Source organism: Bartonella sp. MR110HLJHH, assembly GCF_042194225.1.
Classification (GTDB): Bacteria; Pseudomonadota; Alphaproteobacteria; order Rhizobiales; family Rhizobiaceae; genus Bartonella; species Bartonella grahamii.
Genome location: NZ_JBHIMQ010000001.1, coordinates 346,029 through 403,699, shown reverse-complemented (window position 1 = coordinate 403,699; position 57,671 = coordinate 346,029). Strand labels below are relative to the sequence as shown.

Here is a 57,671-nt window from a genome sequence, read left to right as displayed (position 1 = left end):
TTGCCCGTAAGTTTTTTGGTTCAGCTCATGAGCGACGTCTCAAAGCACTCCGCCAAAAAGTTGCACAAATTAATGCTTTGGAAGAACAATTTGTAAAATTAAGTGATGAGCAGCTTTGCCAAAAAACAGATGCCTTTCGTAAACGTCTTAGTGAAGGTGAAAGTGTTGATTTGCTCTTACCAGAAGCTTTCGCAACTGTTCGTGAAGCCGCAAAACGTGTTTATGACATGCGTCCTTTTGACGTGCAACTTATTGGTGGAATGGTCCTTCACGACTGTGGCATAGCTGAAATGCGTACTGGTGAAGGTAAAACATTAATGGCAACTTTACCAATTTATCTCAATGCATTGGAAGGTAAAGGCGTTCATGTTGTGACAGTAAATGATTATCTCGCCAGTCGTGATGCTGAAACAATGGGGAAAATTTTTAGTTTTCTAGGGCTTACAACAGGCGTGATTCTTCATGATCTTGATAGTGATGCCCGCCGAGAGGCCTATGCATGCGACATCACCTATGCCACAAATAATGAACTAGGTTTTGATTATTTGCGTGATAATATGGCCTTCGATCGTAGTCAAATGGTCCAACGTGGACATCATTACGCAATTGTTGATGAAGTTGATTCGATTCTTATTGATGAAGCCCGTACACCCCTTATTATTTCTGGTCCTCTAGAAGATCGTACTGACTTCTATAATCTTATTGATACATTTATTCCTGCCTTAACTCCAGAAGACTATGAAATAGACGAAAAACAAAAAACAACGACTTTTACCGAAGTTGGTACTGAAAAAATTGAAAAAATGCTCGAACAAGCTGGACATCTTAAAGGTGAAAGTCTTTATGACATAGAAAATGTCGCTATCGTTCATCATGTCAATAATGCTCTAAAAGCTCATAAACTGTTTGCTCGCGATAAAGATTACATTGTTCGCAATGATGAAATCGTTATTATTGACGAATTTACAGGGCGAATGATGCCTGGGCGACGTTATTCTGAAGGACTTCATCAAGCGTTAGAAGCTAAGGAGCATGTTGCTATTCAACCAGAAAACCAGACACTTGCTTCCATCACTTTCCAAAATTACTTCCGTATGTATAGGAAATTATCTGGAATGACTGGAACTGCAACAACAGAAGCCGAAGAATTCAGAAATATTTATGGTCTTGACGTTGTTGAAGTCCCTACAAATTTGCCAATACAACGTATTGATGAAGATGATGAAATTTATCGAACAGCAGAAGAGAAATATCGGGCAATTGTGCGTGATATCCGTCAAGCACACGAAAAAGAACAGCCTATTCTTGTTGGAACAACCTCTATTGAAAAGTCAGAACAATTGGCAGAGCGTTTGCGAAAAGAAGGCATTACCGATTTTAGAGTCTTAAATGCTCGCTATCACGAACAAGAAGCATACATCATTGCGCAAGCAGGAGTTCCTAGAGCTCTCACCATCGCAACCAACATGGCAGGACGCGGTACGGATATACAACTTGGTGGTAATGTTGAAATGCGCATCCGACAAGAGTTACAGGATATCCCCGAAGGTCCAGAGCGGACAGCTAAAATTGAAGAAATAAAAAAAGATGTTCAGAAGCTTAAAGACAAAGCTTTAGCGGCTGGTGGTCTTTACGTCATTGCAACGGAACGTCATGAAAGCCGTCGTATTGATAACCAGCTTCGTGGACGTTCTGGTCGCCAAGGCGATCCAGGTCGCTCAAAATTCTTTCTCTCTCTTCAAGATGATCTTATGCGTATCTTTGGCTCCAATCGTATGGATGGTATGCTGCAAAAACTTGGATTGAAAGAAAATGAAGCTATTATCCATCCATGGATTAATAAAGCCCTTGAAAAAGCACAAAAAAAGGTCGAAGCACGAAACTTTGAAATTCGTAAAAATCTGCTAAAATATGATGATGTCATGAATGATCAACGCAAGGTTATTTTTGAACAGCGTATGGAGATCATGAACGCAGATGATTTATCAGAAATGATCCTTGAAATGCGCAATGAAGTCGTAGAGGATCTCGTAGAGGCTTATATTCCATCAGGGACATATTCTGAAAAATGGGATGTAAAAACTCTCGAAGAAGAACTTCAACAACTCTTTAATCTTGAGCTTCCAGTAGAAGAGTGGGCAAAAGAAGATGGAATTGCCGAGGAGCAAATTTTGGAGCGTGTATCAGATGCTGTTACAAAACTTGAAAATGAACGTACTGAACGCTATTCTCCAGAGGTTATGGCTTATTTTCACAAGGCAGTATTGCTCGAAACTATTGACACGTTATGGCGTGAACATCTGGTGAGTTTAGACCATTTGCGTTCTGTTGTTGGTTTTCGTGGTTATGCGCAGCGGGATCCGCTCAATGAATATAAGACAGAATCTTTTGAACTCTTTCAAAGTATGTTGAGAAATTTGCGCCGAATTGTCACTTCTAAGCTTATGCGCTTTGAAATCATTCAACAACCTACAGAACCGACCATGCCTGAGCAAACTGATGCTACTTCTTCTGTCTTTAATGATCAAAGTCAAGAAAATGCTCCCACCTTATGGGCACGATCACAAGAAAATAGATTTGTTAATCCACAAGATCGTGACCCTAATGATATAACCACATGGGGAAAAGTTGGACGTAATGAGCGTTGTCCTTGCGGTTCAGAGAAAAAATACAAACACTGTCATGGAGCCTTTGTTTGAAAAGCAAACTATGAAAATGAATAAAAAGCGAAATTATGAGCAAGAATTGCGCACAGCTGGTTTAAGAGTAACACGTCAACGACGAGTTATTCTTGATATTTTGACTGACACAAATGACCATCCCAATGCATTTGAAATTTTTCAGCGTGCAAACAAAATAGATTCGAGTATTTCACTCTCAACTGTTTATCGAACCATGAAAACATTAGAAGGAAATGGAACAATTCATCGCCATAGCTTTAGTGGTGGTCCATCTCGTTTTGAGCAAGCAGATGGGCAACATCATGATCATCTCATTGATATAGAAACAGGACAAGTTATCGAGTTTCATTCTGATGTTATTGAAAAGCTTCAAGAGGAAATTGCAAAGTCCCTTGGCTATGATATTATTCATCACCGCCTTGAACTTTACGGAAAAAAAAACTCTTAAAAAAGTGATTATATATCATTAGATAAAATACCTCAGGTAAATCGAGTTTTATAAAAATTTACCTTTAAGATATAATAGTTTCCATTGGCAAAAAAAAATTTTTTGCTCTATTACCCCTTTTTGTATGATGCTATACGGTAATTCATTGTCAGTATTATAACAAAAAATCATTGCAACAAAATATTATAAAAATTGTATTATGAAAAATTAGGCCAATATTATCATGGTTTCCTTGCCACAAGATCGTATGAGACAGCTTGAAAAGCGCTTTGAAATAATTGAAAGCCAAATGACGACTAATCCAAATGCTGAAACATATGTCAAATTAGCTTCTGAATATGCAGAACTACAACCCGTTATTGCCTCTATACGCGCATTAAATGCTCTTTACAAAGAGATTACAGAATTAGAAACAATTATCAATGATAAACAAACAGACGTAGAGATGCGTAATCTTGCCCAAGAAGAGCTACCATTGTTATATAAAAAAGTAGAGCAATTTGAAAAAGAACTCCAGATTCTGCTTTTGCCTAAAGATGTTGCTGATGAAAAAAACGCTATTGTTGAAATTCGAGCAGGAACGGGTGGATCAGAAGCAGCACTTTTTTCCGGTGATCTTTTCCGTATGTATGAACGTTATGCCCATGCTCACCATTGGACAGTAGAAGTTATTTCACTCAGTGAGGGAGAAGTTGGCGGATATAAAGAGATTATTGCTACTATCTCAGGAAAAGGTGTCTTTTCTAAATTGAAATATGAATCAGGGGTTCACCGTGTGCAACGCATCCCCGAAACAGAAACCGGTGGACGTATCCATACATCTGCTGCTACCGTTGCAGTCCTTCCGGAGGCTGAAGAAATTGATATTGATATTCGCCCTGAAGATATTCGTATTGACACAATGCGTGCATCTGGAGCAGGAGGACAGCATGTTAATACAACGGATTCAGCTGTTCGTATCACGCATATTCCAACAGGAATTATGGTCGTACAAGCAGAAAAATCACAACATCAAAACCGAGCACGAGCCCTTCAAATTTTACGGGCACGCTTATTCGATATCGAACGACAAAAAGCGGAAAGTGAACGTTCAGCTTCTCGTAAAAGCCAAGTTGGTTCTGGTGATCGTTCAGAACGTATTCGTACCTATAATTTTCCACAAGGACGTGTCACGGATCACCGTATTAATCTAACCTTGTATAAGCTTGATCGCATTCTAGAGGGAGATCTTGATGAGCTTCTTCATGCACTCATCTCAGATCATCAAACAACACTGCTTATGGAAATGGATAATAATTGAGCGAATATTCTTTCAAGAATGTCATCCAACGAATGCAAGAAAAATTGCGCACGAAAGGAATTGTTGAAGCCGATCTCGATGCGAAAATACTCGTTGAATGGATAACAGGAATAAATGCTGCTGAAAGAATTTCTAAACCAGATATGCATCTGTCTTCTGAGCATATTATACAAATAGAACAGGCTCTACAACGGCGTATTGCAGGAGAACCCGTCTACCGTATTATAGGAGCACGAGAATTTTATGGTATATCTTTTGCATTGTCTCAAGAGACGTTAGAACCTCGTCCTGATACAGAAACGCTAATAGATCTTGTTCTCCCTTTTCTCCAAAAACAGGTCGAAAATTCGAGAAGAACAAGATTCCTTGATATGGGAACAGGAAGTGGCGCCATTGCCATTACACTCCTTAAACAAATTCCCCAATCCTATGCGGTGGCAGTCGATATTTCTGAAGATGCCCTTAAAACAGCGAAAAAAAATGCAAAAAACGCTGAAGTAGCACACCGCTTCACACCTCTTCTTAGCGACTGGTTTGATGCGGTCGCAGATCGCTTTGATTTCATTGTTTCTAATCCACCTTATATTCCCGCACAAGATATCGAAAAACTTGCAAAAGAAGTGCGCTTACATGACCCATTACGCGCCCTGATAGGAGGGGAAGATGGACTTGATTTTTATCGAAAACTCGCCCATGAAGCAGCCCACTACTTAAAAGAAAACGGCTATGTCGCTGTTGAAATTGGTTACTCTCAAGAAAATGAAGTCTGTAATTTATTTGAAAAAAATGGTTTTCAATGTTTAGAAGTGCGTAAAGATCTAAGTGGAATACCCCGCGCACTTCTATTTGCATGCAAACATTAAAATTCCCAATCATCATCCGTGGTAGCAACCGCCTTGCCAATGACATAAGAAGAACCTGCCCCTGAAAAAAAGTCATGATTTTCATCAGAGTTTGGTGATAAAGCTGCCAAAATAGCGGGATTAACACGACAAACCTCAGGAGGAAAAAGAGCTTCAAAACCTAAATTCATTAAAGCCTTGTTAGCATTATAATGAAGAAAAATTTTAACATCTTCTGTCAATCCAAGTGCATCATAAAGATCTTCAGTATATTTGCACTCGATATTATAAAGATCAAAGAGCAGGTTAAAAGCAAAATCTTTAATTTCTTTCTTTTTGGCTTCATCAAGCTTTGCAAAGCCCAATTGGAATTTATAACCTATATAATAACCATGGACTGCTTCATCACGAATGATTAATCGAATGAGATCTGCTGTATTGGTCAACTTAGCGCGACTGGCCCAATACATGGGCAAATAAAAACCAGAATAAAATAAAAAGCTTTCCAGCAAAGTCGAAGCAATTTTTTTCTTAAGTGGATCATTTGCTTCATAACGCTCAAGTACTAATCTAGCCTTTTTCTGCAAATGAATATTTTCTTCTGACCATCTAAACGCATCATCAACTTCTACCGTCGAACAAAGGGTTGAAAAAATAGAGGAATAAGAACGTGCATGAACCGCTTCCATGAAAGCAATATTCGTCAACACTGCCTCCTCATGCTCTGTTATTGCATCAGCCAGAAGCGAAATGGCTCCAACAGTATTTTGAATTGTATCTAAAAGCGTTAGTCCTGTAAAAACACGAATTGTTAATTTACGTTCTTCATCTGTTAAGCTTGACCATGAGGGAATATCATTGGAAAGTGGAACCTTCTCAGGTAACCAAAAGTTCCCAGTTAAGCGGTTCCATACTTCAAGATCTTTCTCATCATGTAATCTATTCCAATTAACAGCGCACACAACAGGATTTTTGGTTGCAATCTTTGTCATATGATGATCTCCTATAAACTGCACGAAACACAGCCATCAACTTCTGTTCCACTTAATGCTACTTGCCGTAATCGTACATAGTAAATACTCTTTATACCCTTTTTCCAGGCATAAATTTGTGCGCGGTTAATATCACGTGTGGTAGCGGTATCAGGAAAAAATAATGTCAATGAAAGACCTTGATCAACATGCTGTGTTGCTGCAGCATAGGTATCTATAATTTTTTCAGGACCAATCTCATAAGCATCTTGGTAAAAATTCAAATTCGTATTATCCATATAAGGAGCGGGATAATAAACGCGTCCAATTTTTCCTTCTTTGCGAATTTCAATTTTTGAAGCAATTGGATGAATAGAAGAAGTGGCATGATTAATATAGGAAATAGATCCCGTAGGTGGAACTGCCTGCAAATTACGGTTATAAAGCCCATACTCAATGACTAATTTTTTGAGTTCCTGCCAATCCTTTTGATCTGGGATAACAATATTGTTCCGTGCAAAAAGCTCTTGCACAAGCGCAAATTGCGGTTTCCATTCTTTTTCAATATATTTTTCGAAAAAACGTCCATCTGCATAAGCTGATTTTTCAAACCCTGCAAACATTTCTTGACGTTCACGTGCAATCAAATTGGAAGCCCGTATGGCGTGATATGTCACAATATAAAAATAGATATTGGTAAAATCTATCGCTTCTGGAGATCCATAATAGATCTGTTCACGCGCTAGAAACCCGTGCAAATTCATTTGTCCCAAACCAATCGCATGACTTTCAGCATTGCCTTTCGCAATGGAAGGCACACAGGCAATATTGCTCATATCCGAAACCGCAGTAAGGGCACGAACAGCAGATTCCACGGTCTGTCCGAAATCAGGACTTTCCATTGCTTTGGCAATATTCATGGATCCAAGATTACAGGATATATCACTTCCAATCGTGCGATAAGTTAAATCTGTCTCCAGTTCACTTGCCTCACTCACCTGCAAAATTTCTGAACATAAATTGCTCATACTTATGCGCCCAGCTATTGGGTTCGATCGATTAGCAGTATCCTCAAATAAAATATAGGGATAACCCGACTCAAATTGAATTTCCGCTAATGTCTGGAAAAAAACGCGTGCACTTATTTTCTTTTTACGAATCTTTGCATTATCAACAAAAGAACGATAATGCTCCGTTAAAGAAATATCGCTAAAGGGCTTACCTGTCACACGCTCGATATCATAAGATGAGAAGAGATACATATCCTCATTATTCCGTGCAAGCTCAAAAGTAATATCAGGAATAACGACACCAAGCGAAAGCGTTTTGATTCTAACTTTTTCATCAGCATTTTCACGCTTTGTATCCAAAAACTTCATAATATCTAAATGGTGAGCATGCAAATAAACAGCTCCAGCCCCCTGTCTTGCCCCAAGCTGATTGGCGTAAGAAAAAGAATCTTCCAAGAGTTTCATCACCGGTAAGACTCCTGAGGACTGATTTTCTATTTGCTTAATTGGTGCCCCAGCTTCCCGCAAATTCGTTAAACAAAGCGCCACACCTCCACCACGTTTTGAAAGCTGCAAAGCCGAATTAACCGAACGACCTATCGATTCCATATTATCTTCAACACGTAGCAAAAAACACGAAACCAATTCACCACGTTGTTTTTTCCCAGCATTTAAAAATGTCGGTGTTGCCGGCTGAAAACGTCCTGTAATAATTTCATCCACAAAACTTTCAGCAAGAGCTTTATTCCCTTGTGCCAAATATAAAGCTACAAGACAAACACGATCTTCATAACGTTCAAGATAACGTTTCCCATCAAAAGTCTTTAATGTATAGCTGGTATAGTACTTAAATGCGCCTAAAAAGGTAGGAAAACGAAACTTAAATGCATAAGCACGTTTAAAAAGCTTTTTAATAAAAGAAAAATCATAAAGCCCAAATAAAGCTTTTTCGTAATAACCTTCTTCTATTAAGTAGTCTATTTTTTCCTTCAGGTTATGAAAAAAAACTGTATTTTGATTAACATGCTGAAGAAAATATTGCCGTGCGGCAAGCCTATCCATATCAAATTGAATATGACCATTTTCATCATAAAGATTAAGCATTGCATTCAGCGCATGATAATCAGTAATCTGATCCGATTTCTGCGATTGCCCTATACCAATTGTTTCCAAAATCTTTCCAATCCCTTTTTTACATAAATAACGTCTTCATCAGTTCCACGCAGCTCAAAACGATAAAGGCAAGGTACACAACATTTTTCAGCAATGATTTTACTTGCTAAATTATAATAACAACCAAAATTACGATTCCCACCACCAATGACACCACGAATTAATTTTCGGTTCTCAGCTTCATTAAGAAAATGGATAACGGCTTTCGGCACTGCTCCTCTTCCTTCACCATCTGCATATGTAGGAACAACCAGTACATAAGGTTCACCAACCAATGCAGAAGGCTTTCTTTTATCAATTTTGAAGAGTCGTTGACCAAGTTGCGAGACAAAATGTTCTGTATTACCCGTTGCACTCGAATAATAAACAATAAGCCCCATTAAGCACAAAGACCACTAATCATATCTGGTCTAAAACCAGACCAATGATTTTCACCACAAACAACGACAGGAACCTGACGATACCCCAGAGATTGAACAAAATTGTATGCTTGTTCATCACAAGAAATATCAACAACACGATAATGAATGCCTTTTGCATCAAAAGCGCGGCGTGTAGCATCACATTGGACACAAGATGGTTTGCTATAAATAGTGATCGACATTTTCTTCAACTTTCACAATTCCAAACAATCAACCCTAAAAGGTCAATCTAATAATTTTATAAGTACTCAAGAATAACAAAAAACAGAAATTGTACGCAAAACATGTGGTTACTTTCAAATAGTACACAGCTTCTTGAACATAACAGAATTCCTCATCAAATAACTTCAAAGACTATGATGAGAATAAGCGATTATTCTATAACTTAAATGGCAAAGCCCCCCAGTTATAAAACAATCTTTTGCTTGCATTACAATTCCCTCCTGCTGTCTAAAAACTAACGTTCTAAACTACCGTTTTTCAAGAGCTCTGTTTTACTCTTTTACGGCAAAAATCAATTACAAAAACGAAAGGAATCCTTCCAAAAGAGATCCTTCAGCAAAAACACTGCTATGCCCTTGGTCAATAAACTCTTTACAATAATGGAAATAACTTAGATACCAAACGAAACACACTAACACCCTCTCTTGTGCTTATTTAGAATCACCAATCATTTTGATACTATATATAGTATATACTCTCTCTCTTTCGTCAAGGTGAATTCAATTATTATTTTTAATTTTCCACGATCTTCACACTAAAATTTTCAGTCCTCAAAACTATGTAATAATATAACATTTTATTGACAAACGTTATATTATTACATAGTTTTCAAAATAATAAGCAACGATGGTAAAAAATATGGATCTGCACTTCAATAAGACAACATTAGGCTATGGAAATAGAATAGCAATAAAGAACTTTTCAGCAAAGTTAAAAGCTGGTTCATTGGTCGCAATAACAGGCGATAATGGCGCTGGAAAATCGACACTGCTAAAAGCCATCGCCGGATTGATTAAACCTCTTAAGGGAAAAATTACAAAACCAAAAAAAAGCCGTATTGCTTATCTTTCTCAGCAATGTGATGTAGATCAAACATTTCCAATTGATGTGAAAACGCTTGTAAAAACAGGACTGTGGTCTTTTTGTGGATTATGGAAAAGCCAGCGCCTTTATGATTCTAAGATTCAAAATGCGCTTGAAACGGTTGGGCTTACAGAACTAGCACCCCGTTCGCTTGAAACATTATCAGGCGGGCAATTACAACGCGCTCTTTTTGCACGTATCATTGTGCAAGATGCCAATATTATTTTGCTTGATGAACCTTTCAATGGTGTAGATCATAATACCCAAAAAGACCTTCTTACACTGATCACATACTGGCAACAGCAAGGACGCACAGTTCTCGCAGCACTCCATAACCCTCTCATCGTGCAAGAATTTTTCCCCCAAATGATTCAAATTAATCAACAAAACGCCTTTTATGGAAAAACAACACAGTTTTTTAACAACACTATTCATCACGTTATGCCACCTCTCACATCCAATTCTTTTCCTATTAGCGCACAAAAACAAAATCTTCCCATCAATGATCCTCTCTTTCTTAGGTTATAAGACGTGTATGCATTTTTTCTTGCCCCCTTTGTTGATTTCCAATTTATGCAAAACGCCCTTATCGGTTCTATTTTCCTGTCTATTAGCGCTTGTCCTGTTGGTGTATTTTTGATGCTCCGTGGAATGAGCTTGACAGGAGATGCTATCTCTCATGCCATTCTTCCTGGTGTTGCAACTGCTTTTCTGATTTGTGGCTTTTCCCTCATATCTATGACACTTGGTGGCATCTTCGCTGGTATTATTGTTGCTTTAGCAACCATTTTAATTTCACGAAATAGCTTTCAGAAAGAAGATGCATCCATGACCGTCTTTTATCTTATTGCACTCGCGGCAGGTGTCATTATTATCTCACTAAAAGACTCAACAATTGAGCTGCTTCATCTCTTATTCGGATCGGTTCTTGCACTTGATGCACAAGCCCTTTGGTTAATCACTATTATAATGCTGATTACACTATGCAGCCTTTGTATTTTTTGGCGTGCACTTGTTTTAGAAAGCTTTGACCCCCTCTTTTTTAAATCACTCTCTCCGTTGAGTAAATATATTCATATTTCATTGCTTGGACTTGTGGTGTTGAATCTGGTTGGAGGCTTTCAATCACTAGGAACATTACTTTCCGTTGGCATTATGATGATTCCAGCTATTACAGCCCGTTTTTGGTTTTCACGGCTAGGCCCTATTTGCGCGCTTTCCACTCTTTTTGGAATCATTTCTAGCGTATGTGGTCTCCTGCTTTCTTTTCATCTTTCTCTTCCCTCCGGCCCTGCTATCATCATTGCCGCAGGATTTATTTATCTTTTTTCCTGCTTGATAAGTCCACGTGGCTTTATTGTAACATGGTTTCCCCACCTCTTTTATACCTCCTCACTTTAAGGAAAAAATGTGCCTAAGTTTACTCAAAAATTTGTTCTTCTTGGAGCTTTATTGCTTTCCCTTTCTCCATTTTCTGCTTCTGCAAACAATAAAATCAAAGTTGTTGCGAGCTTTTCTATTCTCGCAGATCTCGTAAAAAATGTAGGAGACAACCATATCTCTATGACCACTTTTGTAGGTCCCAATGCGAATACCCACACTTATGAACCTACCCCCCATGATGCTCAAGCTCTTAGAAATGCTCAAATTATTTTCATCAACGGACTTCATTTAGAAGGATTCATTGATCGCCTCATTACAGCAAGCGGTACAAAAGCACTTCTTGTCAAAGTTAGCGCTAACATTCCCTCCCTCAAAATGAAAAATCAAGAACATAATGCCCATCACCACCATAGCGTTATTGATCCACACGCTTGGCAAACAATTCCCAATGTCAAAATCTATGTGAAGAATATCGCTGCTGCTTTTTGTAAAATCGATCCACAATCCTGCACCAGCTACAAAAAAAATGCCGAAACCTACATCCAAAAACTTAAAATAGCACAAGATACCCTGAAAACAAAAATTGCTACCATCCCTAAAGATAAACGTATCATTATCACATCTCATAACGCCTTTGGCTATTTTGCCAAAGAATATGGTTTTACTATCCTTGCTCCCCAAAATGCTTCAACAGAAGCTGAAGCAACCGCAGCCGATGTTGCTAAACTTATCAAACAAATTAAGGCGAATAAAGCAGCTGCACTATTCGTTGAAAATATCTCTAATCCTCGGCTCATAAAACAGATTGCAAAAGAAACAGGTTTAAAAATTGGTGGGACTCTTTATTCTGATGCATTGTCAAATAAAAATGGCCCTGCAGCAACTTATCTCGATATGATGGAACATAATGTGAATACCATCATTGATGCCATCACAAAACATTAAGATTTTCTACAAAAGAGATAAAAAAGCGTTCATAAAATCGTAAGTCTATGATTATATTACTAATGATACCCAACATCTATAATTGATAATATTGATATAAAATAAAGTTACTTTTACAGAGAAATTTATACTCAATAGATGCTAAGATAGATAAAGTAAGTGGATTTATTGCCTCATGATGCCCAGATCGTCAGCGGCATCATTCTATTTTCCAACGCTTCTTTTACAATAACTCTCGACACTTGAAACGATTCATAAGAAGCATTTGGGGTCTCTTTCTTAAAGTATTTTTATCTACCCAACTCCATTTATAACATGCAAGTAGAATGAGTGTATGAATAAAAACCACTTGAAGAAAAAATGCCTCTTATAGGATCTCTGAAACCATTTAAGATCATATAGTCAGCAGTAAAATAGAATATGCCTATTCTCGTACAGACTATTTAGAACAGCGTCGTATTTTTTGGATCAAATAGACTTCTTATGTTAGGGATCAAAGCTACGATATGGGGCGCATCCCCTCTCATCTGTGAATTATTGTTTCCCTCTATTTCTCTCATTTACTTTTTATAAGTTACATAAATTATTACATCAAGAAACACATGATAATATATTGTTTTTTATGAGCAATAATATGGTTAATCAATGGTTATTTTATATTAATATTTTTTATAGTGAAAATGATTTTATTATGTTTGAGATTTGAAAATAATATTCTTCTCACAGACCGTGAAAATGCATATTTTCTTCATATAAATGTTTTGACATTCTCAGCGCCATGGGACAATGGATCATTACCAAAACTTTTAAAATTTTGTTTTTAATCCCATCGGTTACAACCTGATTTTGTAAATGCAATCGAGAAAATCGAAACGCAACATAAAAGAAAGTCGTGTCACAATCAATTAATGCTTACTTACTATTTGTGCGCTTTCCAGTGTTTTTGTTAAAAGTATGAAAATTCTGATGAGCGACAGTGAAACTTAGTTTTTGCCCATAGTCGTGTGTCAAGCGTTCTTTTATTTCAATCGTAAAGATGATATTATTCCAACGCGTTAAAACATGGCAACCTGTTCCGATAGGCTTGATAAGCTCAATTTTTGTGTGAAAGACAGGTCCTTTATCCGGATGTTCGCCTAATAAGATTATTTCAGGTCTGAATGCTAAAAGATCAGTTTCTTCGCCATAAGAAAATGAATGCCCTAAATGTTGTTCTAAGACATGGCGATCAAGAAAATTCATAGGAGGAGAACCAATAAAATCAGCAACAAATGTTGTTGCTGGAGTGTCGTAAATTTCCATTGGTGTTCCAATTTGCTCGATAGCTCCTTTATTCAAAACGACTATTCTATCAGCTAATGTCATAGCTTCTAGTTGATCATGGGTAACATAGAGGCTGGTCGTTCCTAATGAACGCTGTAGTGTTTTTATTTCAATACACATTTGCGCCCGCAATTTTGCATCAAGATTTGAAAGAGGTTCATCAAAGAGAAAAACACGGGGTTGGCGTACAATCACACGCCCCATTGCAACACGCTGACGTTGTCCTCCTGATAATTGTCGTGGCTTACGATCAAGAAATGATTCTATCTCCAAAAGTTTTGCAGCATGTGCGATGCGTTTTTTAATTTCTTCTTTAGGAGTTTTACGATTTTTAAGACCATATTCTAAGTTTCCACGAACTGTCATATGGGGATAAAGAGCATAATTTTGAAAAACCATAGCAATATCACGATCAGCTGGTTCACGATCATTGATACGTTCGTTATCAATACATAATTCACCTGAGGTAACTTGTTCAAGTCCTGCTATAATACGCAATAAGGTTGATTTTCCGCACCCTGAAGGACCGACAAGAACAAGAAGTTCTTTATCAGCAACAGTTAAGTTTAAATCATCAATGACCAGAATGCCGTTGTCATACCGTTTTTTTATATTTGATAACTGGATTATGGCCATAATTACTTCTCCGTTTCAATAAGGCCTTTGATAAAAAGCCGTTGCATGAAGATAACAACAAGAACAGGGGGAACCATGGCAACAACCGATACTGCCATGAGTATATTCCATTGAGGATCATGTTGAAGTGATTCGACAATAAGCTGTTTTAAAATAATAAGGATCGTTTGATGATTTTGATCCGTTGTGATGATAAGAGGCCAAAGATATTGTATCCATCCATAAATAAACATAATGATAAATAAAGCAGCGATATTGCTTTTACTAAGAGGAAGAAGAATATCCTTAAAAAATTTAACTGGACCTGCACCATCAACACGTGCCGCCTCTAAGAGTTCATCTGGAATAGTCAAAAAAAACTGGCGAAATAAAAATGTAGCGGTTGCAGATGCAATAAGTGGAATAATCATTCCACTATAGGTGTCGATCATCCCCAATTTCGCAACAACCTCATAGGTTGGAAGAATACGAACTTCGACAGGGAGCATCAATGTAACAAAAATAAGAACAAAAGCAGTTTTTCGGAAAGGAAAACGCATATAAACAATTGCATAAGCAGATAAAAGTGAAATAATAATTTTTCCAATACTAATCCCTAGAGCCATAATGAGTGAATTCATTAAGAGTGGCCAGAGGTTGGGAAGACCGAGTTGTGCAAGGCCATCACCAAAGATTGTTTTATAATTTTCCAAAGCATATTTCCCAGGTAAAAGAGGAAGTGTTCCCGAGTTGAATGCTGCTGAACTATGGGTTGATGCAATGATAGCAACGTAAACTGGAAAGCAAATAATGATAATGCCAATAATGAGAGTAATATGGGTTAGAAATTTCAAAATAGGGCGATTTTCAACCATAATTTACTTCCTAATATTGTACACGACGCTCAATCCAGCGAAACTGAATAAAGGTTAAGACAATAACCATCAACATCAATATTGTTGACTGTGCTGCTGATGCACCGATTATTTGATTTCTAAAGCCATCGTCATATACTTTATAGACGAGGATGCTCGTTGCACGCGCAGGACCTCCAGAAGTTGTATTATCAATAATACCAAAGGTATCAAACATAACATAATTGACATTGACAATAAGAAGGAAAAACGTCGTTGGTGAAATTTGCGGGAAGACTACAGTCCAAAATCGTTTAAAGGGACCAGCACCATCAATGGCGGCTGCTTCTATTTGAGAACGCGGAACAGACTGAAGCCCCGTAAGAAAAAAGAGAAAATTGTAAGAAATCTGTTTCCAACTAGCTGCTATGACAATAAGAATCATTGCTTGAGTGCCATTAATACGATAATTCCATAGCACCCCTATTTTCTCGAGAAGAAAAGGGATAATTCCGATGGTGGGATGAAAGATAAACAGCCATAATATACCTGCCAATACTGGAGCAACAGCATAGGGCCAGAGCAAAAGCATTGTATAAGCCTTTTTTGCACGGATGACACGATCAACACAGACAGCTAAGAGAAGTGATATTGTCATTGAAGCGACAGTAACTGAGATGGAAAATACTGCGGTTGTAAGAAGTGATTGCAGATAAGTAGGATCAGAAAGAACGGTTAGATAATTTTCAAAACCAATAAAGGTTGTTGTAAAGCCAAAAGGGTCTTCACGCTCAAAAGATGATTTTATTGCTTGAGCAGCAGGCCAAAAGAAAAACAAAAAAGTCACAAGAAGCTGAGGGAAAAGCAGTCCGTAAGAAAGTAGACTATTTTTAAAATATGCATGTTTTTCTTGCATTCGTAGGGCTCTTTAAATGTAGAGACTTTAAAAAGATAAACAAAAAGAACTCAACTGTTTTTGTTGAGTCTTTAATGTTTAACAATAAAACGAGATTAATGATTAGATTTTTCAAATTCACGCAAGAGTTTATTTCCACGTTCAACGGTCTCATCTAAACCATCTTTCGGTGTTTTTGAACCACTAAGAACAGCTTCCAACTCTTGATCAAGAATGGCACGGATTTGTGGTAAATTACCAAATCTTATCCCTTTCGAGTTAACTGTTGGTGGATTAAGATTAATCTGTTTGATAGCTATATCCGCACCTGGCGTTTTTTCATAGAAATGTTGTTTTTTGCTCAATTCATAAGTCGCTTTTGTGGTTGGAAGATAACCTGTTTCCTGATGCCATTTTGCTTGGTTTTCTGTTTTTGAAAGAAATTTAAGAAAAGCGGCTGCCCCTGCATATTCCTTTGGGGTATGTCCCTTAAACGCCCAAATAGAAGCTCCCCCAATAACTGAATTTTGTGGTGTTCCTTCCGCATCCTTATAATACGGTAGCATACCAACTCCCACATCAAACTGAGCTTCCGAAACAATTCCAGCACGTGATCCTGAAGATTGCATAAAAATTGCACAATTTTGTGCCATAAACATTGGTGTTGAATCCAATGCACCTGCTGGACCACCATAACGGAAAATACCTTGATCAGACCACTTTTTCAGGTCAGTCCACATACGCACTTGTAAAGGTCCATTAAATGTAAGTTCTGAATCAAGTCCTTTAAAGCCATTTTCCTTCGTTCCAAAAGGAACATTATGCAACGCTGAAAAATTTTCTATACCAATCCATTGAGCAGCATAAGCCATCGTAAAACCGCAAGTTGCCGCTTTAGTCTCAAGAATTTTTTTGGAAAAGTCTTCTATATCTTGCCACGTTTTAGGAGGCTGTTCCGGATCAAGCCCTGCTTTTTTAAAGATATCTTTATTATAATAAAGAATGGGAGTTGAAATATTAAATGGCATAGAGATGATACGTCCCTGTTCATCGGAGTAATAACCACTAATAGCAGGGAAATAATCTGTAGGATCAAATTCTTGTTTTGTATCAGCCATAAGTTGATAAAATGGATAGATTGCGCCTTTTGCAGCCATCATAGTTCCAGTACCAACGTCATAAATTTGGGCAAGCACTGGTTGTTTCTTTCCACGAAATGCTGCAATGAGTGAAATCAACCCCTCTTCATATTCGCCGCGAAATGAAGGAACAACTTTATACTCTGATTGACTTGCATTAAAATCGTTAATGAGACTTTCAGTTTGCTTTCCTAATTCACCACTCATAGAATGCCAAAAGCTGATTTTTGTCTGCGCAAAACTTGCTGTTATTCCCGCTGTAGACATTATGATAGCAACCGTGGCCGCTATGGAAAGATAAAAACGACTCATGGCTCACCCTTTCTGAAGTGATGGAATACAAACTACCCCTAAATTTATAGTATTACACATGAACATGCTATGACAGTTTTATTTCAGAAATATATTCTCTCATTTAAACAGGAACCACCAAAAGGTCAAATGAATTTGTTTAAATTTATTCGTTTTCTTTTATAAGCTTTCTTATGTATTAACGAGATACGCGTTTGTAACTATCTGAAAAAAGTGAGATGGCTTAAATAAGCAAAGTCAATTGGTAAAAAGATATAGATCGTAAATGTCATTCAATGACTATTCTAATATCTGGATTTACTTTTTTTAAAAAGAATTATTTATTCTTTTGCTATTTGTCTTATAACTTTCGGCTTATAACTTTAACACGATGTTGCTACTGAATTTAACGAAGAGACAAATAGAATTTTTCTTAAAACTACGAAAATCATTTTGAAACGCTTAATAGTTCCTTTCCTGTAGTGAGATCACGCTCCTCACGCAAAGCAAAATGACATTGTATTACCAATTTCCATGCTGTTAAAAAATCTTTCAATACATCTACATTTCATGATAGCTCCTATAAAATAAGCCATAAAGCCTCTCCACTAAATTATATAAGACTTTTTGTATGCCATCATATGAGCCCCTAATGCTTCAACAAGTCTTGCATTTGAAATACGTTAAATAAATATTTTTATTCTTTTCTCAATAATTTTTTATCCACACACCAACCCTGCTTGTAATGTGTAAACGAATGATTTTGATTGATTCATTGTAAAAAGATTTGAAATAAGAAAATCTTACGTATTAAGATCTCTTATTCATATGAATGAACCATTAATTATCATTATAAATCAATGTATTATTGTTATATATTAGATAATTTTCTTCTTTCATTACGCTAGCTTTATGAGGATATATAGTTCCCTTTGTATTGATGTATTTTTACCTTTGTGCACGCAATTGCAATGCGAGATCGGGTTGATCTGTCGTAATATAATGTACAGGCATGTCAAGCCAATGTGATAACCGAGCTTTTCCATTAATTGTCCATACCCCTACAGTAAAACCAGCCTCAAGAGCTGATTCAATAAAGTCCTGTGAAACAATGGAGCCATCTAAACTTAGATCAGAATAACCTAATTGCTTCCATACAGAAAAATGACGGTACATATCACCTTCAAGATTATCAACACATGGACCAGATGGTATTCCTGCTTCAATAAAAGGACGAAGGATCAAAGGATCAAAACTAATTGCAGAAACCCGTTCTGATAAATTTCGGCTTTTTATTAGCGCAAGCGCTTTTTGGGATAATATTGTTTCACGCTCCACTTCACCACATGTCTTGATTTCAAGATGCAATGCAATATTCGTTGGTGCTAAAAGATCAAGCACCTCTTCTAATAAGGGAGGTGCTTCTTGGCTTCCTTTTACGCAGAGTTGTTTGCGTGTTTCATTATCAATGTCGTGAATATACCCCTTTTTTCCAACCAATTGGTCTAGACGGAAGTCGTGAAAGACAACCACTTCACCGCTTTTCAGCAAATGAACGTCGCATTCAACTTCATCAACACCTAACGCTATAGCATTATTAAATGCCGAAAGAGTATTTTCAGGATAAAGATGAGCTCCGCCACGGTGTGCAACAATTTTTTTCTCAGACATGCAAAATTCCACACTTCTCAATTTTAAACGATATTAGCGTACAGATTGCCAGATAAAGGCTTATCCTTCATTTTAATTATTCCCATTCAATAGTACTAGGAGGCTTTGAGGTTACATCATATACAACACGATTAATCCCTCTAACTTCGTTAATAATACGTGCTGCCGTCTTACCTAAAAACGCCATATCATAGGGATAAAAATCAGCAGTCATTCCATCTACAGATGTGACGGCACGAAGAGCACAAACAAATTCATAAGTGCGACCATCCCCCATCACGCCAACAGTTTGAACAGGAAGAAGAACAGCAAAAGCTTGCCAAATTTCGTCATAAAGACCGGCTTTACGGATTTCCTCAAGATAAATAGCATCTGCTTCACGTAAAATTTCTAATTTTTCACGGGTCACAGTACCTGGACAGCGAATTGCAAGACCTGGACCTGGAAAAGGATGGCGACCAATAAACTGCTCTGGTAATCCTAACTCTCGCCCTAGCAAGCGAACCTCATCCTTAAAGAGCTCACGCAACGGTTCTACAAGTTGCATATTCATCTGTTCTGGCAGCCCACCCACATTATGATGGCTTTTAATGGTTACCGTTTTACCAATAGCAGACACACTCTCAATAACATCTGGATAAAGTGTTCCTTGTGCTAAGAACTCTGCACCTCCTATTTTTTTAGTTTCTTCTTCAAAAACTTCAATAAAAAGGCGACCAATCGTTTTGCGCTTTTTTTCTGGATCTGTCTCACCCTCTAAAGCATTAAGAAATATATCGGCAGCATTAACGTGAATAAGCTCTATATTATAATGATCACGAAAGAGCGTGAGAACTTCTTCAGCTTCATTCTTGCGCATCAGCCCATGGTCTACCAAAATGCATGTCAGTTGATCTCCTATGGCTTCATGAAGGAGTACCGCTACAACAGATGAATCCACCCCCCCTGAAAGACCACAAATCACACGACTTTTCCCAACTTTTTGTCGTATCGTAGCAATTGCCTGCTCACGATAAGAAGCCATTGACCAACCACCTTTAATAGCAGAGATTTTATGAATAAAGTTTTGCAAAAGTTTTGTACCATCTGGTGTATGGATAACTTCAGGATGAAACTGTACTGCATAAAAATGTCTTTTTTCATCAGCAATAGCCGCATAGGGAGCTCCGTTTGAGGTCCCTATGACACGAAAACCTTCTGGTAAAGCTGCCACACGGTCACCATGGCTCATCCATACTTGATAACGAGAACCTTTTTCCCACACTCCATCAAAAAGAGCACTCTCTTCTTGCACTTCCAAAAAAGCACGCCCAAATTCACGCTCATGTCCAGCTTCAACCTTTCCTCCAAGCTGAACACACATGACTTGTTCACCATAGCAAATACCCAGAATCGGAATACCCGCCTCAAAAACTTCCATTGGAGCACGCGGAGAGCCCTCATCAATAACGGAATAAGGACTCCCTGATAAAATAATAGCTTTAGGATTTATGCGGCGCACAGCTTCTAAAGCCAATTGAAAAGGAGCAATTTCACAATATACCCCCATTGCTCGTACCCGTCGTGCAATAAGTTGTGTAACTTGTGAACCAAAGTCAATAATAAGAACCGTGTCTGGATGTGATATGCTCATAGAAAACCAATCAACAATTGTAAAAGAAAACTCATGCGAGTTATGATTCAATCTTTCTTTTTTCACAAGCCTATTTTCTTAAGAAAAAGATTATTCTCGTAAAATTTATGATAAAAAATGCAAAAATATGGATCAATGTTTTTTTTGCAACACAGATAAAAAGAACCCATCTGTTTGTGTTGTGGCCGGCGACAAAGTAAGTCCATAATTTGAAAAAACTGGTTGCACAGGAGAAAAACTAAAATGTTTCTGCCAAAGCGCTGGCATATCTATTGGAGCAAAATGAGAATGTTGTTGAAGGAAACGGGAAATTTGTTCCTCATTTTCATCTGTAAAGAGAGAACAGGTAATATAGACTAGGCGCCCATTTGGCTTAAGATAAGCTATCGCTTCATTCAAAATAGATCTCTGTTCTGTTTGGCGTTGTTTCACCTGTTCTAATGTTAAACGCCATTTCGCATCTGGACGACGACGCCATGTTCCTGTCCCACTACATGGTGCATCTAGTAGAACTCTATCCATCTGACCTGTTAATGGTTTTAATTCTTCTCTTTGCACTCGTATTTGTACATTACGAACACCAGCGCGTCGAAGACGATCAAAAATAGGAGCCAAACGAGCTTTGTCTGAATCATAGGCATAAATTTGCCCACGATTGTTCATATCGGAAGCTAAAGCTAATGTTTTACCCCCAGCACCTGCGCAATAATCTAATACCTGCATGCTTTCTCGCGCTTCCACAAGGTGAGCAACAATTTGAGATCCTAAATCCTGTATTTCAAAGTGTCCTTTTTGAAAAGCTGGTTCCACTTGAACATTAGGATGACGGTTAAACTTTTCAATCGGTGCAATTCTCAAAGCTTGCTCAAACCATGGCAAAGATTTAAGTTTGGTTTTTGCTAATTCTTTCAACACCTTTTCTGGTGTTGCCTTTAAGTTATTTACCCGTAGGTCTAAAGAAGGACGCGTTGCTAACGCAGCCGCTTCAGTGATCCAATTATCACCAAATAAAGGACGCAGATGCGCTTGACACCATTGCGGAATATCACCACGAATATAGTCTGGAGCATCCACTAATTGCTGACCTTGCCACGATTTACGCTGTTTAGCTCCTAATAACTGCGGCGCAAACCGATCTTCTGCTAACTCACCGTCAATTTGCTCCAGCGTCATTTTTCCAGAATCTAATAAGGCACCAAAAACGATATCTCGGATATCATCACTCTCCATACGCCATTGTAAAGAATAGCGTCGTCTTAAAACATCATAAACGATTGTGCCAATAGCTGCGCGATCACCTGCTCCAGCAAAGCGATGAGAAAGCCCCCAATCCTTTAAAGCTTCTCCTACTGGGCGATGCTTCATTTCTATCTCTTTGAGAACATCTATTGCTGCTTGCAAACGCCCACCTAATCGCATTCATTTCTCCCATTAAAATAATAAAATCTTAAATCATCTAAAAAAATAATATTATCTTCTTCTTGCCAATAAAACCTTCTCAAAACCATTAAAAATTTACATTCAACATTAAAATGATCTGATCATACTTTTTATAAGATCCAATATTAGAGTATCTAGATTTTTCCTTTCATCTTCTGCCCATTCACTTTTTATCCCTCTACCTCTTATACTAAAAGATACGCAGCCATCCATAAAGAACTTATTTCCGCCATGCATTACGAAAAAACAAACTCCTTAATTATTGCGTAAAATAAAATTTACGAGGATTATCTGAATAACAGAAAAAATCAAATATCTCCCATCTTTTTAGGGCTATCCATCTGAAAAAATAGAAAAAATCTTCTCATAAAATTAAACACGTCCATCTTACGTTCACCAAAAAATTAACTTTTTAGAAAATGCTTGGAACCACTATTTGGCATGACCGTTTTTACTCTACTGGCAACTGCCAGACAATTTAAAAGGAGAAAATAATGACTTATAATAATGGAAAAACAACTTCATCTAAAAGCCGTCATAACACAATGCCCTCAAACAACGGAAAGAAATCCGTCCAAAGTGATCAGACAAACACTCGCCAACGTGCGTCAAAGACAGGACGGAAGACTACAAAAAGTTAATTCTAATTTTATATAACTTATTTCATATAGTCTTAACAGAAAGAATTAGAGTTTTGACCTCTAATTCTTTCCTTTTTGGGATTATTACACCAAATCACAAACAGAAAAAAGCGCAGTCCCTCTTTCTTGTTCTCGGAAGATTTTATATTTATACGATATGACATTATGCTCTTATATCTTTAAATATCTTTAAACTGGCCCACGATAGTTTGGACTCTCCCGTGTGATAGAAACATCATGCGTATGACTTTCATGGAGTCCCGCATTCGTAATACGTACAAACGTTGCTTTTTCACGAAACTCTACGAGATCTTTTGCTCCAACATACCCCATTGAAGCACGAAGTCCACCAGCAAGCTGATGTAGAACTGATGCTATAGGCCCTTTATAAGCCACCTGCCCCTCCACACCTTCAGGAACCAACTTAAGTTCATCACGAACATCATCTTGAAAATAGCGATCTGCCGATCCTCGTGCCATAGCACCAACAGATCCCATACCACGATAGGCTTTAAAAGATCGACCTTGATAAAGATAAACTTCACCAGGACTTTCTTCTGTACCTGCTAAAAGAGATCCAATCATCGCTGCACAAGCCCCACCAGCTAAAGCTTTAGCAAAATCACCTGATGCTTTGATTCCACCATCTGCAATAATGGGAATGCCCGCTTTTTCAGCAACTTCTGCGGCATTCATAATAGCTGCAAGTTGAGGAACACCGACACCAGCAACAATACGCGTTGTGCAAATAGAGCCAGGACCAATACCAACTTTTACCGCATCTGCACCACTGTCAATCAATGCCTGCGTTGCTTGAGCGGTTGCTACGTTCCCAGCAATAACAGCTGGAGAGGAAGCCATCTTTTTAATTCGTTCAACAGTTTCTAGCACATGTTGAGAATGTCCATGCGCTGTATCAATGACCAACACATCAACACCCGCGTCTATGAGGCGTTCAGCACGCTCAATCCCTCCATTCCCAACACTACTGGCCGCTGCAGCACGCAAGCGCCCTTGAGAATCTTTAGCAGCATTTGGATTTAATTTTGCTTTTTCAATATCCTTAACTGTTATCAGTCCGACACAACGATTTTGTTCATCCACAACTAATAATTTTTCAATACGATGATGATGTAAAAGATATTTTGCTTCATTAAGTTGGACATTTTCACGCACTGTGATCAAATTTTCATGCGTCATTAATTCATAAATTTTTTGTTTTGGATCTGATGCGAAACGGACATCTCTATTGGTCAAAATGCCAACAAGTCGTCCCGCTGTCTCACCTTTAACACTATTTTCAACAACCGGAATACCTGAAATGCCATGAGAGCGCATCAAAGATTTCGCTTCTTCAAGTGTTGCATCTGGTCCAATTGTGACTGGATTAACAACCATACCAGATTCAAACTTTTTTACTTGGCGGACTTCTTCTGCCTGTTCTGCAGGAGACATATTACGATGAATAACCCCAAGACCTCCAGCTTGAGCCATAGCAATTGCCAAACGCGATTCTGTTACCGTATCCATTGCAGCAGAAAGCAATGGCAAATTGAGCTTAATATCCGCTGCAATGCGCGTACTGAGATCCACTTGACTAGGCATAACAAGAGAATGACCGGGCTGTAAAAGTACATCATCAAAAGTCAGTGCCAATGCACCTGTCCCCGTTTCAACAATCTTTGCCATAGCAAAATTCCTTTTATAATAAAACACCGCAAGGAGCTTTAAAATACAACTGCGGTTCTCATACATGGTAGATTGGCAAAAAATTATGCCATGCTACAAACAAAATGAAAAGAAAAATAAATATTTTTTTTGGTTTATAAAAATTTACAATTGTGATTCAATAGGTAACCAACTTATTATTTTTGCAAATGCGCGACGCCAAAAACTGCTTTCTGGCTCATGGTCAATGCTATATTTTTTTTCATTTTCAATAAAATCCCAATAAATACGATTATTATTACCAAGACGCAGATGATAGCTCATTTCCCCTGTGATTTCTTCAGAAAACAACAAATCTAATCTTGCTGTAATGGGAGCACATTCAAAAAGAATGCCCATTTCTGTATTTAATGATGCTGATCTTGGATCAAAATTTAAAGATCCAATAAAAGCTGTTTTACGATCAATTAAAAAAGCTTTGGCATGTAAACTTGCCTTACTCGATCGAAACAACCGTAACCCATGGGTGTTGCCCTCCGCTTTTAATTCATAAAGCTTAACACCACTTTTCAACAACGCCTTACGATACGATACATAACCACCATGCACCAATGCTACATCAGTAGCTGCTAAAGAATTCGTCAGAATTTTGACATCAACACCCTTTGAAACCAAATTACTAAAATTCTGCGTTCCAACCTTACCAGGAACAAAATAAGGTGACGTAATCTGAACCGTTTTTTGGGCATTTCCAATAACCTTTGAAAGTGCCTTCATAAGCCAATTGCTTGCTTTTTTACGCAATGCTTTTTCTGGAGGGTCAGAAAGAACAACAACTTTTTCTGCTAAAAATAACCGCCTTCCTGTTTGAATAAAACAATCAAAATTAATGTGCTCTTTGACATAATCTAAATAAACTTTTGCAACCTTGGAATCCCGAAATTTTTGTAATTTATCCTTCCAATAGCTAAGATCACTTGCGCTTTTAGGAACAACCAAAGTATGAATTGGCAAAACAACAGCACTATTCCAAAAATCATCAAAAATACTTTCCACCTTTTTAACAGAGGGTCCGATTAACATCAAATCTAAATCTCGAAAATGGGATTCTTCACCAGCATCAAAATAAGAATCTGCAAGATTACGTCCTCCTACAAAAGCGATCCTACCATCAACAATAAAAGCTTTATTATGCATTCTACGTGTAACAGTAATCGCCCGTAATATAATCTCTAAACCACGACGTAATCCACCTTTACGCGATCGTCCTGGATTAAACACTCTCACCTCGATATGAGGATGTTTATCTAGCGCAATATAAGCTGGATCACGTGCTTGAGCATTAATATCATCCAAAAGAAGCCGTACCCGAACACCCCGATCCGCTGCCTTAACTATTTCACTTAATAATAGACGCCCTGTTAAATCATCATCCCAAATATAATACATCAGATCAAGGCTACGCCCAGCCTCTGCAGCTCCTATTGCACGAACACAAAACGCATCCAAATTGCTGATAATGAGGGAAAGGGCATCTTTATCAATCCCCAATCCATTTTCTTCCTCAGCTAATTGACTAATGATACGATCAAGCTTAGTTTCATCTTTCTGAATAGGTAGCGCATAAGAACATTGCCCCCTAGCATTTTTCATAAAACGCCCATAGGTGTAGATTGCCAACATAGATGCAATAAAAAAAAAGAGGACAAAACCAATAACAATATGTAAAAGAGTCAAAGAGGACAAACTTTCTATTTTAAGCTATCGCATCATCAGTAATGCAAACGATAATACTAATCACTTTATCTTAACCGTGTAGCAGATAAAATGCCACCTCTTGCTTAAGAGAGTATAAATTTAATATTAATGATACAAAAATTTTAGCGGTAGTATTTAAAAGTTTTTAAAAATGCTTCTCTGCTTTAATAAATGTAAACTCAACTAAAATTGTATAAACTGAAACAGACGATTAAAATAGTCACATAAAATTTATATTTCATTTAAATCTACAAAATCATCCTCTATAGATAAATTTTACAATAAATGATTGTTTTCTTAAGCCCCCCACGGACTTTATCAAAATCCACTCTATTTTTTTGAAACTCATACTTGTCATGAAGAGAGATTTGTTATGAATTTTACTTTCTTTCTTGATTTCTTATTGCTCGCAATTCTTCCATTTTTCTATAAAGTGTAGAGCGACCAATATGAAGGCGGCGCGCAATCTCACTCATATGTCCTTTATAATGTTTAACCGCTTTCTCGATAATATCATGTTCCATCTCTGCAAAAGTACGCACATGCCCATCAGTATTCAAAAATTTTATAGATTCTTGTTCATTATCTTCTTGCATATTATCCTCAATGATATTGGGAACATTCATTAATGGATTTCCCATTAATTGCGGAAAATCTCGAACAGTTAATAACGGTCCTTCACTGAGTAAAATCGCACGAAATAAAAAGTTTTCAAGCTCATTTTTATTACCAGGCCAATCATACTGCATAAGCAAGGAAAGAGCAGATCCTGCTAAACCATGGACATGTGACCGCCCTGTTTCGGTGATAATACGATCAATCAAACGTTGTGTGATCTCTGGAAAATCATCCCTTAATTCTCGTAAAGCAGGGACGCTAATAGACAAGTGAGAAAATTGTTCAAACAAACTATGCAAAAAAAAGTTCTCTTTAACCAAATCCTTTAAACGCGATGTTGAAATAGCAATGATCCGAAAAGGGAAAAAATCTCCTTTTGTATCCCTTTCCCTTTCTTTAAGGTAATGAGCAAACCGTTTTTGCTGTATGGGCTCAAGTCGATCAATATCACAAAGGCAAAGTGTCCCTTTTTCAAGAGAAGAAACCAATGGTAGGAATTCTTTAAACCACTGCTGATTTTCTTCTTCTGGATCAACGATGGCTGAACATTGAAAGCGAATAAAAACACCTTCCGAGAATAATCCCTCATGATGAATAATCCGAGCTAATGTCTCACGTCCTGTTCCAACTTCCCCCTCTATCAAAAGATTCTGTAAAGAAGTTGCTGCTTGTCTCGATTGTTCTAACACTACCTGCATAGCTCTACTTTTTATGCAAAGATCAGAAAACCGTAAATGATTCTCTTTTTTTCGCCGAATATCTCGAACTTCATGCTCCAAGGCAGAAATAAGAGCAAGAATATCCAAAGTAACCCTTACGCGTAATAATGTTACTGGGTGGATCCAATAATCAATAGCTCCAGCTGTTAAAGCCTTCTGGAGTAAATTCTGATTCTCTTGTTGTGCTATAACGACAATAGGAACAGAAACACCAGCAACTCTAATCATTTTAATCAAATCGCTCACACTCAAATCACTCATAACGACATCAAGGAGTGCAAGCACAATGTTTTTACGCCTGTGTAAAAGATCAATCGTACGGAGACCATTTTCTGCTTCAATGACACGATAACCAAAACCTCGCAGCATAGCAGAAAGTTCTATACGTCTTCCATAATCTTCACTCGCAACAAGAATGGGACCAACCATAATGTCAATAATCTCCTTTGAGACTACTCAGCAGCTTAATATAAAAATTGTTGTAAACCATAAGAAATATTTCACCTCTTGTGTTTCACTTACGAACTTCATCAAGCTATTAATTAAATACAACATTAAGGCATTTTTTTCCATTTTTTTGCTTTTTCATTGATTTTCATCAAATTTTTCATATTGACTCATGGAGTAATTTAATAATGTTATAAAAACTAGAGAGCAAAATAATCTAAATAGAGTGCAATAAATGAAACATACCTATCATATTTTATGTCTTACAACTACCACCTTGCTGTTAAGTGCCTGTAGCTTTTCGCAATATTATAACTCAAATATGCCAACTGGAATTGATGGAAAATGGGTTGATGAGAATGGTATTATTTCTTCTTTCCACAATGGTGTTTTTGAAACGCGTGCAGCAGATACAGAAGAAAAACTATCAGAAGGGGCATATAATTATCTCAATGCCCAAAATATAGAAATTGAAATACGCTCTATTCTCCGTGGAACAATTTCTAGAGTCAATTGTACAATGTCATATGACGCCACACAACTTCTCTGCACCTCACATACAGGAGCACAGTTTTTCCTTAAGCGGAAATCTTAAACAACGTACAAGGGAAGCCTCTCTTAAGAACAGAGGGGGCACATACATTAAGCAGGAGGCGATCCTTTCTCCTCCTGATAGGAAATCCTCTCTAAAATACGCAAAGAGACTAATATAATCTTTATCCTGAAAATTTTCTAAACAGCGTAAAATAACCATTTTCTTCCACAGAATATCAGTAAAGTCACCTCACAATAAAACTGTGACTTTGTATCATTCAATCTATTTTAACCTAAAATAACATTTTATTTGATAGGGAAACTTTAATCTAGGCAGCGCCAATGCGCAAAAGATCATGAAAATGAACAATTCCTATCGGTTTTTTATCTTCAACCACGAAAAATGCACCAATATGATGATCATTAATGAAAGCTGTTGCTGCACCAACAAGTGTATTTGGTTTTACAACTTTAGGAGCCTTGGTCATCACCTCGTCAACATTAAATTTTGATAAATTAAAATGCATGTTACGTGCAAGATCGCCATCGGTTACAATTCCGATTAGTTCGCCTTCTTGATTCACAACACCAACACAACCAAAATGCTTTTCCACCAAAACATTCATCGCTTCAATCATAGATGTTCCCTGCATAACCAAAGGAATATTATCACCCTCGTGCATAATATCACACACGTATTTAAGGCTTGCACCAAGAGAACCACCAGGATGATATATTTTGAAATCCGTTGCGGTAAAACCACGCATTTCTAAAAGAGAAACCGCTAATGCATCTCCCATTGCCAATTGCATAATTGTTGAAGTGGTAGGAGCAAGCCCATGGGGGCAAGCCTCTTCTATCTTTGGTAATAATAAAACAATGTCAGCTTGTCGTCCTAATACAGAGCACTCACTTGATGTCATCGCAAGAAGGGGGATACGAAAACGCGCCGCATAACTGATAATACCACTTAACTCTTGAGTTTCACCAGACCATGATAAAGCAAGAATAACATCATCAGATCCAATCATACCAAGATCACCATGATTGGCTTCTGCAGCGTGAACAAAAAAGGCAGGCGTTCCAGTTGAAGCTAAAGTTGCTGCAATTTTTGTCCCTATATGACCACTTTTCCCAAGACCAGTAATTACCACATGTCCACGAGCATTTCTAATAGTTTGAACAGCCGCTTCAAAAGAAGAAGAAAGACTTCCCAGAAGAGCTTTTTCAAGGACTTCAAGCCCCTGCTTTTCACTGGCAAGTGTTTTAAGCGCTGATGCAACAGCACCTTGCAAAGCCATATGAGGAGACGGTGTTATCATAATCAAATTCGATCAATAAAATTAAATGAGAGATCTATATTATTTTTCAACATTAATGGTTTCCAGTAAATTTTTCAATGAGGCAGAAACATGGCTGTGCATATCAGCGCGTGCCAAAGAAAATGCAACGTTGGCTTCAATAAAACCAGCTTTAGAACCGCAATCAAAAGTGCGCCCTTCTACTTGCAACCCCCAAAAATCTTGTTCATTTGAAAGCCGTATCATAGCATCTGTTAATTGAATTTCATTTCCTGTTCCTCGTTCTTGAGTGGAAAGAATATTAAAAATTTCTGGCTGCAAAATATAACGTCCATTGATGTACAAATTTGATGGTGCCGTTCCTAGCACTGGTTTTTCTACCATTTTTGTGATTTTAAAACCATTGGCAATCTGTTTACCTTTGCCAACTATACCGTATTTATGTGCTTCCTCAAGATCGCATTCCTGAACTGCAATAATATTTCCCCCCCCCACCTTTTCATAAAGACGAATCATCTCAGAAAGACATCCCTTTTTGGCTTGAATCAGCATATCGGGTAATAACAAAGCAAAAGGTTCCCCTGCAACTAATTCACGCGCACACCAAAGAGCATGCCCTAATCCCAAAGGTTGCTGTTGCCGAGTGAAAGAAGTTGACCCTGGTAATGGCTGTAAACGGTATAAATGTGCAAGATCTTCTTTCTTTCCACATTCAGCAAGTGTCGTGTATAATTCAACTTGCGCATCAAAATAATCCTCAATGACTGCTTTGTTACGTCCAGTCACAAAAATAAAATGCTCAATACCAGCCTCCCTCGCCTCATCCACAACATATTGAATAACAGGTTTATCAACAACTGTTAGCATTTCTTTAGGAATTGTTTTTGTCGCAGGAAGAAAACGCGTACCAAGACCTGCTACTGGAAATACAGCTTTCCGGATTTTACGCACACTCATCCTCCTCAATGAATTCATATATTTTTTGTTTTATTTAACATATGTTTTTACGAAATGGTAAAAAAGATATCTTATTGTTTTGATTATCATTATAATGGACAATCAAAAATGTAAAAGAGAATATGAGAATTTATTGCAAAGATTAAAATGAATTATTTATTTTAGTTTTCTCCTCTTCTTGATCATATTATCGATTCAACTAAATACAAGATAAAGTTATTGCACATCTAATAAATTGAATATTAATGGGGATTTCAAAATGCAAAAAACAGAATTGAAGACTTTCTCTTTTTTAGAGAAGTCAATAACTTGGAGAACTCTTCTCACTGGCTCTGCCGTTATTTTTTCTGCTTTTTTAATGTTTTTTGTATCCCTTTCATATGCTGATAGCGGATTTAAACACTGGATTAAAGAATTTAAAAAAATAGCTATTTCTCACAATATTACCCCTTCTACGTTTCATATGGCATTTAAAGGTGTTAATGCCATTGATCCAGAAGTTCTAAAAAGCGCCGCATACCAACCAGAATTTGTTGCTCCTTCATGGAACTATTTCGATAATCGTATCCATGATATTGCAATTGTAGAAGGACGGCGCCAAACTCAAAAATGGAACAAATGGCTTCTTCAAATTGAAAAACGTTTTGGTGTTGACCGCAATATTCTGCTTGCTATTTGGTCAATGGAAAGCAACTATGGGAAAGTTTTAGCCAATAAAAGTGTAATGCGTGATACCATTCGCTCTCTTGCAACTCTAGCCTATGCTGATAAAAAACGTGCAAAATATGCACATACACAGCTGATTGCTGCTATGAAAATTTTACAAAGTGGCGAAATTAAACGCTCTCAACTCACTGGATCTTGGGCCGGTGCATTGGGGCATACACAATTTATTCCAAGCAGTTATCTCGCCTATGCAGTTGATATGGACCAGGATGGACGGCGTGATATCTGGAACTCTGTTCCAGATGCTCTGGCTACTGCTGCTAACCTTCTCCACAAAAATGGCTGGCAACCTAATCTTATTTGGGGAGTAGAGGTAAAAGTGCCGCAGGGGAAAAACCTTCCTGAAGGGTGGTATTCCTTTGAGCAATGGAAAAAATTAGGTGTAAAACACGCAAATGGGCATCCTCTTCCTACATTAGCTGAACAAGCAATATTAAAATATCCAGATGGAGCAAAAGGACCTATATTTTTAGTCACAAAAAATTTCTTTGTTCTGAAACATTATAATAATGCAGATCGTTATGCGTTTGCTGTTGCTCTTCTTGCTGATCGCATCGCTGGACATCCTGGATTGGTGCATGATTGGCAAAGACCTTTTCAACCTCTTACTTTCCAAGAATGCAAAGAACTGCAATCTCGCTTAAGTGCACTGGGCTATTATAAAGGGAATGTTGATGGAAAAATCGGAACAGCTTCTCGCAAAGCAATTAAAGCCTTTCAACTACGTCACGGTCTAAAAGCAAATGGATATCCATCATCTCAAGTGCTTTTTCTCCTGCGCAAACAATAATGGAGACTAAGGTTTTGTCTTCTGTTCGCCTGATATACTTGACATTATTGCTATTTTCACTTTCTATTGTGGGGCTCATACAGCCATCCCCAAGTAAAGCAACGAACTTCTTCAAATGGTTATCACAACATAACAAACAGACGCAACAACCACCGCAAATTATAGAACAAAAAATAGACAAGCCGCAAAAAAAGATCGTAACACAAAAAAATATACAAAAGCTAAAAAATGAGAATGCAAAGCGCATTCTTGTCATAGGGGATTTTACAGCTTCTGCTGTTGCCGATGCACTTAAGAAGTTTTTTATAAATAATAGCGATATCGTTATCATGAACAACGCAATGCCAGCTTCCGGCTTAGTTCGAACGGATTATTATTCTTGGCAAAGCAATATTTCTAAACTCATTGATCAAAATAACCCCGATGTTATTATCATGATGATCGGTGCAAATGATAATCAACCAATCACAGACTCTTATAGCACAATTAACACAGATCAATCAGAATGGATGCACATCTACAAACAAAGAATTATCGAAATTGCTGAAAGTCTTCATGCCTCTGGAAAATCATGGATATGGATAAGTCAGCCTTCTTTTGGAAATGACCTTTTGACACAAAAAATGAAAATTTTTAATGCGCTCTACAAACAAGAAACAGAAACAGCAGGAGGATATTTCCTCGATATCTGGAGCGGCTTTAGTGATGAAGAAGGAAATTTTTCTTTTTCAGGCTATGATATTAATGGAAAAATAACCAAATTACGCACCAATAATGGCATGCATTTCACCTCTGAAGGAAAGAAAAAACTTGCCTCTTATTTAGAAAAACCATTGAAAAATATTTTAAATTTTTATGCCTTTTCTCATGAAAATCCTTACTCAACCGATCAAGTTATTCAAAAACTTATACAAGAATCAGAGAATAAAGAGCGGAGTAATATTATGCGTCAGCCTCCAATGAGCCTCGATGATATGGCACAACAAAACACTCACCTTTTAGGCAAAAGAAAGTCAAGTTTTATAAAAAAATCATGGTTTCCATCAAATGGGCATCAAAAAGATCGAGCTGATAATTTTTCTTTCCCATAATGTCTCTTAAAAATACAAAATCTAATTTCCTCCGTAAACAAAAAGCAAATAAGATAAAAAACTCTGTTTACAGAGCTATGGTGAAGAGAAAATTTGCATAAATCACAACTGCATTTTTCGAATAATATGAAAACGGCATGGTATTAACCATACCGTTATATCTTATAGTCCACGTTTGTTAATCATTGCCTCTGGTAAAGGCATCCGTCCCCGAAAAGCTTTATAAAGCTCCTCTGGATCACGACTTCCCCCAGCAGAGTAAATAAAACGTTTCAACTTATCAGCAAGCTCTGAATTAAAAACATCTCCCGTTTCTTCAAAAGCCTGAAAAGCATCAGCATCAAGGACTTCCGACCACATATAAGAATAGTAACCAGCGGCGTAACCATCACCTGAAAATATATGCGTAAAATGTGGAGGACGATGGCGCATAATAATTGTATCAGGCATTTGCAGCTTTTCTAATTCTTGGCGTTCAAACACTGTTGGATCAGTTACCTTTTGTCCTTTATGAAAAGCCATATCTACAAGAGCTGATGAAGTAAATTCAACTGCAGCAAAGCCAGCATTAAATGTCTGTGCTGACAAAACCTTATCCATTAATACTTGCGGCATAGGATGTCCTGTTTTTGCATGCGTAGCATAAGTTTGTAAAATCTTTGGTACAGTTAACCAATGTTCGTAAAGTTGAGAAGGCAGCTCAACAAAATCACGCGAAACCGATGTTCCCGATACAGATGGCCATGTGACATCAGAAAGCAAACCATGCAATGCATGCCCAAATTCGTGGAAAAGCGTACGCGCATCATCGAGTGATAAAAGAGCAACCTCCCCTTTAGAAGGTTTAGCAAAATTACAAACATTGTAGATAATAGGCTTTTGTCCGCCATCCAATTTATATTGTGATTGCAAACTACTCATCCACGCACCGGACCGTTTTGAAGAACGTGCAAAATAATCACCAATGAAATGCCCAAGTAGACTTCCATCAGACTTTTTTACTTCCCACAAACGTGCATCAGGATGCCAAAGTGCAACAGCGTTTTTTTCTTCAAATGTAATGCCAAAGAGTTTTTCTGCTACCCCAAAAGCCGCTTTAATCATACGATCAAGCTGAAAATAATATTTAATCTCAGCGCTATCGAAAGAAAGTTTTTCAGTGCGAAGTTTTTCAGCATAATAACGCCAATCCCAAGCCGCTAAAGATTCATTGCTGCCCTGATTGTTGGCAAAATTTTGTAATTCAATTTGCTCAGTAGAAGCCTTCGCTCTTGCGCGCTCCCATACAGGCATAAGCAAATCCATAACGGAATCAACACTTTTAGCCATGGTATTATCGAGTTTCAAATCTGCGAAAGATTTATATCCTAATAATTTAGCCTGCTCATCTCGAAGCGCAACAATCTCTACAATAATTGTTTTATTATCATTCTTGTTATTATTTTCACCACGTTTAGCCCAAGCTTGGAATGCAACCTCACGCAAATCACGACGATCAGAGAATTTTAAAAAAGGTTCAACAATCGAACGTGCTAGTGTTAATGCATACGCTTCTTCATTACCTCTTTCACACGAAATTTCCTTCATTGAATCAATGAGATCTTGCGGTAAACCAGATAAGTCGGTCTGTTTTAAAAACAGAATCCATTCAGCTTCATCATTTAAGACATTTTGTCCAAAAGTAGCATTTAAAAAAGCAAGTCTTTCATTAATTTCCAAAAGCCGTTTCTTAGCTTTTTCATCGAGTTTTGCCCCACGACAAACAAACTTTTTCCACCATAATTCAAGAACACGTGTTGTTTCACTCTCAAATATGCCCAGCTGCGACTGTTTATAAAGCGCATCTATTTTCGCAAATATCCGTGCATCCATCATCATTTTTGAAGAATACCGAGAAAGTTTTACAACGAACTCTTGCTCTAGCTGTTGAATTAATACATTCGTATGAGCACTGGTGCGCAAGAAAAATATTGAACAGACACGATCAAGCGCTTTGCCACAAAGCTCAAAAGGCTGAAAAAAATTCTCAAGCGTTGGTGGTTCTTGCACCATCGCAATCGCCTCTAGTTCTTCTTCGGCTTCTTGAAGTGCCTGTTCAAAAGCGGGTTTAAAATCTTCATCACTGATAGAAGAAAAATCAGGAAGACCTGAAAATCCCTTCCAGTCCAGCATTGCTGCTTTTGTCATAATACTTTATGTCTCCATTATAAATTTAAGCTGTAACGATTATCTTTACGACACAAATTGATAATATACTAAAACTATTTCGTGAGTTTCAAAACGACCTTTCCAAACGCTATTGAATAAAAAACTAGAAATCGTAAAATTCTTTCATTTCAAAACATATTATATTGGAGAAATAAAGATTATTCGCTCGCACACCACAATAGAATTGCATATTAATAAAAACACTTGAAGAAAGGCATAATCTCCACTCTTTACAAAATATTGCTGTAGATTCTTTTGAAAATCACAAAACTACATTAAAGAAATGATGGTAAAAATCAGAACTGATTTTTATATTATATTATCCTCAAATTAAGCTGTATTCTCGTTTTAGTGATTCAGAAACTTGTTTATAACTTATAATTCACCCTTGACTTTACTTCAAATATTAACAATTGGGAATATAGCTGGGGAGTTTTTTTAAATCTTCCATAAACTTTTGTTTTTATCTCATCTATTATCTAGATTTACAACTCTCCAACTCTTCAGGAGGTACTTTATCATGACTGAAATTAAAACGACCTTCGACTTCAAAAATTTTTCTCCTGAAGCTCTCGCTGAAAAGTTAAAAAATCAGCATTTTGCAGACTCTATTGATATCATCAATGACCTCGATATCATGGAACGTGTAACCATTCTTAGTCTTCTGCCTCTTGATTATGTTATCGAACTTTTTGATAAACCCGAGCTTGAGCAACCTGCTTCCATCCTAGAACTTCTCCCTATAAATCGTGCTGTTGAAATTCTTGATGGCATGTCTGCCGATGCTGCTGCAGACGTCTTTCAAGAAATGGATAAAGAAACCCGCACACGACTTTATGCCTTGCTTAAACCCTTAACGCGCGCTGAACTTAAGAAACTCACCAGTTATCCTGATCATACAGCAGGGGCACTGATGACAACAGAGTTTATAGCCGTTCCTTCAAACTGGACTATACAAAAAACTTTGGATCACATTCGTGAGGTCGAGCGAACACGTGAAACCGTTTATACCAGCTATGTAATTGACCCTAAAACAGGTATTCTTCTCAAAGCTGTTTCACTGCGTAACCTTATTCTTGCCTCACCTGATGAACAAATTCTTAATGTCCCTACCCATGACTCGCCCATTACAATATCGCCCTTCACACATCATGAAGACATCGCACGCCTTTTCCAGCGCCATGATCTTCTCTCTGTGCCTGTAGTTGATGAAAGTAACCATGTCATTGGCATTGTAACCGTCGATGACGTTCTTGATACTATGGTTGATGAGATGAATGAAGATGCCTATAAATTTGGGGGTATGGAAGCGCTTAATAAGCCCTATATGCAAATTAAGTTTCCTGAAATGATGAAAAAACGCGGCGGATGGCTCGCTTTACTCTTTGTCGGTGAAATGCTGACAGCAAGTGCTATGCAACATTTCGAAACAGAACTCGAAAAAGCGATTATTCTTACACTGTTCATACCTCTCATTATGAGCTCAGGAGGAAATTCCGGCTCACAGGCTACATCCCTTATTATCCGTGCATTGGCTTTACGTGAACTCACGTTGAAAGACTGGTGGAAAGTGTTCATTCGTGAAATTCCAACAGGACTATCTCTTGGTCTCTTACTCGGAATTATTGGCATTACGCGCATTGCTATTTGGCAACAATTCGGTATCTACGACTATGGGCAACATTGGATTGCTGTTTCGACAACAGTAGGTACAGCTTTAGTCGGAATCGTTACCTTTGGTTCTCTTTCTGGATCTATGCTGCCTTTTATTCTTAAAGGTTTAAAATTTGATCCAGCAAGTGCTTCTGCGCCTTTTGTGGCAACTTTAGTAGATGTCATGGGCATTATAATCTATTTTTCTGTAGCTTCCATCATTTTGTCAGGAACTCTTCTTTAAACATGTAAAGTAAAAACTCTTTCTTCTGGAAAGACTTTGTCATGTAACCTAAGATCTTTCCAGAAGAGAATAAGCTCCATTAATTTATTTTCTAGCGCATCGCTCCATAGACAATTTATTATTTTTATTGAATAACAGCTCCGAATATCGTAAATTTGCCTCATCATAAAGCTTCTCATATTAAATGAATTAAAGTTATCTTCTTGCCTGTCACAAAGGGGATTGGTGTATAGCTAAAAACTATTCAAGAAAAAATTAAATACTTCTTATATCCTCTCTCTCGCATCAAAAACTGTTGCAATATTGACAGCTGAGAAAGAATAATAATGATATGCTCAATAGGCTTTATATTTCTTCACAACGGTGTTGATAGTATACTATTCGCGTATATTATATCATTTATGAGCCCTATCATGAAATGGATGTAGTGTACGTTCAAAAATCTCTCTTAAGTACATGAATATGCAACAACAAGTCTATTCTGTTTAAAGCGTTCTGTTTGGCATGAAACGCATACTCCTATTAGAGAATGCGATTAACAAAAGTGTGAGGCAATGCACTATCTTCATGGTTTTAAAGATATTGCTTAGATGCTTTTGAAAGCATAAATTTGTCTTAACGGCAAAGATAAGAATTTTCTTTTGATGCCTTCATATTCCTTCTAAATAAGACTGTATTCCGGTTTCATAAATAAATAAAACAGATATAACTATTGACCCAATCTGGCATACAAAAGCTAGAACTTCTTATAAAATGCTTAATCGTCTCAATATTTACCTCAAATACACGGTTGCATTAGATCTGGATTTTGATTGACAAGTTATAGAATAAGAAAAAGCTTTATTAGAATAAAAATGTCGTACAATCGTCAATAAATTGGCTATGGATTGAGAGATCTTCGGGATTTTTATCAATCTCTTTGCAAAACGACAACAATAATACAGCTAGCTTTATACTTACTTATTCTTACAAGCGTTCATATAAATTCCTTACATCATATTGATAAAAATCAAATTGACAGTGATTTTTATGGACAATTCTTAGCTCGAGAATAAAACATCCGTACTATAAAAAACTTTTTACGAAGCTCCAGTAATTGAAGCTTAATAGAGCCTTAAAGACTTGGATGAATAGTTTTACCATAAAAATATTACCTCCATCTTCCAAAATTATAAAAAAACATGTAAAAGGTTTTGTAATAGTCAGGCAAAGAATGTAAAGACTCTGCCTCAAATGAAATTTCATTAAACGAAAAGAAGAAAATTTATGCAATTGCGTAACATTGCCATCATTGCCCACGTTGACCATGGGAAAACAACGCTTGTAGACGGACTACTCAAGCAATCAGGAAACTTCCGTGATAATCAGCGTACAAGTGAACGTATGATGGATTCAAACGATATTGAAAAAGAACGCGGAATTACAATCCTAGCGAAAGTGACATCTGTTGTTTGGAAAGATACTCGAATTAATATTGTTGATACACCAGGGCACGCCGACTTTGGTGGAGAAGTTGAACGCATTCTAAATATGGTTGATGGAGCCATTGTACTTGTTGATGCTGCTGAAGGACCAATGCCACAAACAAAATTTGTCGTTGGCAAAGCATTGAAAGTGGGGTTGCGCCCTATTGTTGCTATTAATAAAATTGACCGACCTGATGCACGCGTTGATGAAGTCATTAATGAGGTTTTTGACCTTTTCGCTGCTCTTGATGCAACCGACGAACAGCTTGATTTTCCTATTCTTTATGGATCTGGACGCGATGGATGGATGGCTGAAGCCCCCGAGGGACCAAAAGATCAGGGATTAAGTCCTTTATTTGATCTTGTGACGCAGCATGTCCCTTCTCCTAGTGTAGCAGAAGGACCGTTTCGCATGATTGGAACTATTCTTGAAGCGGATCCGTTTTTGGGACGAATTATTACAGGGCGGATTCATTCTGGCTCTCTAAAACCCAACCAAAATGTCAAGGTTCTTGGACAAGATGGAAAACTTTTAGAAACTGGGCGTATTTCAAAGATTTTAGCATTTCGTGGCTTAGAACGGCAACCTATTGAAGAAGGAAGTGCTGGTGATATTGTTGCGATTGCAGGTCTACAAAAAGGTACCGTTGCTGATACTTTCTGTGATCCTACTGTTAATGAACCCCTTACTGCCCAACCAATTGATCCTCCTACTGTTACTATGAGTTTTCTCGTCAACGATAGTCCCTTTGCTGGAACTGAAGGCGATAAAGTAACAAGTCGTGTCATTCGTGACAGATTGTTAAAAGAAGCAGAAGGCAACGTCGCTCTTAAAATTGAAGAATCAGCCGATAAAGATTCTTTCTATGTTTCAGGACGAGGAGAATTACAGCTTGCAGTTCTCATTGAAAATATGCGCCGTGAAGGATTTGAACTTAGTGTTTCACGCCCACGTGTTGTTATGCAAAAAGATGAAAATGGAATAACTCTTGAACCAATCGAAGAAGTTGTTATCGATGTTGATGAAGAATATTCCGGTACTGTTGTACAAAAAATGTCTGAACGTAAGGGCGAAATGGTGGAATTACGCCCTTCTGGGGGTAATCGTGTCCGACTTGTTTTTTATGCGCCAACCAGAGGACTCATTGGTTATCAATCTGAACTTTTAACGGATACACGTGGTACAGCAATTATGAATCGCCTTTTCCATGCTTATGAACCTTATAAAGGAGACATTGCTGGTCGCGTTAATGGTGTTATGATTTCAAATGACAATGGTGAATCTGTCGCTTATGCTCTTTTTAATCTTGAAGATCGTGGACCTATGATCATCGATGCGGGTGTGAAAGTCTATCAAGGTATGATTATTGGCATCCACTCACGAGATAATGACCTAGAAGTTAATGTGTTAAAAGGAAAAAAACTCACCAATATGCGCGCTTCCGGAAAAGATGAAGCCGTAAAGCTAACGCCTCCCATTAGAATGACATTAGAACGTGCCTTATCGTGGATACAAGATGATGAACTTGTGGAGGTAACCCCTAAAAATATTCGTCTCCGCAAACTCTATCTTGATCCTAATGAACGTAAACGTTTTGAAAAAACACGTGCATCAATTTTAAGCTAATTTGATAATCTCTTTGGTAAAATATTTATAAAATATTTAATTGTATTGAGCCTCACTATATCCCAGAAAGGATGTCTCTATGAATATTAAGGAAATACCTGTAGGCAAAAATCCACCAGAAGATATTAACGTTATTGTGGAAGTCTCCCTTGGTGGTCAACCAATAAAATATGAGATGGATAAAAAGTCGGGCGCATTATTTGTTGACCGTTTTCTTCATACATCAATGGTTTATCCTGGAAATTACGGTTTTGTCCCTCATACACTTTCAGATGATGGTGATCCTATTGATGTCCTTATCTGTAATACCCGTCCACTTATGCCTGGTTGTGTTATCAATGTTTGCCCCATCGGAGCTCTGATGATGGAAGATGATGGTGGTAAAGATGAAAAAATTATTGCCATTCCCACTCCAAAATTAACAAAACGCTATATTAATATTCATGACTATACAGATCTTCCCGAGATTACACTCAAACAAATTGAACATTTCTTCAAGCATTACAAAGATCTGGAACCTGGAAAATGGGCTAAAATTGAAGGATGGCGTGATAAAAACTTTGCTCATGAATTAATTAAGAAAGCTGTTGAGCGCAATAAAAAAATATAACGATTTTAATAAAATAAAGCCTGTTTTTTTAATAGGCTTTATTATTTATTTTTTCTACGAGATGCAATCTCTAAAGGATTGCCATATCTGCTTTAGCTCTTCTAAATGTGTTGAAAAGTAAAGTTGTTTGTAGCGAGATATTGCGCCGTTTTTCAGAGAAATAGAAGAAGATGGTATTTTCCACTGCTTCGCAAGAAATTTAATGAGAGCTTTATTCGCTTTTCCATCTTCAGGAACAGCACGAAGGCGTATAACCAGATATTGTTTTTCACCATCCCTACATTCAACCCCTATTATTTTGTCAACGGATGATTTGGGAATGAGATATACAAACAAAATCAAGTTATTTTTATCAACTTGATAAAACATGTATTCGCCTCAAGTAATATTTCTATAAATACATGTTTGCGTAAACGCGCCACATGAAAGTACGAATAAAATAAATAATAATGAACACTACAATAGGTGAAATATCAATTGTTCCAAAATTTGGTAAAATTTGCCGGACACGGCTTAGAACCGGATTTGTAAGACGATTTAGAAAGCTTCCTATCAAAACAACAAAGCGATTGCGCGAATTTATGATATTAAAGACATAAAGCCAAGAAAAAATGACACTAGCGATTAAAATATCAATATAAATATTAAAAATCAAATCAATCGTCCGAAGCAATGCATAAATCATGCGTCATCCCTTTCAATCGAGGAAACAGAAGAGCGTATAGAAAACCTTCATTAAAGCAGGTTTTTGTATCAAAAAATGGTTTTATACTTCAATACTCTTTTTTCTTGAATAAAAACCAGACATCTAGATTCTTCATCTCTCTATTTAATGACGATGCAGCTAGAAAACAAATATCAAAATTAAAAATAGCATATGAAAATAGAAGAAACAGCAAAAAATCTGAATATCCCTTATAGGATTAATCTTAAATCTCATCGTTTTAATTATTAATATATAGAAAACAAACAAACTAAAAACGGCCTTTTAAAGGCCGCTTTTATTTTATTTTTAAAATTATTTCTGCAAAGCTGTCAAACGGTTAAGAGCACTGCTAAAACCATTGAGCTGAACAAATAAATCATTCAAAGCTGGTTCACCTGCAGCAGCAATTGTCATCGCCAACTTTAACTGTTTTCCAGAACGTAAAGCTGCTACGTGATTTTTGTCAAAAACGACAGGAACCATGCAACCTGCTGGTACACAAGTCCGAATACCAGTTTCGATAACAGCTTTTCCCTCATCAACTTGTAAACGAACAGGCTTAGAAACCAAAATGCCAAAAGGAACTGTTAAATTACCAGATACAACACCCTCAGCATTGAGAATAAGGCTCATAGCCACAACAACACGCCCCTGATCATTCACTTCTTGACGGTGCATAAAACAAATTCTTTTCCCTTCTTGTATACCACAATTAATAGTCCACAAACCGTAGGTTTCAGTCAAAGAAGAAGCTCCATTTGGCAATGTCGCTGCCGCATCTTTTGATGCAGGAGTTTTTGAATTTGTTGCAAATGCAACAGATGAAATACTCAAGAGAGTAAAAACTATAAGTAAATTAAATAATTTTTTCATTTTATATTCCTGTTCTTTACATAAAAGAGAAACATGTTTATTATTTATAAATGATATAAAGCGTCTTAATAAAAAAGCTTTCTCATAATCATATAGCTTTTATAATGGTCTAAGGCTACCTCGAAATTCGCTGACAACTTTCATATAGACATGCTTTTTAAAAGAAACAGCGATCAACGGAAGGGTTTCTAGATCAATCCATTTCCATTGATCGAATTCCGCTTTATTGCCATCTGGTGGCGGATTAATCGCAATTTCAGAAAGCTTTCCCGTAAACTGGAAAGCAAACCACTTTTGTATTTGTCCACGATATTTATTGCTTAATGTACACCCAATAAGTTCTTGTGGAAAATCATAGTGGAACCAATTTTGTGCTTCTTTAATCAACTTTACAGATCGAATACCCGTTTCTTCATAAAGTTCACGATATGCTGCATCTAATGGTTTTTCATCTTCATCAATCCCTCCTTGAGGAAGCTGCCAACGATGAGATATCTCAGTCTCTGCATGAATAGGCGTCATTAAACGACGCCCAACCCAAACTTTACCCTCATGATTAAAGACAACAATCCCAACACATTTGCGATATGGAAGAATCTTCAAATTAATACCTGCATCCATTTAATATTCCTCAAAATCGCAAGCTATAGATATCATTTCTCACTTTAACACATCCTTATTGGGATCTGGTGGAAATGCTGCATTTGCCATTTCACCTCGTAACAGCTTATAGGCCTCATTCAATTGAATATCATCTTTAGGGTCTTTCGGAACAAAAGCAGCTGAACCAGATCCTTTATTACTCTCTCGTTTTCCTTTGATATGTCCTTTTAATGCAGACTCACCAACTTTTACATCATAACCCTTATATTTTTCAGGGAGTGGTTGCTCTACAATAATATCAGGCGTGATCCCTGTTCCTTGAATAGAAGTGCCAGATGGCGTGTAATAAAGTGCTGTTGTTAAGCGTAAAGCTCCATTTTCACCCAAAGGAATAATTGTTTGAACAGATCCTTTACCAAAAGACTGCGTCCCTAAAATTGTTGCACGACGATGATCTTGTAATGCACCCGCAACAATTTCAGAAGCACTTGCCGAACCACCATTAATAAGGACAATGAGCGGTTTTCCATGGATAACATCACCTGGCTTCGCATCAAACCTTATCACATCACTCTTTTTGCGCCCACGAGTCGACACAATTTCACCTTTATTGAGAAAAGCACTCGAAACATTAACAGCTTGATCTAAAAGCCCACCAGGATTAAGTCGCAAATCAAGAACGTAACCTTTTAGCTTATCTTCAGGAATTTTAGATTGGATATCTTTAATTGCCGCCAGAAGATTACCTAATGTCTGCTCAGAAAACTGGATAACTCTTAAATATCCAATATCGCCCTCAACCCGATACTTCACCGCTTTTACCTTGATAATATCACGAACAATCTTCACTTCAAATGGCTTATCAACACCAGAACGAATAATTGTTAAGGTAATTGGTGTTCCAGGAGCACCTCGCATCTTATTAACAGCTTCATTCAATGTTTGACCATTCGTTTGTACATCATCAATTTTTGAAATAAGGTCTCCTGCTAAAATACCTGCTTTTGAAGCGGGAGTATCATCCATTGGTGAAACAACTTTAATCAAGTTTTTTTCCATAGTGACCTCAATACCAAGACCTCCGAACTCTCCTTTCGTAGAATCCCGCATATCCTTGGCTTCTTCAGCATTCAAATAAGATGAATGAGGGTCCAGTGATGTGAGCATGCCATTGATAGCATTTTCAATAAGCTTTTTATCATCTGGAACTGTAACGTACTGCATACGCACGCGCTCAAAAACATCGCCAAATATAGCTAGCTTTTTATATGCATTATCTTCATTATTCGCAGCAACAGACTGCACCATAATCATTGAACAGGCGCCGAGCAATACCCCAGCGACCAAAAGAATAACTTTACGAATCATTTTGGCTCCTTCTTATTTTTTCAGTCTGCCACCAAGGAGTTGGATTTACAGGTTTTCCCTGCTTTCTAAACTCAATGTAAAGCATTGGAGAAGTTTTTCCTATATCCAATGCAACACTGTTTGAAATAAATTGCATCTCCATTATACCCAGAGGCTCACCAGAAAGGACAAACTGCCCCTGTTTTACATTAATTCTCGACATTCCAGTAAGAATAATATGATAACCATTTCCAACATTAAGAATAATTAACTGTCCGTAAGAACGAAATGGCCCAGCAAAAGCAACAAAAGCATCTACAGGTGATATAACAACAGCTCCTGACTCTGTTTCTATCGTTTCACCAAAGCGCGTAATCTGCGAATTTTTGTTAGAGCGATGTATTCTTTTTCCTGAAACAGGAAAAAGTAAAGAACCTTTTCGGCTTTCAAAATTGGACTGTTCTAACAATTGCAAACTTTTCCGTACCTGTACTGATGCATCAGAGCTAAGTTTTGACTGACGGTCGAGCTCTAAAATCAATTCTTCCAAAGACTGCGCTTTTTTAGCAAGAGCAATATTTTTTTGTTGCTGTTCTGTAAGTTCTTTTTCTGATTTTTTTTGTAGTTTGTTTTTTTTGTCTAATAAAAGCTCTAGACGTTTTCGCTGCTCTGCTTGATTTTGCAGTTTTGTCTTTAATGCCGTATATTCCGTAGTAATGGAATTACTCAAATTGGTCAACTCCTTGAGTTTCTGTGTTAAATCTCGTGTTTTCTCTTGCATCTGAGGAATAACAGTACCTAATAAAACAGAACTACGTATAGAAGCCAACGCGTCCTCTGGCTGTATCATAAGAGCAGGAGGCGGATTCAATCCCATACGTTCCAAAATTGCAAGAACTTCCGCAAATTCAGTGCGACGATTTTTTAAACTTTGATAGACTTGTACCCGCTCTTCTATCATTTTTTTAAGCTTTTCTTCCCTTTTAGCAATATCATCTGCTACTGTACGTTCTTCTTTAGCCGCCTTTATGAGTGCATCACTCAAAACACGTTGATCTTTTTTTAAATGCTCAACCTGATGCGTAAGAAAAGCAACACGCTCACGCGAAAGTGAAATGTTTTGGCGAATTTCTCCTAATTCTTTATGTGCTTCCGTACTCCTCATTGTATCTTCCGCATGCGATACAGAAAAGCAAAAAAACATACTCAAGAGCAAAATGACAAATATCACGCACTCCCCATATAAATATAGCATCTTTCTATGAAGAAGCTTTTTCATTTGCCCAACCATGACACCTCATCGTATACATTAGAGATGCTTTAAATGGTGTCAGCTAAAACAATATTAATAAATATATAAATAAGTGCTAAAAATTGCACAAAAATATTAAAAACGATGATACGGATGATTATTTTCGATTGTCACAGCGCGGTAAAGTTGTTCTGTAAGAAGAATACGTGCGATTTGATGTGGCCACGTCATCAAACCAAAAGATAAAAGAAAATCAGCATGCTTCCTTATTTGTTCATTATGTCCATCAGGTCCTCCCAAAGCAATGACGACATCTCGAATGCCTTCATCACGATAACACCTCAATTTTTCAGAAAAAGAAATTGAAGAAATCGATTCTCCACGCTCATCTAACACAATTAATCGACATTTTTCAGGTAAAAATTCAATAAGTCTTCTCCCCTCTTCCTCCATACGTTGACACGCTGTTTGAGCACGACTTTCTGGTATCTCTTGTAATTTTTTTAAATGAAAGCCTACAACTCCAGAAATTTTAGAAAAACGATCCAAATAATGCTGAACTAATTTTTGCTCCGCCCCACTTTTCATACGACCAACCGCAAAAATAGAAATTTGCATTTTAATGATCTCCGAAGAGAAGCAAAGCTGTATCGTTTAAATCCGGAGTCATCCATATTTTTTCTAAATTATAAAAAAGGCGAATTTCTGGACGAAAAAGATGAATGATAATATCACCTGTATCAATCAATACCCAGTCACCTCCAGCAAGCCCTTCTACACGCGCAAGCCCCTGCCCACTATCTTTCCAAGTATGTAATAAATGATCAGCAACAGAAGATACATGACGCTGCGAATTTGCTGAAGCTATGACCATATAATCAGCCAAAGATGACTTCCCCCGAATATCAATAGCAACAATATCTTCTGCTTTTGTATCTTCTAAGCTCTTGAGAATAACTTCAAGACTCTCTCTAACAGAAAAAACTTTTTTTTCTTTTGAAGGCATACTATCGTAAGAGTGTTTGTGTGCAATATTTTTCAGATCAATATCCTTTCTTATCATTGTGGAATCTAAAAAGAGATTTCTCTAAAGAGAAGCAGAATCTTATGAAATGTTCAAGAAAAATCATTCTTTTTCAAACGCAGGTTTGTTGAAGATTGAAAAGATAAAGGTCCATGCAAATAAGTCCAAACTGGTGGCTTGATAAAAGGTAATCGCTTACTTTCTCTCTCATCCAAACGAAAACGACGATAAATATGTGCCATAGGAGAAGAAAGTGCCGACCGATTGCCTAAAGGACGATCAATAATCGCAATAGGAAGCATAGAAACGATATCATGCCATCGATACCAATGATGTATCGTCATAAAACTATCTGCCCCCATAATCCATACAAAATTTACGCCACTGTAATGGGTAAGAATATGAAAAATTGTATCTATTGATACTTTGCTCCCTATAGCCTGTTCAAAACCTGTTAGGCGAATTTTCGGATGGTCAATAAGTTTAAAACTTAATTGCATTCTCTCCTCTAAAGAGAGCAACTGTGTACGATCCTTTAAAGGATTTCCTGGAGTGATCATCCACCATAACTGATCAAGATGCAAACGCCGAATGGCAATTTTTGCAACAAAAAGATGCCCTGCATGCGGTGGATTAAAGGAACCACCAAAAAGACCCACAACATTGGATCTTTCAACATGTGGCATACAATTTTTCCATGGAAAAAATGGTGTTCTCAAGCTCTAACCTGACCATTTCCTTTAACATGATATTGAAATGAAGTTAGCTGTTCAACACCTATCGGGCCACGTGCATGCATTTTTCCTGTTGCAATACCAATTTCCATTCCAAAACCAAATTCACCTCCATCAGCAAATTGTGTGGACGCATTGTGCAGCAAAATAGCTGAATCTAAATGATTAAAAAAATTCTTCACCACTTCCAAATCCTCAGCAATAATCGATTCCGTATGTCCTGATGAATAACGCTTGATATGAGAAATGGCTCCCTCAACACCCTCAACCGTTTTAACAGAAAGAATAGCATCAAGATATTCATGCGACCAATCTTCTTCAGAAGCTAATTTGACATCTGGCATAAGAAAAACAATATCTTCTGTAGCACGAATTTCACACCCCTTCTCCTGTAAAGCAGTTAAAACAGGAAGAAACTTTTTTAATGCCTGACTGTCAATGAGAACTGTCTCAACAGCACCGCATATCCCTGTCCGCCGCAACTTTGCATTTAAAACAATATTGCGTGCCATATCTAAATCTGCCGATTTATCAATATAAATATGACAAAGTCCCTCCAAATGAGCAAAAATTGGAACACGTGCATCAGACTGAACGCGGGCAACAAGGCTCTTTCCACCACGTGGTACTATCACATCAATCGCTCCATCCAATCCTTTGAGCATTTCCCCAACGGCAGCGCGATCTGTCGTTCCAACCATTTGAATAGCATCTTTGGGTAAACCAGAGCGCTCTAAACCTTGTACCAAAGCTACATGAAGAGCATGAGAAGAATGAAAGCTATCCGAACCACCACGCAAAATCGCAGCATTGCCTGCTTTTAAGCACAAAGAACTCGCATCAACTGTAACATTTGGACGACTTTCATAAATAATACCAATCACACCAAGAGGTGTTCGTACACGACTTATATGAAGCCCATTTGGACGTTTCCACGCGCTCATGACCTGTCCAACAGGATCAGATAAACGAGCAACTTGGCGAACACTGTCTATCATTGCACGTAAACGCAAGTCATCTAATTTTAGCCGATCAATCATTGCAGCTTTCAAATTATTCTGAGCAGCATTCTCTAAATCTTGACAATTCGCCCGTAAAATCTCATCTGACTGAGCCTCCAGACTTAAAGCGATCATTTCCAATGCATTGTTCTTTTGCTCAGAAGAAGCAACAGCCAACGCTGCAGCAGCATAGCGCGCTTTTTGTCCCATATCTTTCATTTGTTCTTCTAAAGTCATCGTATCATCCACTCTGCCAAAACAATAAAAACAAAAGTAACTTTTTTAAACAGAATTGGTCAAGCAACGTACAATCATATCATTACGATGCACCATAGCAGAGCGCGCCTCATACCCAAGAATAGCTTCAATTTCTTCACTTTTATGTCCTATAATGCGTACAGCCTCATCTTTGTCATAGCTTACAAGTCCACGCGCAATCTCAACTCCATCTGTACCAACAATTGCAACCGTATCCCCACGCTGGAAATTTCCCTCAACGGCAATAACCCCTGCAGCTAATAACGATTTTCCTGTTTCAAGGGCCCTAATGGCTCCTTGATCAATCGTCAAAACACCAGATGGATCTAAATGACCAGAAATCCATGTTTTCCAAGCACTGACAGATTTCTTACTTGCCGCAAAAAAACTCTTACGTTCACCTTTGTCAATTGCAGCAAGGGGATTCATACGCTTGCCTGAGGTGATAATCATCGCCGTTCCAGCAGCATTAGCGATTTTTCCGGCATCAAGCTTAGTCTTCATTCCTCCCCGTGAAAACTCTGAAGCAGCAACATCTGCCATTTTTTCGATATCATGCGTAATGGATGCAACAAAAGGTATAAATTCAGCCGTAGGATCACTATGGGGAGACTTTGTATAAAGACCATCAATATCAGATAAAAGTATTAAAAGATCTGCCCTCACCATTGTTGCCACACGTGCAGCTAAACGATCATTATCACCATAACGAATTTCAGTTGTTGCAACAGTATCATTCTCATTAATAACAGGCACAGCTCCCAAATATAAAAGCATCTCAATCGTTGCACGTGCATTGAGATAACGCCTTCGCTCCTCCGTATCAAATAAAGTGAGCAAAATTTGGCCTGTTTTGAGCCCATGTTGAGCAAGCGCATCACCATAGGTTTTTGCTAACTCAATTTGCCCCAAAGCAGCACATGCCTGACTTTCTTCCAATTTCAAAACGCCCTTAGGAAGCTGTAGCAATGTCCTTCCTAAAGCAATAGCGCCTGAAGACACCAACAATATCTCTACGCCTTTTTTGTGCAATTCAACAACATCACTGATCAAGCTTTTAAGCCATTCAACCCGTAAACCTGTCTGAGGATCAACCAAAAGGGCAGATCCAATCTTGACCACAATACGTTTATAGTGTGTAAGTTTTTGCGATCCAACAGCCATCTCAATCAACCTTGCTATCCCCACTGATCTCCTCTTTGCGTGACATTTCAATAATATGTGCACCAGCCCGCAGCACATTTTCTAAACCTTCGCGGCTAACCGCAGAAAACATCATAACAGGTTGACCCGCAGCTCTTTGCAAAGCTTCTTGTTTCGTTTTACGCTCTTCAATTGTCAGAGTATCTATCTGGCTTAAAGCGACAATTTCAGTCTTATCACTTAGATTATTTCCATATGCCTCAAGTTCATGACGCACAATTTGATATGCTTTTGCTACATCTTCTTCTTGAGAAGAAATCAGATGAAGCAGTACGCGACAACGTTCTACATGTCCTAAAAAACGATCTCCAATTCCCACACCTTCATGCGCTCCTTCAATTAATCCTGGAATATCAGCCAAAACAAATTCACGACCATCAATACGTACAACACCAAGATGAGGATGTAGAGTGGTAAAAGGATAATCTGCAACTTTTGGTTTTGCAGCCGTTACAGAAGCTAAAAAAGTTGATTTTCCAGCATTAGGTAAACCAACAAGCCCAGCATCAGCAATTAATTTCAAGCGAAGCCATACTGCGCGCTCTTCTCCAGCCAAACCTGGATTTGCACGACGCGGTGCCCGATTTGTCGATGTTGTAAAATGAAGATTACCAAAACCGCCATTCCCTCCTTTTGCAAGACGATAGCGCTGTCCCACTTCCGTTAAATCACAGATTAACGTTGTATTATCTTCTTCAAAAATTTGCGTCCCAACCGGAACTTTAAGGATGACATCGTCACCCTTTTCACCCGTCATATTACGACCCTTGCCATGCCCCCCTGTTTTTGCTTTAAAATGCTGTTGGTAGCGATAATCAATCAGCGTGTTAAGCCCATCAACAACAAGAGCCCAAACATCACCACCCCGTCCTCCATTCCCCCCATCAGGTCCCCCAAATTCTATGAATTTTTCACGACGAAATGATACTGCTCCAGAACCTCCATTACCAGAACGAATATAAACCTTAGCTTGATCAAGAAATTTCATTGGAAGCACTCTCTGAGGAATCAATCTCTCTACCTCTATAGGCAATACATTAGTTTTACCAGTTTTTCATCATTGATAACAGAAAAACTGTCAATATCGCCGATAACTCTTTGAGAAAAAATCATCACATCTAAATAGGTTAAGTAAAGTTAAATCTTCTTAAAAGAAGGCGCTATTCTTGTATTTTTGTTTTTCCCTTAAATTCAAGTGCTAGAAGATAAAGCTCTACTGATTCTGATCGGCTTGCAGGCGGTTTAACATGATAGACTTTTTTAAAATGCTGTTTTAGTATCGTGAGAAGAGTGTTTTCTGCTCCTCCTTGAAAAGCCTTTGCTAAAAAATGTCCCCCAGGCTTAAGAACCGAAAGAGCAAAATCAGCCGCAACTTCACATAAATAAATCGTTCTTAAATGATCCGTCTGACGATGACCTGTTGTTGGCGCTGCCATATCAGAAAGAACCACATCCGGTTTTGTCCCTAAAGTTTCAATTAATTTCTGCGGTGCATCTGTATGCAAAAAATCCATTTCCAACATGGCAACTCTAGGCAATGGATCAACATGTAAATAATCAATACCAACAACGCTAGGATCTTCATCACTTGACCCTACTATACGCTCAGCCACCTGACACCATCCCCCAGGTGCTGCTCCTAGATCAATAACCTTTTGACCTTTTTTCAAAAACCTATAACGCTCATTAATTTCAATGAGTTTATAAGCCGCACGCGAACGATAACCATCTACTTTTGATTGATGGACATAAGGATCATTCAGATGCCTCTCTAACCATCGTCGTGATGAAGCTTTAATGGTTCCTGCTTTCTTTTTTACGCGCTGATATAATTCATGTGACCCTGAACCTCCGTAGCCACCCCTCGGTGTTTTTGTTGTTTTTTTCATCGTTATTCATTGTCTCCATATTTAATTCTCTAACGCTTTAAATCTCCGCTCTTTCTATGACGACACCATACCCCATCGCGCAACATCAGCTCTATCAAAATTCCTTCCCTTAATCCACGATCAGCAACTCTTAAACGCTGACTTGGCCAAACTTCCCGAATAACATCTAAAATTGCACAACCAGCTAAAACTAAATCTGCTCTCTCGCGCCCAATAAAAGGACTTACGACACGTTTTTCTATATCCCATGACAATAGGCGTTTTGTCATAAGAGTAATGTCTGCATCATTCATCCAAATGCCATCCACTTTTTTCCTATCATAACGCTCTAAATTAAGATACATTCCTGCTAAAGTCGTAACTGTACCGGAGGTTCCCAAAAGATGAAACTTCGAACCTTGCGCTAACTCTCCTAATTTATGACGATCTGAAAAATTATTTAATAACCCTCGCACATAGCTTTTCATTTTTTCAAAATCATCTAAGCTAATATCATTCCCTCCAAAACGTTCAGAAAGCGTAACAACACCAACAGGAAGAGAAGTCCAAGCGATAATTTGTCTAGCTAAACGAAAAGAACGCTTTTGAGAAACATCAAGTAGCACAATTTCTGATGATCCTCCTCCAATATCAAAAAGCACAATTGCGTCAGTATTTGGTTCAACAAGTGTACTACACCCTGTAACAGCAAAACGCGCTTCTGTTTGCCGATCAACAATTTCCAATTCAAGACCTGTCTCCTCCAAAACACGCTGAATAAAATGTCTACCATTTTCTGCAGAACGACAAGCTTCTGTTGCAATCAAGCGATAACGCTTAATATGCCTTTGTTTTAGCTTTAGATGACAAATCTTTAATGCTTCAATCGCACGATCCATAGCTCGTGTATTAAGAAAACCGTTATTTATTAAACCTTCTCCCAATCTTACAATACGAGAAAAAGCATCAACAACACGAAAATATCCAGGTTTACTGGGAGATGCAATGAGAAGACGACAATTATTCGTTCCGAGATCAAGTGCCGCATAAAGAGGTGGAGATTTTACTGGAGGGAACCGTCGAAGAAAAGGCGCTTTGAGTTTTGTTGTTTTTTGAGCACCTATCATTATCTGACTATGAAACTCAAAAGCTGTCTCAGATTGAACAAAAGCCTGTTTCTGTTCATAATGTTTTTTTCTCTGTTGTCTCTTTATATCAACAAAAACAGAGTATGCTTCTGTTCGTGACAATGCAGAACGATTATTTGTATTACTACCGCACTGATCATACAACTGATCTGCTTTGGTATCGTATATTTCTCCTCGCTTTAACTCTTTTGAACCATAATTTAACGGGGTCATTTCTCTTATCCCTTGAGCGTTCCCCCAATAAATAAACGCGAAAACTCTTCTTCTCATTCCTAAATAAAGCAATAATGCAGCATCAAATGATAAATACAAGAAATCATTCTTTCTTTGCCTATCATTAAAATTTTCTACACTAGCATCATTCAGATTTTTGTATAATCTTTTGGTTGTTTCCGTGAAATCATGCTTCTCTTTATGAACTTAAAACTATAAATTAATCGTTTACGTTCGCATCAATTTTTATAAATTTTGCTCTTTTCTTTATATCATTTACACGGAGTACACTTCTATTGTAACAAACCTACATTATCATACTATTTGCTGCCCCTTAAGGACACAACAACCTATACATTAGTACGGTTTATAAAAAATTTTTTCTTTTTTTCAATCTCGTTATCCACACACGAACCTCGTTTGTTGTATGCAATGAAATGGCTTTGATTATGCTGGAATAAAAGTTCCGTAGTACTACAAAATGCAATTACAATAGCTGTTATTTTGTGAATACCAATTAAAACTATCGTTCAAAAAATTCTCTAGGATTATAAATTTATCTGAAAAATATTAATGCTTAATCAGACCGCTCTAAAAATCCATTTAAAGCTTTAAAAAAGAATTTAGCCTACTTACTATTATAAGGAAGCTATCTTTTTAATTATTTTAAATCGAGTATTTCTAATCTTTTTTACTTCTAATAACTCACGAAATCACTCTTTAAGCTTTATGGAAAATACTAACTTTATTTTCTATTACATATAAAGAACTTATTGTGACTTTATATTCATAAAACTCTCACTCTTTCCAATAAATCACCTTGATATCATATTATATAAAAATTCTTACTTATTTGACCTTATAATTTACACTCAAAAATATAATACAACGATTTATGAAAAAATGACTCTTGTTAAAAATACTCGATGGATTCTAAGGACGTAAAGAATTAAGTGCCGCATTTAACCCTTTAAATGGTACAGTAAAAGAAAATACCTTTCCTTCTTTAAGTTTATAGGAAATACGTACTTTATTGTCCTGCTCTATTTGTTTAGTCAAAACCGGCCCTACAGGCGATTGTGCCAAACAAACGGTTTCATTGCATTGCGTATAATGAATAAGAACAGGTTTTTTAACACCTTTTACAAACATTTGAATCGGAACATTTATATCAGAATTTGGCAATGTTCGAAAAAGCATCACTGCTTGACCACTTGTCGTAGACACAAGAGACCAACTAAAAATGGTATTTCCTTCTTGATCATGAACAGTCTGTGTCACATTACATATACCTTGCTTATGTTTAAGCTTTTGTTTTTCGTCACAAATCAAAGTCCAATCATAAAACTGCATAATAATTCGACGTGTTTCACCAGGTTCTCCCTTAGGTATCGATAAGTGTGGTGGATGCACTGTATAAATATTATCATTCTCGTTAGCAGAGCTTTCGCTCTTGCCTATTAAGGCAAGAGCAAACAGAACCTTTACTAAAATACTTCTCTTTTTTACAATAACAGCCATTTTTTCTATTATCATCTCAACCTCAGAGTAATTCCAGCACCTATCCCCCAGTGACCTCCAGCACTCGTAATAGATACATTCGAGCGAATATTTCCATCTTCAGATGTATAACCAGCCCCAATAGCAAATGCGGATTGACTGCGCCACAAACCACTACCAAATGAAACACTTAAAGATCCTGGTATATCATAGTAACGTAAGTTGGACACCGCTAAACCAATCGCTGCTGCTTGTCTTGCTTCCTTGCGAACATCCTCAATAGCATAATTTAGCGTCTCAAACTTCATATCCGTATAGGATTTCGCCTCGTTAACGCCATTATTGACAAGACTACTAACTTTCTCATCCGTATACTTATTGGCATCTTCAAGAACCGTCTTCATCTGCTGTTCTGTGTAATCATGTAACTGACCTCCATTAACAGCTTCTTTCGAATCCTTTTCAATCTTTCCATCCGCTACATTGTCTATTAACACTGGAGAACTGTCATCTCCACCAACTAACGTAACTGTATTGGTCTTTTTACCTGTTTCATCTTTATCATATTGTACAGATCCATCCGTAACTTTAGTTTCAATATCCTTGACCTGATCTGTAATCATCTGCTGGGTTTCCCAAAGCTGACCTCCATTAACTGCTTCTTTGGAATCTTTGTCTACCTTACCGTCCTCTACATTGATAATCTTACTAGGACTCTTAACGCCCTGATCATCAGCGTGAGAAGCATCATAGCTTCCTTTTTCTTCATTCCAATTCAGACCATTAGACGCAACATCCTTTTCAACTTCTTTTATACGATCGTTGATAGTGCTCATGCTGTCATTAACAACATCAAATGCTTCAGAGACATTATTACGCTCCTCTTTATCACCTTTCGTACCATCCTTATTAAAGACCTGAACGTAGAATTTGGGTCCTTGCCAGTTTCCTTCCTTATCATAACCAGCTCCTCCACCAAAATATGAGGCAAAGCTCTGTTGTAGAGTATAAATCTGACCTCCATTAATCGCATCCGTCGAATCTTCTGATATCTTTCCTTCCGCAAGGAACGTGATCTTGCTGTTGTCCTTTTTACCTTCCTTCTCATGCTGTGCTACAAACGCACCCGCATCATCACTCCACAACAACGCATTTTGCTCAATGTTTTCTGAAATCTCATTATGAAGATTCTTGAAGACCTTATTGATACCGGCAAACGCGGCTGCAATGCTATCATAATCCTCCTCTTCAAAGCTGCCATCTTCTTGGAAAGTCATTAGCTTGAAACCTGGAAGGACCCAGCCATCACCATCATACTTAGCATCACCACCAAAATACTTTGCTAGCGACTGATTCAGATCATAAATCTGTCCACCATTAACCGCATCACTCGAGCCTGATGCTATAGAACCAGCTGCAAGCGATGTGATCTTGCTGTTTGTCTTCTCACCGTCTTTTTCTCCATGCTTGGCTACAAAGGCTTTTGCACTTTCATTCCACAACAGCGCATCGCCTTGCATAGATTCTGTGATGTTCGTGACTTGTTCTTTAAAATCATTGACGACATTTGTGAAATTCTTATCAATTCCTGCAAAGGCTTCCGTTACATTATGATGCTCCTGTGGATCACCTTCCGTACCATCTGCATTGTAGGTTTTAAGCGTGAAAGTTGGTTCGCTCCATTCGTCATCTTCATACTTAGCATCACCACCAAAATACTTTGCTAGAGTCTGATTCAATGAATAAATCTGACCACCATTAACCGCATCACTCGAGCCTGATGCTATAGAGCCAGCTGCAAGCGATGTGATCTTACTTGCTTTTCTGTTATCACCTTCCCCATGCAGGGCAACAAAAGCACCTTCAGTCTTGCTCCATGATAAAGAATCTTGTGCAACTCCCTCTGAAACTTCCTTAATGCGAGCGTTCACAGTCTTGATATTATCATCAAGTCCTTTAAAGGCAGAACCAACATCGGTATGTGATTTATCTGTTACCTTACCATCTTTATCAATACTAGATAAGTTATAGTTTGGAGCTTGCCATTCGCCTTTCTCATTATAACCAGCACCACCACCAAAATAGCCAGCAAACTGTTTTTGCAGTTCATAAATCTGTCCACCAGTTACTGCATCACTCGAGCCTGATACTATAGAGCCAGCCGCAAGTGATGTGATCTTGCTGTTTTCTTGCGTCACTACAACTTTGCCGTCGTCTCCTTCTTCCCTCTTTTCATGCTGCGCTACAAAGGCATGGGCTTTATCACTCCATAACAAGGAATCATGCGCAACTCCTTCTGAGACTTCCTTAATGCGCGCATTCACAGTCTTGATATTTGTATCAAGACCAGCAAAAGCGGTTCCAACACCTTGGAACGAACTCTCTGTTACAACTCCATCTGTGGCAATGTGCGATAATTTATAGGTTGGCTGTGTAAGAGCTCCATTTGTAAATGCAGCATCTCCACCTAAGAACTTGGCAACATCCTCACCGATTGTGTTAACCTGACCACCCGTGATTGCATCATGTGAATCCTTGGCTATCTTACCATCAGCAACATTATGGAGACCTACAGCTGTCTTATCTTTAGCTTTTCCTAAAGTGACATTCGCATAATCAATTTTATCATCCTTTTTATCATAATGAACAACTGCTGATTCATCAGACTGAAGACTGTTCGAAAGATCTTTCAAGCCTTTATCAAGCTGTCCTTTGTTAACAGCTTCATTATCCTTGGTCGCTGCCTGCACACCAGAAAGTG

Annotated in this window: 47 protein-coding genes and 1 pseudogene (2 of these 48 cut by a window edge); 14 read left to right on the top strand and 34 right to left on the bottom strand. The window is 37.7% G+C overall.

Annotated elements, in window-relative coordinates; genetic code table 11:
* The 4 genes from secA to prmC all read left to right on the top strand — a co-directional run.
* Positions 1-2,699: the 3' portion of a preprotein translocase subunit SecA gene (secA, locus tag ACFIKB_RS01505; protein ID WP_375652623.1), read on the top strand. The gene continues 19 nt to the left of window position 1, outside the view; only the last 2,699 of its 2,718 coding nucleotides appear in the window; its start codon lies beyond the left edge, outside the window; the stop codon is at positions 2,697-2,699.
* Positions 2,638-3,129, top strand: coding sequence for a Fur family transcriptional regulator (locus tag ACFIKB_RS01500; RefSeq protein WP_026500203.1), 492 nt, complete (start codon positions 2,638-2,640; stop codon positions 3,127-3,129). Before secA ends, ACFIKB_RS01500 begins: the two co-directional genes overlap by 62 nt.
* Positions 3,130-3,352: 223 nt before the next feature.
* Positions 3,353-4,429, top strand: a complete 1,077-nt coding sequence (gene prfA, locus ACFIKB_RS01495) for a peptide chain release factor 1 (protein ID WP_375644642.1) — start codon at positions 3,353-3,355, stop codon at positions 4,427-4,429.
* Positions 4,426-5,292 carry a peptide chain release factor N(5)-glutamine methyltransferase gene (prmC, locus tag ACFIKB_RS01490; protein ID WP_375652622.1) on the top strand — a complete coding sequence of 289 codons (867 nt, stop codon included), beginning with the start codon at positions 4,426-4,428 and terminating at the stop codon, positions 5,290-5,292. Before prfA ends, prmC begins: the two co-directional genes overlap by 4 nt.
* Here the strand turns inward: prmC and nrdF are convergent.
* The 4 genes from nrdF to nrdH are packed head-to-tail and all read right to left on the bottom strand — an operon-like array spanning position 5,289 to position 9,029.
* Positions 5,289-6,263, bottom strand: a complete 975-nt coding sequence (gene nrdF, locus ACFIKB_RS01485) for a class 1b ribonucleoside-diphosphate reductase subunit beta (protein WP_375652621.1) — start codon at positions 6,261-6,263, stop codon at positions 5,289-5,291. The genes prmC and nrdF overlap by 4 nt on opposite strands.
* An 11-nt stretch (positions 6,264-6,274) precedes the next feature.
* On the bottom strand, positions 6,275-8,425 hold the full coding sequence (gene nrdE / locus ACFIKB_RS01480; RefSeq protein WP_375636004.1) for a class 1b ribonucleoside-diphosphate reductase subunit alpha: 2,151 nt from the start codon (positions 8,423-8,425) through the stop codon (positions 6,275-6,277).
* Positions 8,407-8,805, bottom strand: coding sequence for a class Ib ribonucleoside-diphosphate reductase assembly flavoprotein NrdI (gene nrdI, locus ACFIKB_RS01475; RefSeq protein ID WP_375636005.1), 399 nt, complete (start codon positions 8,803-8,805; stop codon positions 8,407-8,409). The genes nrdE and nrdI overlap by 19 nt, the downstream gene beginning before the upstream one ends.
* A complete protein-coding gene (nrdH, locus tag ACFIKB_RS01470) occupies positions 8,805-9,029 on the bottom strand; it encodes a glutaredoxin-like protein NrdH (protein WP_375644644.1) in 225 nt (74 codons plus the stop codon). Before nrdH ends, nrdI begins: the two co-directional genes overlap by 1 nt.
* 679 nt (positions 9,030-9,708) lie before the next feature.
* Between nrdH and ACFIKB_RS01465 the strand changes: the two genes are divergently transcribed.
* The 3 genes from ACFIKB_RS01465 to ACFIKB_RS01455 are packed head-to-tail and all read left to right on the top strand — an operon-like array spanning position 9,709 to position 12,261.
* Positions 9,709-10,461 (top strand): ABC transporter ATP-binding protein, encoded by a 753-nt coding sequence (locus ACFIKB_RS01465; RefSeq protein WP_375636007.1) that lies wholly within the window; start codon positions 9,709-9,711, stop codon positions 10,459-10,461.
* A gap of 3 nt (positions 10,462-10,464) precedes the next feature.
* Positions 10,465-11,334 carry a metal ABC transporter permease gene (locus ACFIKB_RS01460; protein ID WP_375644645.1) on the top strand — a complete coding sequence of 290 codons (870 nt, stop codon included), beginning with the start codon at positions 10,465-10,467 and terminating at the stop codon, positions 11,332-11,334.
* A 9-nt stretch (positions 11,335-11,343) separates the two neighbouring features.
* Complete coding sequence (locus ACFIKB_RS01455) at positions 11,344-12,261, top strand: metal ABC transporter solute-binding protein, Zn/Mn family (protein WP_375636009.1); 918 nt, start codon at positions 11,344-11,346, stop codon at positions 12,259-12,261.
* Between the two features lie 912 nt (positions 12,262-13,173).
* Here the strand turns inward: ACFIKB_RS01455 and ACFIKB_RS01450 are convergent.
* The 7 genes from ACFIKB_RS01450 to ACFIKB_RS01420 form a co-directional block, all read right to left on the bottom strand.
* Entirely contained in the window at positions 13,174-14,220 is a 1,047-nt protein-coding gene (locus tag ACFIKB_RS01450) for a sn-glycerol-3-phosphate import ATP-binding protein UgpC (protein WP_375636010.1), read from the bottom strand.
* Between the two features lie 2 nt (positions 14,221-14,222).
* Positions 14,223-15,074, bottom strand: coding sequence for a sn-glycerol-3-phosphate ABC transporter permease UgpE (ugpE, locus tag ACFIKB_RS01445; RefSeq protein WP_375636011.1), 852 nt, complete (start codon positions 15,072-15,074; stop codon positions 14,223-14,225).
* Between the two features lie 10 nt (positions 15,075-15,084).
* A complete protein-coding gene (ugpA, locus tag ACFIKB_RS01440) occupies positions 15,085-15,969 on the bottom strand; it encodes a sn-glycerol-3-phosphate ABC transporter permease UgpA (protein ID WP_012754601.1) in 885 nt (294 codons plus the stop codon).
* Positions 15,970-16,064: 95 nt separating this feature from the next.
* Positions 16,065-17,399 (bottom strand): sn-glycerol-3-phosphate ABC transporter substrate-binding protein UgpB, encoded by a 1,335-nt coding sequence (ugpB, locus tag ACFIKB_RS01435; protein ID WP_375636012.1) that lies wholly within the window; start codon positions 17,397-17,399, stop codon positions 16,065-16,067.
* 927 nt (positions 17,400-18,326) lie between these two features.
* Positions 18,327-19,049: a glycerophosphodiester phosphodiesterase gene (locus ACFIKB_RS01430; protein ID WP_375636013.1), complete on the bottom strand. Its 723-nt coding sequence runs from the start codon at positions 19,047-19,049 to the stop codon at positions 18,327-18,329.
* Between the two features lie 76 nt (positions 19,050-19,125).
* On the bottom strand, positions 19,126-20,682 hold the full coding sequence (gene guaA / locus ACFIKB_RS01425; protein WP_375652675.1) for a glutamine-hydrolyzing GMP synthase: 1,557 nt from the start codon (positions 20,680-20,682) through the stop codon (positions 19,126-19,128).
* 132 nt (positions 20,683-20,814) lie between these two features.
* The gene (locus tag ACFIKB_RS01420) at positions 20,815-22,101 is read right to left on the bottom strand and encodes an RsmB/NOP family class I SAM-dependent RNA methyltransferase (RefSeq protein WP_375647144.1); all 1,287 of its coding nucleotides are present in this window, start codon (positions 22,099-22,101) and stop codon (positions 20,815-20,817) included.
* Between the two features lie 515 nt (positions 22,102-22,616).
* On the opposite strand from ACFIKB_RS01420, the gene ACFIKB_RS01415 reads away from it, so the two are divergent.
* Positions 22,617-22,763, top strand: a complete 147-nt coding sequence (locus tag ACFIKB_RS01415; RefSeq protein WP_273722522.1) for a hypothetical protein — start codon at positions 22,617-22,619, stop codon at positions 22,761-22,763.
* A gap of 189 nt (positions 22,764-22,952) precedes the next feature.
* Here the strand turns inward: ACFIKB_RS01415 and guaB are convergent, their stop codons facing one another.
* The 3 genes from guaB to ACFIKB_RS01400 form a co-directional block, all read right to left on the bottom strand.
* Positions 22,953-24,452 carry an IMP dehydrogenase gene (gene guaB, locus ACFIKB_RS01410; protein ID WP_012754596.1) on the bottom strand — a complete coding sequence of 500 codons (1,500 nt, stop codon included), beginning with the start codon at positions 24,450-24,452 and terminating at the stop codon, positions 22,953-22,955.
* Between the two features lie 144 nt (positions 24,453-24,596).
* Complete coding sequence (locus ACFIKB_RS01405; RefSeq protein ID WP_375644648.1) at positions 24,597-26,168, bottom strand: phospholipase D family protein; 1,572 nt, start codon at positions 26,166-26,168, stop codon at positions 24,597-24,599.
* Between the two features lie 401 nt (positions 26,169-26,569).
* Entirely contained in the window at positions 26,570-27,955 is a 1,386-nt protein-coding gene (locus ACFIKB_RS01400; protein WP_375636017.1) for a sigma-54-dependent transcriptional regulator, read from the bottom strand.
* A gap of 253 nt (positions 27,956-28,208) precedes the next feature.
* Here ACFIKB_RS01400 and ACFIKB_RS01395 point away from each other — a divergent pair, with 253 nt between their 5' ends.
* Positions 28,209-28,568, top strand: a complete 360-nt coding sequence (locus ACFIKB_RS01395; RefSeq protein WP_375636018.1) for a hypothetical protein — start codon at positions 28,209-28,211, stop codon at positions 28,566-28,568.
* Positions 28,569-28,836: 268 nt separating this feature from the next.
* Here ACFIKB_RS01395 and ACFIKB_RS01390 read toward each other — a convergent pair whose 3' ends face one another.
* A complete protein-coding gene (locus tag ACFIKB_RS01390; protein WP_375636019.1) occupies positions 28,837-29,829 on the bottom strand; it encodes an SIS domain-containing protein in 993 nt (330 codons plus the stop codon).
* 39 nt (positions 29,830-29,868) lie between these two features.
* On the bottom strand, positions 29,869-30,759 hold the full coding sequence (locus ACFIKB_RS01385) for a UTP--glucose-1-phosphate uridylyltransferase (RefSeq protein WP_375636020.1): 891 nt from the start codon (positions 30,757-30,759) through the stop codon (positions 29,869-29,871).
* A gap of 265 nt (positions 30,760-31,024) precedes the next feature.
* Between ACFIKB_RS01385 and ACFIKB_RS01380 the strand changes: the two genes are divergently transcribed.
* The gene (locus ACFIKB_RS01380) at positions 31,025-32,281 is read left to right on the top strand and encodes a lytic murein transglycosylase (RefSeq protein WP_375652619.1); all 1,257 of its coding nucleotides are present in this window, start codon (positions 31,025-31,027) and stop codon (positions 32,279-32,281) included.
* 14 nt (positions 32,282-32,295) lie between these two features.
* Positions 32,296-33,372, top strand: coding sequence for an SGNH family hydrolase (locus tag ACFIKB_RS01375; RefSeq protein WP_375636022.1), 1,077 nt, complete (start codon positions 32,296-32,298; stop codon positions 33,370-33,372).
* Between the two features lie 162 nt (positions 33,373-33,534).
* On the opposite strand, the gene ACFIKB_RS01370 is transcribed toward ACFIKB_RS01375, so the two are convergent.
* Entirely contained in the window at positions 33,535-35,559 is a 2,025-nt protein-coding gene (locus tag ACFIKB_RS01370; protein WP_375652618.1) for a M3 family metallopeptidase, read from the bottom strand.
* Between the two features lie 541 nt (positions 35,560-36,100).
* Here ACFIKB_RS01370 and mgtE point away from each other — a divergent pair.
* From mgtE to ppa, 3 genes are all read left to right on the top strand, one after another.
* Positions 36,101-37,477 carry a magnesium transporter gene (mgtE, locus tag ACFIKB_RS01365; protein WP_375636024.1) on the top strand — a complete coding sequence of 459 codons (1,377 nt, stop codon included), beginning with the start codon at positions 36,101-36,103 and terminating at the stop codon, positions 37,475-37,477.
* A 1,266-nt stretch (positions 37,478-38,743) separates the two neighbouring features.
* On the top strand, positions 38,744-40,570 hold the full coding sequence (typA, locus tag ACFIKB_RS01360; protein WP_375652616.1) for a translational GTPase TypA: 1,827 nt from the start codon (positions 38,744-38,746) through the stop codon (positions 40,568-40,570).
* A gap of 79 nt (positions 40,571-40,649) precedes the next feature.
* A complete protein-coding gene (gene ppa, locus ACFIKB_RS01355; protein ID WP_375644653.1) occupies positions 40,650-41,180 on the top strand; it encodes an inorganic diphosphatase in 531 nt (176 codons plus the stop codon).
* 54 nt (positions 41,181-41,234) lie between these two features.
* Here the strand turns inward: ppa and ACFIKB_RS01350 are convergent, their stop codons facing one another.
* The 17 genes and pseudogenes from ACFIKB_RS01350 to ACFIKB_RS01275 all read right to left on the bottom strand — a co-directional run.
* Positions 41,235-41,549 (bottom strand): DUF167 domain-containing protein, encoded by a 315-nt coding sequence (locus tag ACFIKB_RS01350; RefSeq protein ID WP_012754584.1) that lies wholly within the window; start codon positions 41,547-41,549, stop codon positions 41,235-41,237.
* A 22-nt stretch (positions 41,550-41,571) separates the two neighbouring features.
* Entirely contained in the window at positions 41,572-41,865 is a 294-nt protein-coding gene (locus ACFIKB_RS01345) for a YggT family protein (protein ID WP_375647153.1), read from the bottom strand.
* Positions 41,866-42,198: 333 nt separating this feature from the next.
* Positions 42,199-42,759: an invasion associated locus B family protein gene (locus tag ACFIKB_RS01340; protein WP_375644655.1), complete on the bottom strand. Its 561-nt coding sequence runs from the start codon at positions 42,757-42,759 to the stop codon at positions 42,199-42,201.
* 99 nt (positions 42,760-42,858) lie between these two features.
* Entirely contained in the window at positions 42,859-43,380 is a 522-nt protein-coding gene (locus tag ACFIKB_RS01335) for an RNA pyrophosphohydrolase (RefSeq protein ID WP_375636027.1), read from the bottom strand.
* A gap of 39 nt (positions 43,381-43,419) precedes the next feature.
* Positions 43,420-44,730, bottom strand: coding sequence for a S41 family peptidase (locus ACFIKB_RS01330; protein WP_375644656.1), 1,311 nt, complete (start codon positions 44,728-44,730; stop codon positions 43,420-43,422).
* Complete coding sequence (locus tag ACFIKB_RS01325) at positions 44,720-46,000, bottom strand: murein hydrolase activator EnvC family protein (RefSeq protein WP_375636029.1); 1,281 nt, start codon at positions 45,998-46,000, stop codon at positions 44,720-44,722. Before ACFIKB_RS01325 ends, ACFIKB_RS01330 begins: the two co-directional genes overlap by 11 nt.
* Before the next feature lie 96 nt (positions 46,001-46,096).
* Positions 46,097-46,579 carry a 23S rRNA (pseudouridine(1915)-N(3))-methyltransferase RlmH gene (gene rlmH, locus ACFIKB_RS01320; RefSeq protein WP_375636030.1) on the bottom strand — a complete coding sequence of 161 codons (483 nt, stop codon included), beginning with the start codon at positions 46,577-46,579 and terminating at the stop codon, positions 46,097-46,099.
* A gap of 1 nt (position 46,580) precedes the next feature.
* Positions 46,581-47,024: a ribosome silencing factor gene (gene rsfS, locus ACFIKB_RS01315; RefSeq protein ID WP_375639212.1), complete on the bottom strand. Its 444-nt coding sequence runs from the start codon at positions 47,022-47,024 to the stop codon at positions 46,581-46,583.
* Positions 47,025-47,077: 53 nt separating this feature from the next.
* A complete protein-coding gene (locus tag ACFIKB_RS01310; RefSeq protein ID WP_375652614.1) occupies positions 47,078-47,671 on the bottom strand; it encodes a nicotinate-nucleotide adenylyltransferase in 594 nt (197 codons plus the stop codon).
* Between the two features lie 29 nt (positions 47,672-47,700).
* Positions 47,701-48,957 (bottom strand): glutamate-5-semialdehyde dehydrogenase, encoded by a 1,257-nt coding sequence (locus tag ACFIKB_RS01305; RefSeq protein ID WP_375636032.1) that lies wholly within the window; start codon positions 48,955-48,957, stop codon positions 47,701-47,703.
* A 45-nt stretch (positions 48,958-49,002) separates the two neighbouring features.
* The gene (gene proB, locus ACFIKB_RS01300) at positions 49,003-50,142 is read right to left on the bottom strand and encodes a glutamate 5-kinase (RefSeq protein WP_375636033.1); all 1,140 of its coding nucleotides are present in this window, start codon (positions 50,140-50,142) and stop codon (positions 49,003-49,005) included.
* A gap of 1 nt (position 50,143) precedes the next feature.
* Complete coding sequence (obgE, locus tag ACFIKB_RS01295) at positions 50,144-51,169, bottom strand: GTPase ObgE (protein WP_012754573.1); 1,026 nt, start codon at positions 51,167-51,169, stop codon at positions 50,144-50,146.
* Between the two features lie 172 nt (positions 51,170-51,341).
* Positions 51,342-52,070 carry an RlmE family RNA methyltransferase gene (locus ACFIKB_RS01290; protein WP_273790641.1) on the bottom strand — a complete coding sequence of 243 codons (729 nt, stop codon included), beginning with the start codon at positions 52,068-52,070 and terminating at the stop codon, positions 51,342-51,344.
* A 29-nt stretch (positions 52,071-52,099) separates the two neighbouring features.
* Complete coding sequence (locus ACFIKB_RS01285; protein WP_375647159.1) at positions 52,100-53,410, bottom strand: Ppx/GppA phosphatase family protein; 1,311 nt, start codon at positions 53,408-53,410, stop codon at positions 52,100-52,102.
* 933 nt (positions 53,411-54,343) lie between these two features.
* Positions 54,344-54,946: an invasion associated locus B family protein gene (locus ACFIKB_RS01280; protein WP_375644660.1), complete on the bottom strand. Its 603-nt coding sequence runs from the start codon at positions 54,944-54,946 to the stop codon at positions 54,344-54,346.
* The gene (locus ACFIKB_RS09725; RefSeq protein WP_404978545.1) at positions 54,943-56,187 is read right to left on the bottom strand and encodes a YadA-like family protein; all 1,245 of its coding nucleotides are present in this window, start codon (positions 56,185-56,187) and stop codon (positions 54,943-54,945) included. The genes ACFIKB_RS01280 and ACFIKB_RS09725 overlap by 4 nt, the downstream gene beginning before the upstream one ends.
* A 45-nt stretch (positions 56,188-56,232) precedes the next feature.
* Positions 56,233-57,671: pseudogene (locus ACFIKB_RS01275) on the bottom strand (hypothetical protein) (its annotated part continues 6,130 nt past the right edge of the window); the annotation flags it as partial.

Excerpts from the sequence above, each read along its gene's own strand:
- ACFIKB_RS01500 (WP_026500203.1), top strand. The coding sequence starts at position 2,638 with ATGAGCGTTGTCCTTGCGGTTCAGAGAAAAAATACAAACACTGTCATG.
- prfA (WP_375644642.1), top strand. The coding sequence starts at position 3,353 with ATGGTTTCCTTGCCACAAGATCGTATGAGACAGCTTGAAAAGCGCTTT.
- nrdF (WP_375652621.1), bottom strand. The coding sequence starts at position 6,263 with ATGACAAAGATTGCAACCAAAAATCCTGTTGTGTGCGCTGTTAATTGG.
- nrdI (WP_375636005.1), bottom strand. The coding sequence starts at position 8,805 with ATGGGGCTTATTGTTTATTATTCGAGTGCAACGGGTAATACAGAACAT.
- nrdH (WP_375644644.1), bottom strand. The coding sequence starts at position 9,029 with ATGTCGATCACTATTTATAGCAAACCATCTTGTGTCCAATGTGATGCT.
- ACFIKB_RS01465 (WP_375636007.1), top strand. The coding sequence starts at position 9,709 with ATGGATCTGCACTTCAATAAGACAACATTAGGCTATGGAAATAGAATA.
- ACFIKB_RS01450 (WP_375636010.1), bottom strand. The coding sequence starts at position 14,220 with ATGGCCATAATCCAGTTATCAAATATAAAAAAACGGTATGACAACGGC.
- ugpE (WP_375636011.1), bottom strand. The coding sequence starts at position 15,074 with ATGGTTGAAAATCGCCCTATTTTGAAATTTCTAACCCATATTACTCTC.
- ugpA (WP_012754601.1), bottom strand. The coding sequence starts at position 15,969 with ATGCAAGAAAAACATGCATATTTTAAAAATAGTCTACTTTCTTACGGA.
- ugpB (WP_375636012.1), bottom strand. The coding sequence starts at position 17,399 with ATGAGTCGTTTTTATCTTTCCATAGCGGCCACGGTTGCTATCATAATG.
- ACFIKB_RS01430 (WP_375636013.1), bottom strand. The coding sequence starts at position 19,049 with ATGTCTGAGAAAAAAATTGTTGCACACCGTGGCGGAGCTCATCTTTAT.
- guaA (WP_375652675.1), bottom strand. The coding sequence starts at position 20,682 with ATGAGCATATCACATCCAGACACGGTTCTTATTATTGACTTTGGTTCA.
- ACFIKB_RS01420 (WP_375647144.1), bottom strand. The coding sequence starts at position 22,101 with ATGCGATTAGGTGGGCGTTTGCAAGCAGCAATAGATGTTCTCAAAGAG.
- ACFIKB_RS01415 (WP_273722522.1), top strand. The coding sequence starts at position 22,617 with ATGACTTATAATAATGGAAAAACAACTTCATCTAAAAGCCGTCATAAC.
- guaB (WP_012754596.1), bottom strand. The coding sequence starts at position 24,452 with ATGGCAAAGATTGTTGAAACGGGGACAGGTGCATTGGCACTGACTTTT.
- ACFIKB_RS01400 (WP_375636017.1), bottom strand. The coding sequence starts at position 27,955 with ATGGTTGGTCCCATTCTTGTTGCGAGTGAAGATTATGGAAGACGTATA.
- ACFIKB_RS01395 (WP_375636018.1), top strand. The coding sequence starts at position 28,209 with ATGAAACATACCTATCATATTTTATGTCTTACAACTACCACCTTGCTG.
- ACFIKB_RS01390 (WP_375636019.1), bottom strand. The coding sequence starts at position 29,829 with ATGATAACACCGTCTCCTCATATGGCTTTGCAAGGTGCTGTTGCATCA.
- ACFIKB_RS01380 (WP_375652619.1), top strand. The coding sequence starts at position 31,025 with ATGCAAAAAACAGAATTGAAGACTTTCTCTTTTTTAGAGAAGTCAATA.
- ACFIKB_RS01370 (WP_375652618.1), bottom strand. The coding sequence starts at position 35,559 with ATGACAAAAGCAGCAATGCTGGACTGGAAGGGATTTTCAGGTCTTCCT.
- mgtE (WP_375636024.1), top strand. The coding sequence starts at position 36,101 with ATGACTGAAATTAAAACGACCTTCGACTTCAAAAATTTTTCTCCTGAA.
- typA (WP_375652616.1), top strand. The coding sequence starts at position 38,744 with ATGCAATTGCGTAACATTGCCATCATTGCCCACGTTGACCATGGGAAA.
- ppa (WP_375644653.1), top strand. The coding sequence starts at position 40,650 with ATGAATATTAAGGAAATACCTGTAGGCAAAAATCCACCAGAAGATATT.
- ACFIKB_RS01350 (WP_012754584.1), bottom strand. The coding sequence starts at position 41,549 with ATGTTTTATCAAGTTGATAAAAATAACTTGATTTTGTTTGTATATCTC.
- ACFIKB_RS01345 (WP_375647153.1), bottom strand. The coding sequence starts at position 41,865 with ATGATTTATGCATTGCTTCGGACGATTGATTTGATTTTTAATATTTAT.
- ACFIKB_RS01340 (WP_375644655.1), bottom strand. The coding sequence starts at position 42,759 with ATGAAAAAATTATTTAATTTACTTATAGTTTTTACTCTCTTGAGTATT.
- ACFIKB_RS01335 (WP_375636027.1), bottom strand. The coding sequence starts at position 43,380 with ATGGATGCAGGTATTAATTTGAAGATTCTTCCATATCGCAAATGTGTT.
- ACFIKB_RS01330 (WP_375644656.1), bottom strand. The coding sequence starts at position 44,730 with ATGATTCGTAAAGTTATTCTTTTGGTCGCTGGGGTATTGCTCGGCGCC.
- ACFIKB_RS01325 (WP_375636029.1), bottom strand. The coding sequence starts at position 46,000 with ATGGTTGGGCAAATGAAAAAGCTTCTTCATAGAAAGATGCTATATTTA.
- rlmH (WP_375636030.1), bottom strand. The coding sequence starts at position 46,579 with ATGCAAATTTCTATTTTTGCGGTTGGTCGTATGAAAAGTGGGGCGGAG.
- rsfS (WP_375639212.1), bottom strand. The coding sequence starts at position 47,024 with ATGATAAGAAAGGATATTGATCTGAAAAATATTGCACACAAACACTCT.
- ACFIKB_RS01310 (WP_375652614.1), bottom strand. The coding sequence starts at position 47,671 with ATGCCACATGTTGAAAGATCCAATGTTGTGGGTCTTTTTGGTGGTTCC.
- ACFIKB_RS01305 (WP_375636032.1), bottom strand. The coding sequence starts at position 48,957 with ATGACTTTAGAAGAACAAATGAAAGATATGGGACAAAAAGCGCGCTAT.
- proB (WP_375636033.1), bottom strand. The coding sequence starts at position 50,142 with ATGGCTGTTGGATCGCAAAAACTTACACACTATAAACGTATTGTGGTC.
- obgE (WP_012754573.1), bottom strand. The coding sequence starts at position 51,169 with ATGAAATTTCTTGATCAAGCTAAGGTTTATATTCGTTCTGGTAATGGA.
- ACFIKB_RS01290 (WP_273790641.1), bottom strand. The coding sequence starts at position 52,070 with ATGAAAAAAACAACAAAAACACCGAGGGGTGGCTACGGAGGTTCAGGG.
- ACFIKB_RS01285 (WP_375647159.1), bottom strand. The coding sequence starts at position 53,410 with ATGACCCCGTTAAATTATGGTTCAAAAGAGTTAAAGCGAGGAGAAATA.
- ACFIKB_RS01280 (WP_375644660.1), bottom strand. The coding sequence starts at position 54,946 with ATGATAATAGAAAAAATGGCTGTTATTGTAAAAAAGAGAAGTATTTTA.
- ACFIKB_RS09725 (WP_404978545.1), bottom strand. The coding sequence starts at position 56,187 with ATGACTTTCCAAGAAGATGGCAGCTTTGAAGAGGAGGATTATGATAGC.